The organism is Micromonospora sp. NPDC049201 (assembly GCF_055586805.1).
This window is the reverse complement of record NZ_JBVJHM010000005.1, coordinates 1-57671: the sequence shown is the minus strand read 5'-3', so window position 1 is coordinate 57671 and position 57671 is coordinate 1. Positions and strand designations below refer to the sequence as shown.

Below are 57671 nucleotides of genomic sequence, written 5' to 3'. Positions count from 1 at the left end.
CGCCGACGTGACGAGGTCCACCGCGCCGGCCGACCAGTCGACGTGGGAGGAGGGGGCGTCGACGTGGATGGTCCGCGGCACGAGTCCGTGCCGCATGGCGAGGACCATCTTGATGATCCCGGCGACCCCGGCGGCGGCCTGGGTGTGGCCCAGGTTCGACTTCACCGACCCGAGCAGCAGCGGCTCGGCCCGCTCCTGCCCGTACGTGGCCAGCAGCGCCTGCGCCTCGATCGGGTCACCCAGTCTGGTGCCGGTGCCGTGCGCCTCCACCACGTCCACCTCGACCGGTGACAGCCGCGCCGAGGCGAGGGCCGCCCGGATCACCCGCTGCTGGGCGGGCCCGTTCGGCGCGGTCAACCCGTTGGACGCGCCGTCCTGGTTCACCGCCGATCCGCGTACCACGGCGAGGACGCGGTGGCCGTGGCGGCGGGCGTCGGAGAGGCGTTCCAGCAGCAGCACGCCGACGCCCTCGGACCAGCCGGTGCCGTCGGCGCTGTCGGCGAACGACTTGCACCGGCCGTCCGGGGCGAGGCCGCGTTGCCGGCTGAAGTCGACGAACGTCTCCAGCGTGGTCATCACGGTGACGCCGCCCGCGAGGGCCAGCGCGGATTCGCCGGAGCGCAGCGACTGCACGGCCAGGTGCAGCGCGACGAGCGACGACGAGCAGGCGGTGTCGACGGTGAGCGCCGGGCCCTCCAGGCCGAGCGTGTAGGCGACCCGGCCGGAGAGCACGCTGCTGGCGGTGCCGCCGCCGATGAACCCGTCGACCGTGTCGGGCACCTCGTCGAGCCCGGCCGCGTAGTTGTGGTACATCATCCCGGCGAACACGCCGACCCGGTTGCCGCGCAGCGACAGCGGGTCGATCCGGGCGTCCTCGATCGCTGTCCAGGACGCCTCCAGCATGAGCCGCTGCTGCGGGTCCATGGCCAGCGCCTCGTACGGGGAGATGGTGAACAGCTCCGGGTCGAAGTTCCCGGCGTCGTGCAGGAAGCCGCCTTCCCGGGCGTACGTGCTGCCCCGCCGTTCCCCGGTCGGGTCGTACGCCCGCTCGGTGTCCCAGCCCCGGTCGGTGGGGAAGCCGGTGATGCCGTCGCCGCCGGCGGCGACCAGCTCCCACAACTGCTCGGGGGTGCGGACGCCGCCCGGGTAGCGGCAGCTCATCCCGATGATGGCGATCGGTTCGTGGTCCTTGGCGTCGGCCGCCCTCAGCCGTTCGCTGGTCTCGTGCAGGTCGGCGGTGACGCGCTTGAGGTACTCACGGAGCTTGGCTTCGTTCGCCATCGGTTATTCACCTGTCGCGGGTCAGGACCGGCCGAAGCGGCTGTCGATGAAGTCGAACAGTTCGTCGTCACTGGCGTCGTCGAGGCTGGCGGTCACCTCGCCGCCGTCGCCGTCCCAGCGGGCGAGCAGGGCGCGGAGCCGGGCCGCGACGGCGGTACGGGTCTCGTCGTCGGCGGTCAGTTCGGCGAGCGTGTCGGCTCCAGTGGCGGCGAACGCGGCTTCGAGGCGGTCCAGCTCGTCGAGAACGGTGGGTGCGGTCGCGGCCGGTCCGAGCCGGCCCAGCAGGTGCCCGGTCAGCGCCGCCGGGGTGGGATGGTCGAAGACCATCGTCGCCGGCAGGGTCAGCCCGGTCCGGGCGGTGAGCCGGTTGCGCAGGTCGACGGCGGTGAGCGAGTCGAAGCCGAGTTCGGTGAAGGAGCGGTCGGGTCCGACGGCGGCCGGTGACGCGTACCCGAGCACGTCGGCGACCTGGCCGGCGACCAGCTCGGCGACCAGGCGGGCCCGCTCCTCGGCGGACGCCCCGGCGAGCCGGTCGGCGAGGCCGCCGGTGGTCGTCGCGGCGGCGCGGCGCGCGGGCCCGCCGGCGAGGCCGTGCAGCGGCGCCGGCAGCTCGTCGCGGCCGGTGCGGGTCCGCAGCGCCGCCAGGTCGAGGTGGACCGGGAGCAGCAGTGGCTGCCGGCCGCGCCGGCTGGCGTCGAAGAGTGCCAGCGCCCGGTCGGTGGGGAGCGGGACGATGCCCTGGCGGGCGAGGCGGTCCCGGCCGGCGGCGCCCAGGTCGCGGGTCATGCCGCCGGTTTCCGCCCAGGGGCCCCAGGCCAGTGACGTGGCGGCGAGCCCGGCCGCGCGGCGGTGGTGGGCGAGGCCGTCGAGGAACGCGTTCGCCGCCGCGTAGTTGCCCTGCCCGGGTGCGCCGAGCGGCCCGGCGATCGAGGAGAACAACACGAACATGGGCAGGTCGAGGTGGCGGGTGAGGTCGTGCAGGTGCCAGGCGGCGTCGGCCTTGGGGCGCAGCACCGTCTCGGTGCGGTCCGGGGTGAGCGCGGTGACCACGACGTCGTCGAGCGCGCCGGCGACGTGCACCACGCCGGCGAGCGGATGTTCGGCGGGCACCGCGGCGAGCAGCCCGGCGAGCTGGTCGCGGTCGGCCACGTCGGCGGCGGTGAGGCTGGCCCGCGCGCCGAGGCGGGTGAGGTCGGCGAGCAGGTCGGCCGCACCGGGGGCGTCGGCGCCGTGCCGGCTGACCAGCAGCAGGTGCCGGATCTTGTGGTGGCTGACGAGGTGCCGGGCGACGACGCCGCCGAGCGCGCCGGTCGCGCCGGTGATCAGCACGGTGCCGTCGGGGACGAGGTCGACGGCGCCGGTCGGGTCGGGTTCGGCCGGGGCGAGGCGCGGCACGAGCAGCCGGCCGTCGCGGAGCGCGAACTGGGGTTCGTCGGCGGCGAGCGCGCGGGCGAGCAGGTCGGCGTCGTCATCACCGGCCAGGTCGGCGAGGACGAACCGGCCGGGGTGTTCGAGTTGCGCCGCGCGGACCAGCCCCCAGACGGCGGCGCCGGCCAGGTCGGTGACGTCACCGTCGGCGGGTACCGCGCCGCGGGTGAGCACGACGAGCCGCCGGTCGGCGTGCCGGTCGTCGGCCAGCCAGTCCTGGATCAGCGTGAGTGTGCCGGCGAGCCGGGTGCGGGTGTCGGCGAGCGGGTCGTCCGGCGCGGTGTCGTGGACGGGGACGAGCACCAGCCGGGCGTCGGCGGCGGTCCCGGCGAGGCCGGTCCCCGGGTCGAGCGGCGCGATTCCGGTGGCCGGTCGGGCCGGCAGCGGCACCGAGTTCCAGCGCAGGTCGTAGAGGGGCAGGTCGGCGCTGCCGGCGTCGAGTTGGTCGACGGCGAGCGGTCGGGACACCAGGGCGTCGATGCGGGCCACCGGTGCGCCGGCCGCGTCGGCGAGCGTCAGCGTGCTGGCCGGGCCGCTGCGGGTCAGCCGTACCCGCAGGTGGGTGGCGCCCTCGGCGGTGAGCGTGACGCCGCTCCAGGCCCAGGGCAGCCGGGCGCCGGCGTCGTCGGCGGCCGGGTCGTCGGCGAGGCCGACGACGTGCAGCGCGGCGTCGAGCAGCGCCGGGTGCAGCGCGTAGCCGGTGGTGGCGGTGCCGTCGGGCAGTTCCACCTCCGCGAAGACCCCGTCGGGCGTACGCCAGGCGGCGCGCAGCCCGCGGAACGTGGGCCCGTGGGCGACGCCGAGTTCGCGGAGCCGGGTGTAGATCGGTTCGACAGGCACGGCGACGCCGCCGGGCGGTGGCCAGGCGGTCAGCGGCTCGGCGGTCTCGCCCGCGCCGGGGGCGAGGACGCCGTCGGCGTGGGCGGTCCAGTCGGCGTGCGGATCGTCGGCGGGCCGGGAGTGGACGGTGATCCGGCGTCGGCCGTGCTCGTCGGGCGCGGCGAGATGGAGTTGGAGCGTGCGGGCGCCGTCGTCGGGCAGGACGAGCGGCGCGGCGAGCGTCAGTTCCTCGACGGTGTCGCAGCCGGCCTGCGCGCCGGCGTGCAGCGCCAGCTCGACCAGCGCGGTGCCGGGGACGACGATCCGGCCGCGGACGACGTGGTCGGCGAGCCACGGCTGGGTACGCGCGGACAGCCGGCCGCCGTGGACGCGGACGTCACCGGCGGCGGTGGCGAGCGCGGTGTCGAGCAGCGGGTGACCGGCGGCGCGGGCGCCCAGGCCGGCGGCGTCGTGGCCGGCGGTGCGGGCGTCGATCCAGTACCGCTGGTGCTGGAACGCGTAGGTGGGCAGGTCGACGGTGGCCGGCCGCCGCCCGTCGCGGGTGAACCAGGCCGCCCAGTCCACAGGTGTGCCGGCCACGTGCAGCCGAGCCACCGCCGTGGTCAGCGCGGTGACCTCGTCCTGGTCCCGCCGCAGTGCGGGGATGTGATGGACCGGCCGGTCGGCCGGGGTGTCGGCGGCCATCGCCGTCAACGTCGCGTCCGGACCCACCTCCAGGAACGTCGACACACCCAACTCGTGCAACGTGGCCACCCCGTCGGCGAACCGCACCGCCTCCCGCACATGCCGCACCCAGTAGTCCGGACCCGCGATCTCCACCGGATCGGCGAGCCGGCCGGTCAGGTTCGACACGATCGGCACACGCGGGGCCCGCCAGTCCAAGCCGACGATCGCGGCCCGGAACCCGGCCAGCATCGGCTCCATCAACCGCGAGTGGAACGCATGACTGACCGTCAACCGCTTCACCCGCCAACCCTCGGCGGCACACTCCCCCACGATCCGATCCAGATCCTCCACCGGCCCGGACAGCACCACCGACGACGGACCATTCACCGCCGCCACATCGACGCCAGCCACCAACTCCCGAACCTGGAACTCCGACGCGCCCACCGCCAACATCCCGCCACCGGCCGGCAACGCCTGCATCAACGACCCACGCGCCGCCACCAGCGCACACGCATCCACCAACGACAGCACACCCGCCACATGGGCGGCCGTCACCTCACCGATCGAATGCCCCGCCAGATAGTCGGCCGTCACGCCCCACGACAACAGCAACTCCCACAACGCCACCTCCACCGCGAACAGACCCGCCTGCGTATATGCCGTCTGGTCCAGCAGGTCACCGCCGTCGAACACCACCTCCCGCAACGGCCGCTCCAGCCGGCCCGCGAACGACGCACACACCCGGTCGAACGCATCCGCGAACACCGGAAAAGCCCCATACAACTCCCGACCCATACCGGCCCGCTGCGCACCCTGACCGGTGAACAACACCGCCCGACGGCCCGACGACGCCTCACCGGTCACCAGACCGGGAGCCGCACCGCCCTCGGCCAGCGCGGCCAGGCCGGCCAGCAGCGCGTCGCGGTCCGCGCCGACCACCACCGCCCGGTGCGCCAACGCGGCCCTCGTGGTCGCCGATGAGAAGCCGACGTCGGCCGGCGACAGGTCGGCGTTCGCGCGCAGGTGGTCGAGCAGCCGCGCCGCCTGACCCGCCAGCGCGTCCGACGACCGCCCCGACACCAGCCACGGCAGCACCGGCAGCGCCGCCGCGTCGAGGGTGGCCGGCGGCTCGTCCTCGGCCGGGGTGGGCGCTTCCAGGATCACGTGGGCGTTGGTGCCGGAGATGCTGAACGACGACACCGCGGCGCGGCGGGGCCGGTCGGCGGCCGGCCAGGGGCGCGCGGACGTGGCCAGTTCCACCGCGCCGGCTGTCCAGTCCACCTTGGTCGACGGCGCGTCCACGTGCAGCGTGGCCGGCACCGTGCCGTGCCGCATCGCCTGCACCATCTTGATCACGCCGGCCACGCCGGCGGCGGTCTGGGTGTGGCCGATGTTCGACTTGATCGAGCCGAGCAGCAGCGGCGTCTCCCGCTCCTGCCCGTACGTGGCAAGCAACGCCTGCGCCTCGATCGGGTCACCGAGCGTGGTGCCGGTGCCGTGCGCCTCCACCACGTCCACCTCGGCGGCGGACAACCGGGCGTCGGCGAGCGCGGCCCGGATCACCCGCTGCTGCGACGGCCCGTTCGGCGCGGTCAGCCCGTTCGACGCGCCGTCCTGGTTCACCGCCGACCCGCGCACCACGGCGAGGACCCGGTGGCCGAGCCGCTGGGCGTCGGCGAGACGCTCGACCAGGAGTACGCCGATGCCCTCGCCGAGCGCGGTGCCGTCGGCGGCGTCGGCGAACGCCCGGCAGCGGGCGCCCCGGGACAGGTTGTTCTGCCGGGTGAAGTCCACGAAGATCGACGGGGTCGGCAGCACGGTCACGCCGCCGGCCAGGGCCAGGTCGGACTCGCCAGCGCGCAGCGACTGCACGGCCAGGTGCAGCGCGACAAGCGACGACGAGCAGGCGGTGTCGACGGTGACGGCCGGCCCCTCGAACCCGAACGCGTACGACACCCGGCCGGAGCTGACGCTGCCGGCGCTGCCCAGCCCCAGGTAGTCGGCGACCCCGTCGGGCACGTCGGCGGCGCCGGCCGCGTAGTCGGCGTGGGTCAGGCCGGCGAAGACGCCGACGCGTGCGCCGCGCAGCCCGGTCGGGTCGACACCGGCGGCTTCGAACGCCTCCCAGGACACCTCCAGCAGCAGCCGCTGCTGCGGGTCCATGGCGAGCGCCTCGCGGGGCGAGACGCCGAAGAACGCCGGGTCGAAGCCGGCGGCGTCGGTCAGGAAGCCGCCGTCGCGCACGCAGGACGTGCCGGGGCGTTCCCGCTCCGGGTCGTAGAGCGTGGCGAGGTCCCAGCCCCGGTCGTCGGGGAACGGGCCGATCGCGTCCCCACCGGCGGCCACCAGGTCCCACAGCGCGTCCGGCGAGGTGATCCCGCCGGGGAAGCGGCACGCCATGCCGACCACGGCGATCGGCTGGCGGGCGGAGTCCTCCACGTCGCGGAGCCGTTGCCGGGTCCGCCGCAGGTCGGTGGTGACCCTCTTCAGGTACTCCCGGAGCTTCTCTTCGGTGTCCATCAACCTGACCCTCGGTCGGCGGGGACCTGCCGTCGTCCGGCGCGCACGCGTCATCCGGGAGCCACGGGTCCCCTTTGCGGGGAAGCTATGGCGTCGCGCTGAGCTGCGACAACCCCTAACCCGTACGCCCGGCGGGCTAGGGGGGGTGGCCGGACCGGCGGCGGCCCGGTTAGCGTCCGGTGGACCGCCCTGGCGCCCGGGTCGCGGGCGCCACCGCCGGAAGGACCGCGTGACGATGACCGACCACGACAACGGCCTCTGGGTTCGCCGGTTCCATCCGGCCCCGGACGGCGCCCCGCGGCTGGTGTGCCTGCCGCACGCCGGGGGCTCCGCGAGCTTCTTCTTCCCGGTGTCCCGGGCGCTGTCACCGGCCGTGGAGGTGCTCAGTGTCCAGTACCCGGGCCGCCAGGACCGCCGGCACGAGCCGTGTGTGCCGAGCATCGGTGAGCTGGCCCGGCAGGTGGCCGACGTGCTGCGGCCCTGGCGGGACCGGCCGGTGGCGTTCTTCGGGCACAGCATGGGCGCGACGCTGGGCTTCGAGGTGGCGCGGCTGATCGAGGCCGAGGGTGGGGCGGTGGCGCACCTGTTCCCGTCCGGCCGTCGGGCGCCGTCGTGCCACCGGCACGAGACGGTGCACCTGCTCGACGACGAGGGGCTGCTGGCCGACGTGAAGAAGCTCAGCGGCCCCAACTCGGCGGTGCTCGGCGACCCGGACATGCTGCGTGCCGCGTTGCCGGCGATCCGCAGCGACTACCGGGCGGCGGAGACCTACACGTACGCGCCGGGGCCGAAGCTGAGCTGCCCGGTCACGGTGTTCACCGGGGACGCCGACCCGAAGACCACAGTGGACGAGGCGAGGGCGTGGTCGGCGCACACCACCGGCGCGTTCGACCTGCACGTCTTCCCGGGCGGGCACTTCTTCCTGGCGTCCCACCAGCCGGCGATCCTGCGTACCCTCTCCGCGGCGTTGACCGGCGCGGCGGTCCGCTGATGCCACCCGCCGGTCCCCGCCGCCCGGTCCGGGCGGCGGGGGCCGTGGCGGTTCACGGCTTCTGCGCCACCGCGATGACGTAGTCGAGCAGACCCAGCTCCTTCTTGATCAGCTCGGTGTCGCGCCAGTGGTTGGCCATCCCCTTGACCGCGCTGCCGTCGGCGGCGGCCCGGAACGCCGGGTCGGACGGGCGGGCGGACTGGAACCGACGCCAGCCCTCCCAGGTGCGGTCCGCGATGGAGTGCACCTCCACGGTGCCGAAGCCGGCGGCGGCGAGCTGCTCGCCGTACGTCTTGCGGTCGTGCCAGTTCTCGTCCGGCAGGCTGAACTTGACGAAGCTGAGCGGGCCCGAGCTGATCGACATGCGCGGGGTGTCGTTGCTCAGCGGGATGATGTCGGCGGTGGCGATGGTGCCGCCCGGCCGCAGCACCCGGAACGCCTCGGCGAAGAACGCGCTGCGCGGGTGGAAGTGGAACGCCGACTCCAGCGCCACCACGCGGTCCACGCTGGCGTCCGGGAACGGCAGCGCGGTGGCGGTGCCGAGCTGGAAGTCGGCCCGGTCGGCGAGGCCCTCGCGGCGGGCCCGCTCCTGGGCGTGCTCGACGTGCCGGGGGGTCACGTTGATGCCGTGCACCTTCGCCACCCGGCGGTCCCGCAGCCAGGCGAAGTCCTGGTCGCCGTAGCCGAAGCCGACGTCGACCACGGTGTCGTCGGGCTTGAACCCGGCGGCGTCGGCGAGCTTGTCGGCCAGCGCCTGGCCGGCCACGTCGATGCTGGTGACGCCCTCCTCCCAGTAGCCGACGTTCATGTAGCGGGAGGTGCGGGCCGCGAACTCGACGTCCGGCGACTGGATCTCGTAGAACCGGCGGACCCGGGTCACCGGGTCCTTGGTGGCCAGGGTCCGGATGACCCGGCCGAGGGTGCGGAGGTTCTCCAGCATGTCAGCTCCTCAGGGCTGTGCGGGGGTTGGTCAGGGATGCAGGGCGGGCGCGGCGACCTGCCGGCGCAGGTCGGCCACCAGGGTGGCGGCGGCGTCGGGGCCGGCGGCCACGCCGAAGAGATAGAAGTCCGGCCGGATCAGCGCGGCGTCCGCGCCGCCCAGCCAGGTCGAGTAGACGCCGTCGAGGTCGGCCAGGTCGCCGGCCGCCGCGTCGTCGCCGGCCGGCCGCACGACCAGCCGGTACGCGCCGAGGTCGTCGAGGAACGCGACCGCGTCGTCGTCGAGCGGGGCGGGTTCCCGGGTGAGCAGCGTGAAGCCGACGCCCACCACGTCGTCGAAGCCGCCGGTGCGCCCGTCGACGGTCACCCGGCCCTGCGGCGCGGGTTCACCGGCGCGCGGGGTGGGCGTGCCGTCGTCGGCGCGGTGCAGCACCCCGTCGACGATCGCCTCGCGCAGCGAGCGGACGTGGCGCTGCTGGGTACGCCGGCGCAGCGCGGCCAGCATCACCGAGTCCCGGCCGGCGGCCTTCTTCTGGTCGGTCTCGCAGATCACCGCCCCGGAGTCCATCGACATCCGGATCGCGTGCTGCACGTGTGCGCGCCGTTCCACCTGGTACGTGTCGAGCAGCGCCTCCCCGGCCCGGCCGCGGCGCACCAGGTCGAGTTTCCACGCCAGGTTGACCACGTCGCGGAAGCCGGAACTCATGCCCTGCCCGAGGAACGGCGGCATGACGTGCGCGGCGTCGCCGGCCAGGAACACCCGACCGCGCCGCCACACGTCGGCGGAGCAGGCCTGGGTGGTGTAGACGCCGTACCGGTCCAGCCGGGCGTTGTCCGGGGTGATGTCGAACAGGCCGAGCAGCCGCCACGCGCTGGCCTCGGTGCGGAACTCCTCCAGGGTCTCCCCCGGCACCCGCATGAACTCCCACCGCCGGTGGTTCGGCCCGGCGGAGACGGCGGTACGCGGGCGCGCCGGGTCGCAGATCTGGAGGTTGTTCGGGCTGAACTCGCGCGGCGTGTGCAGCACCACGTCGCAGACCAGCCAGTCGTGGGTGAAGTCCAGGTCGGTGACGGTCGCGCCGAGCCAGCCCCGGACGAAGCTGTTCGCGCCGTCGCAGCCGAGCACCCAGGACGCGGTGTAGGTGTGCGGGCCGCCGTCGCCGTCCACGGCGGTCACCTCGACCCGGTCGCCGTGGTCGGTCAGGCCGGTCACCTCGACGCCCCGCTGCACCTGCACGCCGGGCAGCTCCGCCCCGCGTTCGGCGAGTCGTTCCTCCACGCCGGGCTGGTAGAACGACGTGGAGTCGGGCCACCCGGACGGGCCGTCCGGCGCGGCGCGCACGTGCAGCAGCGTCCGGCCGAAGCCGTTCTTCCAGGTGTACTCGCCGGACAGTTCGGTCACGTCGCCGAGCCGGTCGGCCACGCCGCAGGAGGCGAGGATCCGGCTGGCCTCACCGTCGTAGGAGACGGCGCGCGGCATGCTGTACGGGGTGGTCCACTTCTCCAGCACCCGCACCGTGAAGCCGCGCTGCGCCAGCAGGATCGCGGCCACCTGGCCCACCGGGCCGTAGCCCACGATCAGTACGTCGGTCATCGCCGTCCCTCGTTCGTCCGCCTGGGCCGTCACAGCCCGAGTTCCGTGTCGATCAGGCTGAAGATCTCGTCGTCGCTGGCCCGGTCGAGGTCCAGGTCGTCGTCGGTGGCGGAGGCGCCGCGCATGGTCCGCCACTTGGCGACCAGCACCTCCAGCCGCGCCGCCACCTGGGTGTGCAGGTCCGCCTCGACGGTGGTCTCGGCGAGCGCCCGTTCCAGGCGTTCCAGCTCGGCCAGCACCGCCGGGGCGGCCTGCGCGCCGTCGGGCACCAGCCGGGAGCGCAGGTAGCCGGCCAGCGCCGCCGGGTCCGGGTAGTCGAAGACGGCGGTGGCCGGCAGCCGTTCCCCGGTCGCCTCGGTGAGCCGGTTGCGCAACTCGACCGCGGTCAGTGAGTCGAAGCCCAGCTCGTGGAACGCCTGGCCCTCCCGGATGGCGTCCGGGCTGCCGTGGCCGAGCACCGCCGCGGCGGTGGCCCGGACCAGGTCGAGCAGGAGCGCGGACTGTTCCGCGCCGGTGAGCGCGCGCAGCCGCCCGGCCAGGTCGACGCCGCCGGCGGTGGCGGCGCGGGCCTTCGGCCGGTCGACGCGGACCAGGCCGCGCATCAGCGCCGGCACGTGCGGCCGGCCGGCCAGCGCGGCCCGGTCGACGCGGGTCGGCACCAGGTGTTCCTCCGGCGCGGCGAAGCCGGCGTCGAACAGCGCCATGCCCAGGTCGGACGGGATCGCGAGCTGCCCGTCGCGGGTGGTGCCGGCCCGGTCCACGCCGGCGGTCAGCGTGCTGGCCTGCGCCCACAGGCCCCAGGCGTACGCGCGGGCGGGCAGTCCGGCGCCGCGTCGCCGCCGGGCCAGCGCGTCCAGCCAGGCGTTGGCGGCGGCGTAGTTGCCCTGGCCGGGCACGCCGAACACGCCGGCCCCGGAGGAGAACAGCACGAACCCGGCGAGGTCGAGGTGGCGGGTCAGCTCGTCGAGGTGGCAGGCGGCATCCACCTTGGGGCGGAACACGGTGTCGAGGCGTTCCGGGGTGAGCGCGGTGACCACGCCGTCGTCGAGCACGCCGGCCAGGTGCACCACCGCGGTGAGCGGATGCGCCGCCGGCACGGCGGTGAGCAGCCCCGCCACCGCGTCCCGGTCGGCGACGTCGGCGGCGGCCACGGTGACGGTGGCGCCGAGCGCGGTCAACTCGGCGGTCAGCTCGGCCGCGCCGGGCGCGTCCGGGCCGCCGCGGCTGGCCAGCAGCAGGTGCCGGACGCCGTGCCCGGTGACGAGCCGGCGGGCCACCAGGCCGCCCAGCAGGCCGGTGCCGCCGGTGAGCAGCACCGTGCCGTCCGGGTCCCACGTCTCGGGCATGGTGAGCACCACCTTGCCGACGTGCCGGGCCTGGCTGACGTAGCGGAACGCGTCCGGGGCCTGCCGGACGTCCCAGGCGCGCACCGGCAGCGGGCGCAACGCGCCGGTGGCGAACAGCGCCAGCAGTTCGGTGAGCATCCGCTGGATCTCGTCCGGCTCGACCTGCGTCAGGTCATACGCCTGATAGTCGACGCCGGGGTGGTCGGCGGCGACCCGGGCCGGGTCGCGCAGGTCGGTCTTGCCCATCTCCAGGAACCGGCCGCCGCGCGGCAGCAGCCGCAGCGACGCGTCGACGAACTCGCGGGCCAGCGAGTCGAGCACCACGTCCACGCCCCGGCCGCCGGTGGCGTCGAGGAAACGCGCCTCGAAGTCGAGCGTCCGGGACGACGCCAGGTGGTCGGCGGGCACGCCCAGCTCCCGCAGCGCGGGCCACTTGCCCTCACTGGCGGTGGCGAAGACGTCCGCGCCGAGGTGGCGGGCGATCTGCACCGCCGCCATGCCGACGCCGCCGGCCCCGGCGTGCACCAGCACGGACTCCCCGGCCCGCAGCCGGCCCAGCCCGACCAGCCCGCGCCAGGCGGTGAGGAACACCACCGGCACGGTCGCGGCCTGCGCGAACGTCCAGCCGTCCGGCACCGGCGCGAGCAGCCGCCGGTCGGTGACCGCGACCGGGCCGAAGCAGCCGGTGAACACGCCGAGCACCCGGTCGCCGGGCCGCAGGTCGGTGACCGCCGCGCCGACCTCGGCGACGACACCGGCGGCCTCCCCGCCGGGCGGGCCGGGGTCGCCCGGGTAGAGGCCGAGCGCGTTGAGCACGTCGCGGAAGTTCAGGCCGGCGGCGCGGACCCGGACCCGCACGTCGTACGCGCCGAGCGGCGTGTCGGCCGCGTCGGTGGGCACCAGCGCCAGGTGGTCGAGGCTGCCCCGGCGGGGCACGTCCAGCCGCCAGGCGGTCGCGTCGGCGGGCGGGGTGAGCGTCGGCGCGTCGGCGCGGCGGGCCAGCCGGGGCGCGTACGCGCCGCCGTCGCGCAGCGCCACCTGCGGCTCGTCGGCGGCGAGCACGGCGGTCAGGGTGGCCGCGTCGGGCAAGGTGTCGGCGTCGAGCAGCACGAACCGGTCCGGATTCTCGGACTGGGCGGAGCGGACCAGGCCCCACGCGGCGGCGGCGGCCGGGTCGTCGACCTCACCGGGCCCGTGCACGCCGACCGCGCCACGGGTGAGCAGCATCAGCCGGGTCTCGGCCCAGCGCGGCTCGGCCAGCCAGCGCTGCACCAGCGCGAGCGCGTCCCCGGCGAGCCGTCGCGCCCGGTCCGGGGCGGCGGGGTCGGTACGGGTCGTCCGGTGCGCACCGGTCCCGGCGGTGAGCGGCGCGAGCACCGCGTCCGGCGACGTGGCACCGGCGTCGATCGCCGCGGCCAGCGCGGACAGGTCGGCGTGGCGCGACAGGTCGGCGTGGCACGGCAGGTCGGCGGCGGACGGATCGGCCACGGCGGACGGATCGACGGCGTCCGGGGTGGCGAGCACGGCGATCCGGGCCGGGGCCGGCGCGGTGGGCGTCGGCAGCGGCTGCCACGTCAGGTGGAACAGCGCGTCGGTGACCGCGTCGTCGCGGGCGCCCAGCTCGGCGCGGGAGATCGGGCGCATGGCCAGCGACGCCGCCTCGACCACCGGCGCGCCGGCCGGGTCGGTGGCGGACAACGCGAACGCGTGCGGGCCGACCCGCCGCAGCCGGACCCGCAGCGTGGTGGCGCCGGTGGCGTGCACGGTGAGCCCGTTCCAGGCGAACGGCAGCAGGATCTTCTCGCCGCCGGCGTCGGCGAGACCACCGAAGTGCGCGGCGTGCAGCGCGGCGTCGAGCAGCGCCGGGTGCAGCGCGTACCGGTCGGCGTCGGCGCGCGGGCCGGCCGGCAGCTCCACCTCGGCGTACACCTCGTCGTCGCCGGTCCGGACCGCGCGCAGGCCCTGGAACGCCGGGCCGTAGCCGTACCCCTCGTCGACCAGACGGTCGTAGAAGCCGGTCAGGTCGACGGCGTGGGCGTCCGGCGGCGGCCCGGCCGGCGTCGCCGGGGTGGCGTCGGCGGCGGAGAGCGTGCCGCTGCCGTGCCGGGTCCACGGCGCGTCGGGCGGGCCGGCGGCGGGCCGGGAGTGCACGGTGACCGGGCGGCGGCCGTCGTCGGCGGGCGGACCGACCGCGACCTGCACCTGGGTGGCCGCGTCCTCGGGCAACGTGAGCGGTGCCTCGATGACCAGCTCGTCGAGGGCGGGGCAGCCGACCTCGTCGCCGGCCCGCAGGCACAGCTCGACCAGCCCGGTGCCGGGCACCAGCACCCGGCCGGCGACCCGGTGGTCGGCCAGCCAGGGCTGCTCGGCGACCGCGAGTCGGCCGGTGAACAGGTGTCCCCGCCCGTCGGCCAGTGGCACCGACGCGCCGAGCAGCGGATGCCCGGCGGCGGCCAGCCCGGCCGCGCCGACGTCGGCGGCGCCGGTGACCGGGCGGGGCCAGTAGCGGCGGTGCGCGAACGCGTACGTGGGCAGGTCGACCCGGCGTCCGCCGGCCAGCACCGGCTGCCAGTCGACGGGTACGCCGCGCACGTGCAGCGCGGCCACGGAGAGCAGGAACCGGGCCCGGTCGCCCCGGCCGCGCTGCACCGAACCGACCACCACCGCCGGGTGGTCGTGCTCCTGGAGCGTCTGCTCGATGCCCGGCGTGAGCACCGGATGCGGGCTGCACTCGACGTACGTGTGGTGGCCCTCGGCGGTCAGCGCGCGTACCGCGTCGGCCAGTTCGACCGGCTGGCGCAGGTTGCGGTACCAGTAGTCGGCGTCCATCTCCTCGCCGCCGAGCCAGCACAGGTCGGTGGTGGAGTAGATCGGCACGGCCGCCGGTCCGGGCGTGACGCCGGCGACCGCCTCGGCCAGCTCGGCGCGGATCCGCTCCACCTGCGCGGAGTGGGACGCGTAGTCGATCGCGAGGCGGCGCAGCCGTACCCGGTCGGCGTCCAGCTCGGCGGCGAACGCTTCCACCGCGTCCGGTTCGCCGGAGACCACCACGTTCGCCGGCCCGTTGACCGCGCCCACGGCCAGCCGGTCACCGTACCGGGCGACCCGCTCGCGGACCACCTCGACCGGGAGCGGCACGGCGGCCATCACCCCGGCGCCGGCCAGCTTGCGCAGCGCGCGGGCGCGCAGCGCCACCAGCCGGGCGGCGTCGGTCAGCGACAGCACGCCGGCCACGCAGGCGGCGGCGATCTCGCCCTGCGAGTGGCCGACCACGGCGGCGGGCTGCACGCCGTACGAGCGCCACAGCTCGGCCAGCGACACCATCACCGCGAACAGCAGCGGTTGCACCACGTCCGCCCGTTCGAAGTCCGGGGTGCCGGGCGCCTGGCGCAGCAGGTCCCGCAGCGGATGGCCCAGCCAGGGCCGCAGCGCGGCGTCGCAGGCGGCCATCCGCTCGGCGAACACGGGCGCCTCGTCGAGCAGGTCCAGCGCCATGCCGGCCCACTGGGAGCCCTGGCCGGGGAAGACGAACACCAGCTTGCCGGTGGCGGTGACGTCGCCGCGTACCAGGTCGGTGGCGGGCTCACCGGCGGCGAGCGCGTCCAGCCCGGCGGTGATCTCCGCCGGGCCGCCGACCAGCGCGGCCCGGTGGTCGAAGCCGGCCCGGGTGGTGGCCAGCGACCAGGCCACGTCCAGCGGTCGCTGGTCGGGCCGGTCGGCGAGGTGGTCGCGCAGCCGGCGGGCCTGCCCGGCCAGCGCCTCCGGGGTACGCGCGGAGAGCAGCCACGGCAGCGCCACCGGCCCGGCCGGCGGCTCGGCGTCGACGGCCGGCTCGTCCGGCACGGCTTCGAGCACCACGTGGGCGTTGGTGCCGCTGATGCCGAACGAGGAGACGCCGGCGCGGGCCGGCCGGTCGGTACGCGGCCACGGCCGGGCCTCGGTGAGCAGGTCGACCGCGCCGGCCGCCCAGTCGACGCGGCTGGTGCGGTGCTCGGCGTGCAGCGTGCGGGGCAGTCGGCCGTGCCGCATGGCGAGGACGACCTTGAGCATCCCGGCGACGCCGGCCGCGGCCTGGGTGTGGCCGAGGTTGGACTTCACGGAGCCGAGCAGCAGCGGCGGGACGCCGGCGGGCCGGCGGCCGTAGGTGGCGAGGATCGCCTCGGCCTCGATCGGGTCGCCGAGCGGCGTGCCGGTGCCGTGCGCCTCGACCGCGTCCACGTCGGCCGGGTCGAGCCCGGCGGCGGCCAGCGCGGCCCGGATCACGCGTTCCTGGGACGGCCCGTTGGGGGCGGTGAGGCCGTTGGACGCGCCGTCGGAGTTGACCGCCGAGCCGCGCACCACGGCCAGCACCGGGTGGCCACGTCGGCGGGCGTCGGAGAGCCGTTCCACCACCAGCACGCCGACGCCCTCGGACATGCCGAACCCGTCGGCGTCCTCGGCGAACGCCTTGCACCGGCCGTCCGGGGCGAGGCCGCGCTGGCGGCTGAACCCGGTCAGCCCGGCCGGACTGGACAGCACCGACACGCCCCCGGCGAGCGCCAGGTCGCAGTCGCCCTGACGCAGCGCCTGCGCGGCCAGGTGCAGCGCCACCAGCGAGGCGGAGCAGGCGGTGTCCACGGTGACCGCCGGCCCCTCCAGCCCCAGCGCGTACGCCACCCGCCCGGAGAGCACGCTGGCGGCGGTGCCGGTGAGCAGGTGTCCCTCGTCGGCGACGGTCTCGCCGTCGTCGGCGGTGGCGCCGGGGGTGATCCGGTCGGCGTAGTCCTGGCCGTGGGTGCCGGCGAACACGCCGGTACGGCTGCCGCGCAGCGTGTCCGGGTCGATGCCGGCCCGTTCCAGGGCCTCCCAGGAGGTCTCCAGCAGCAGCCGGTGCTGCGGGTCCATGGCGAGCGCCTCGCGGGGGCTGATGCCGAAGAACGCGGCGTCGAAGTCGGCGAGCCCGGTGAGGAAGCCACCGGCCCGGGTGTAGGTGCGGCCGGGTGTGCCGGGCTCCGGGTCGTACAGGTCGGCAAGCGGCCAGCCCCGGTCGGTGGGCAGGTCGCCGATCACCTCGCCGCCGGCGTCGAGCAGCCGCCACAGCTCCTCGGGGGAGCCGATGCCGCCGGGGAACCGGCAGGCCATCGCGACGACCGCGACCGGCTCGTCAAGCGCGACGGTGGTGGCGTCGGCGACCTCGGTGGCGGCGGTGCCGAGCAGCCGGGCGTGCAGGTGCGCGGCGAGCAGTTCCGGGGTGGGGTGGTTGAACACGGCGTGCGGGGCGAGCCGGACGCCGGTGGCGGCGGAGAGCCGGTTGCTCAGCTCCACCGCCATCAGCGAGTCGAAGCCGAGTTCCTTGAACGGCCGGCGCGGTTCGATCTGGTCCGGCCCGGCGTGCCCGACGACCGTGGCGCAGCGGGTGCGGACCAGGTCGAGCAGGAGCGTGGCCCGGTCCGGCTCGCCGAGGCCGGCCAGGCGGTCGGCGAAGCCGGTTCCGGTGCTGGTGCCGGGCTCGGCGACGACGGCCCGACGCGGGGCCGGCGGCAGCAGCGCCCGCAGCAGCGCCGGCACCTCCCCGGTGGCGCGCACGGCGGCCAGGTCCAGTCCGATCGGTACCAGCGTCGCCGGTTCGGCGCGCAGCGCGGCGTCGAACAGTGCCAGCCCGGCGGCGGCGTCCAGCGGACGGGTGCCGGTGCGGGCGAGCCGGGCCAGGTCGGCGGCGGTGAGTCGGCCGGCCATCCCGTCGGTCTCGGCCCACAGGCCCCAGGCGAGCGCGGTGCCGGGCAACCCGCGGGCGCGGCGGTGCGCGGCGAGCGCGTCGAGGAACGCGTTGCCGGCGGCGTAGTTGCCCTGGCCGGGGCTGCCGAACGTGGCCGAGGCGGAGGAGAACAGCACGAACGCGGCCAGGTCGAGGCCGGCGGTCAGCTCGTGCAGGTGCCAGGCGCCGTGCACCTTGGCCCGCAGCGCGCCGGCCCAGCGGTCCGGGTCGAGGTCGGTGAGCAGCGCGTCGTCGGTGGCGCCGGCGGCGTGCACGACGGCCACCAGCCGGTCGGCGAGCGGGGCCAGCACGGCGGCGAGCGCGTCCCGGTCGGCCACGTCGGCGGCGACCACCCGGACGTCGACGCCGGTCGCCGCCAGCTCGTCGGTCCACGGGGCGGGCCGGCCGGTGCGGCTGAGCAGCACCAGTTCCCGCACGCCGTACGCCTGCGCGAGGTGGACCGCGACGTGCCGGCCGAGGCCGCCGGTGCCGCCGGTGAGCAGCACCGCGCCGCCGGCCAGCGCGGGCCGCGCGGCGGCGTCGGGCTCGGTGGCCGGGCGGAGCCGGGGCAGCAGCGCGCGGCCGTCGCGGACCGCGACCTCGGGTTCGTCGTCGGCGGCGGCCAGCGCGGCGCGGACCGTGGTGTCGTCGACGGTGTCCAGGTGCAGCAGCAGGAACCGGTCGGGGTGCTCGGCGCGGGCCACCCGGAGCAGGCCGGCGGCCGGGGCGTGCGCCGGGTCGCCGTCGCGCACCGCCACCGCGAGCCGGGTGTCGACGGCGCGCGGGTCGTCGAGCCAGCGGTGCAGCACGCCGAGCAGCTCCAGGCCGATCGCGTCGGCGCGCTGCGCGACGGTGCTGTCCGGGTCGCCGTCGGGCAGGCGCAGCACCAGCACCGGCGGCAGCGGCCCGGTCGGCGGGACCGCGTCGGCGAGCGTCCAGGTGGGCACCGGGCCGGTCGGGGCGGGCAGCCAGTCCACCGTGTAGAGCCCGGCCGGGCCGGTCTCCGGCGCCGGGGCGGCGGCGGACGGCAGCGTCACGGCGCGCAGCGCGATCCGGTCGACGTCGAGCACCGGCCGGCCGGCGTCGTCGACGGCGGTGAGCGTGACCGCGTCCGCGCCGGCCGGGGCGAGACTGACCCGCAGCGCGTACGCGCCGGTGGCGTGCCGGCGCACGCCGGTCCAGTCGGTGGGCACGATCCGCTCCCCCGGCCCGGCCGGCGGGGCGAACCCGGCCAGCGGGAGCAGGTCCAGCGCGGCGTCGAGCACGTCCGGGTGCACGCCGTACCGCTCGGCGTCCGGGTCGGCGGCGTCGTCGGGCAGCCGTACGTCGAGGTGCAGCCGGTCCCCGGCGGTCCAGGCGGCCCGCAGCAGCGGATGCGCCGCCTCGACCGGGCGGGCGCCGGCCGGCGGCCAGGCCGGGGCCGGTACGCCGGGCGCGGCGAGCGGGTCGGCCGGGGCGAGCACCGCGTCGGCGACCGCCCGCCACGGCTCGTGCTCGCCGGCGCGGACGTGGCAGCGGGCGGCGCGCCGGCCGGCGGCGTCCGGGCCGGCGACGTCGAACTGGAGGTCGACCGCGAGGCCGGCGGGCAGCGGTGCCGGCTCCGGCATCCGCAGGTCGGCCAGGACCGGGGTGTCGAGGCGTTCGCCGAGGTGGCCGAGCGCGTCGAGCAGCACGGTGGCGGGCAGCAGCGGCGCGACGCCGTCCGGGGTGGCCGGCCGGGTGGCGGTGAACCGTCCGGTGGCGAGCACCTGGCCGGTGCCGGCGACCGGCAGCACGGCGGCGAGCAGCGGGTGCCCGGCGTCGCCGGTCGGTGCGCCGGGGGTGGCGGGCAGCCAGTAGTGCCGGTGCCGGAACGCGTAGGTGGGCAGCGCGACGGGCGCGTGCGGGCCGGGGCCGGCCAGCGCGGCCCGGTCCACCGGCACGCCGCGCACGTGCAGCCGGGCGGCGGCGGTGAGCAGCGCCGCCGGTTCGGGCGTGCCGGCCCGCAGCGTGGGCACGAACGCCAGGTCGTCGCCGGCGTCGGCGAGGCACTCGGCGGCCAGCGCGGTGAGCACGCCGCCGGGGCCGATCTCCAGGAACGTGGTGGCGCCCTCGGCGTGCAGGGCGTGGACGCCGTCGGCGAAGCGCACGGTGTCGCGGACGTGCGCCACCCAGTGCTCGGGCGAGGTGAGCCGGGCCGCGTCGACAGGCGCGCCGGTCAACGTGGACACCACAGGCAGTTGCGGCGCGCGGTAGGTCAGCCCGGCGGCGACCTCCCGGAACGCGTCCAGCATCGGCGTCATGCGCGGCGAGTGGAACGCGTGCGACACCCGGAGCCGGCTGGTGCGGCGGCCGGCGGCGCGCAGCGTGGCGGCGACCGCCTCGACCGCGTCGGCGTCGCCGGAGAGGACCACGGCGGTCGGTCCGTTCACGGCGGCCAGTCCGACCCGGTCGGTCAGGTGCGGCAGCACCTCGGTCTCGTCGGCCTCCACCGCGACCATCGCGCCGCCGGCCGGCAACGCCTGCATGAGCCGGCCCCGCGCGGCGACCAGCGCGGCGGCGTCGGCGAGCGTGAGCACGCCGGCCACGTGCGCGGCGGCGATCTCGCCGATCGAGTGGCCGAGCAGCAGGTCCGGGCGGACGCCCCAGGATTCGAGCAGCCGGTGCAGCGCCACCTCGACGGCGAACAGCGCCGGCTGGGTGTAGCGGGTCTCGTGCAGCAGCGCGGCCCGCGTGTCGCCGTCCGGGGCGAGGACCACGTCGGCGACCGACTGCCCGGTGACGTGCCGGTCCAGTTCGGCGCAGGCGGCGTCGAACGCCTCCGCGTAGACCGGGTACGCCGCGCGCAGCTCCCGGCCCATGCCGGCGCGTTGCCCGCCCTGCCCGCCGAAGAGGACGGCGAGCCGGCCGTCGGAGACGCGGCCGGTGAGCACGCCGGCCGGGTCGGTGTCGCCGCGGCTCAGCGCCGTCAGCGCGGCGCGGGCGTCGGCCGGGTCGCCGACCAGCAGCGCCGCCCGGTGGTCCAGCGCCGCCCGCGTGGTGGCCAGCGCGTACGCCACGTCGGCCGGGTCGGCGTCGATCCGGTCGAGCCGGCTCAGCAGTCGGGCCGCCTGGTCCCGCAGGCCCTCCCGGCTGGCCGCGGAGAGCAGCCACGGCACGACGCCGGCCCGGTGCTGCCGGGTGACCGGCGGCGGGGCGGGCGGGACGGGGGCCGCCTCGACGACGACGTGGGCGTTGGTGCCGCTGATGCCGAACGAGGAGATGCCGGCGCGGCGGGGCCGGTCCACGTCGGGCCACGGCCGGGCGTCGGTGAGCAGCTCGACCGCACCGGCCGACCAGTCGACCTCGCCGGTCGGCGCGTCGACGTGCAGCGTGCGCGGCAGCGTGCCGTGGCGCAGCGCGAGCACCATCTTCATCACCCCGGCCGCGCCGGCCGCCGCCTGGGTGTGCCCGAGGTTCGACTTGAGCGAGCCGAGCAGCAGCGGACGGTCCGCGGGCCGGCCCTGCCCGTACGTGGCGAGCAGCGCCTGCGCCTCGATCGGGTCGCCGAGCCGGGTGCCGGTGCCGTGCGCCTCGACCGCGTCCACGTCGCCCGGTCCGAGGCCGGCGGTGGCCAGCGCCCGCCGGATGACCCGTTCCTGGGCCGGCCCGTTCGGCGCGGTGAGCCCGTTGGACGCGCCGTCCTGGTTGACCGCGCTGGCGCGCAGCAGCGCCAGCACCGGGTGGCCGTGGCGGCGGGCGTCGCTGAGCCGTTCCAGCAGCAGCACGGCCACGCCCTCGGACCAGCCGGTGCCGTCGGCGGCCTCGGCGAACGCCTTGCACCGGCCGTCCGGCGCGAGCCCGCGTTGGCGGCTGAACTCGACGAACGCCTGCGGGGTGCCCATCACCGCGACGCCGCCGGCCACCGCGAGCGCGCAGTCCCCGGCGCGCAGCGCCTGCGCGGCCAGGTGCAGCGCGACGAGCGACGACGAGCAGGCGGTGTCCACGGTCACCGCGGGCCCCTCCAGGCCCAGCGCGTACGCGACCCGCCCGGAGACCACGCTGCCGGCGGTGCCGACGCCGAGGTAGCCCTCGGTGCCGGGCGGCGCCTGGCCGACATTGGCCGCGTAGTCGTGGTGCATCACGCCGGTGAACACGCCGGTGGCGCTGCCGCGCAGCCCGGTCGGGTCGATCCCGGCGCGCTCGAACAGCTCCCAGGACGTCTCCAGCAGCAGTCGCTGCTGCGGGTCCATGGCGAGCGCCTCGCGCGGGCTGATCGCGAACAGGGTGGCGTCGAAGTCCCCGGCGCCGGCCAGGAACCCGCCCACCCGCACGTACGAGGTGCCGGCCCGGTCGGGGTCGTCGGCGAACAGGTGCGCCAGGTCCCAGCCCCGGTCGGTGGGGAACCCGGTGAGCCCCTCGCCGCCGGATTCGAGCAGTTCCCACAGCTCGTCGGGGCCGGTGACGCCGCCGGGCAGCCGGCAGGCCATGGCGACGATCGCCACCGGGTCGTCGGCGGCGACCGGGCCGGTCCGGGCGGCGGCGTCCGCGATTCCGGCGGCGGGGCCGGCGCCGCGCAGCAGCGTGGCCAGGTGCCGGGTGAGCGCGGCGGGTGTCGGGTGGTCGAACGCGGCGGTGGCGGAGAGCCGGGCGCCGGTGGCCCGGTTCAGCCGGTCGCGCAGTGCGACCGCGCGGACCGAGGTGAACCCGAGTTCGGTGAACGCCCGGCCGGGCCGGACCGCGCCCGCGCCGGGCAGCCCGGCGACCTCGGCGGTGGCGGCCCGGACCAGGTCGGCCAGGAGGCGGTCGCCGTCGGCGGTGGTGAGCGCCGCGAACCGGCGGCGCAGCGTGTCCGCGTCGTCGTCGGGCCGGGTCGGGCCGCGCCAGGCCGGGTGGGCGGCCACCCGCTCGGCCGGGCCGGTCACCAGCACCAGGTCGTCGCCGGCGTGCGCGACGTCGAACGCAGCGGTCTCGGAAAACGCCGGTCCGGTCACGCCGATCAGCCGGGCCGGCAGCCCGGCCGCGTGCCGCCGGGCGACGAGCGCGTGCAGCGCGGCGACCGCGCCCGCCGCCGGTTCCCGTCCGGCCGCGCCGAGCAGCACGTCGGCGGGGACCAGCACGGTGTACGCGGTGGCCGCGGCGTGCCGGGTGTCCCGGTCCAGCCGGCCGGCCAGGTCGAGCAGCCGGGCGCTCTGGTCGTGGTCGGCCAGGTCGGCGTCGCGGACCCGCAGCACGGCCGCCCCGACCGGTTCCCCGTCCCGGGTCGAGAGGTCGGTGGTGGGGCCGTCGACCGGCAGCAGCCGCAGCGACCGGGCGCCGTACGCGCCGGTCAGGTGTCGGGCCAGCGCCGCCCGCTCGGCGGTGTCCGCGCCGGCCAGCACCGCCGGCGCGGCCGGGTCGAGCACCGTGGCGGCGTGTTCCGGGGCCGGCGCGGCGGCCGGCGCGGGCGCCGCGTACCGGGCGGTGCCGGCGCGCAGCGCGACCTGGGCGGCGCCGGCGTCCACCACGGACGGCAGCAACGCCGCCGAGGCGGGATCGGCGTCGACGAGCACGATCCGGTCCGGCCGGGCGGCCTGCCGGCAGCGCGCCTGCGCCCAGGCGACGGCGGCGGCCGGGACCAGGTCGGGGTCGTCGGGCGTGTCGGCGGTGGACGCGTCCACCGCGCCGCTGGTCAGCACCACCACCCGGGCGGTCGCGTAGCGCGCGTCGTCGAGCCAGCCGGGCAGCGCCGCCGGGTCGACGCCGGCCAGCACCAGCACGTCCGCGTCGGTGTCGGTGGAGTGGGCGCCGGTGTGGACGTCCTCGCCCTCGGCGGTCAGCGCGTCGGCGACCGCCCCGGCGTGCGGCCCGACGACCGCCCAGCGCCGGCCGGGCGCGCGGTCGACAGGTGCCAGCGGACGCCAGGTGAGCCGGGTCAGCGCCTCGTGGTGTGTGCCGTTGACCGCGCGCAACCGGGCCGGCGTCTCCGCCAGCAGCCGCCGGGTGACCTTCCCGGAGGCGGTCCGCGGCACCGCGTCGATCTCGTACAGCTCCTGCGGCACCTTGTGGTACGCGAGCCGCTCCCGGCAGGCGGCGTACGCGGCGGCCGGCGCGAAGCCCTCCGGCGCGGGCACCACGTACGCGACCGGCACCTCGCCGAGCACCTCGTGCGGGCGGCCGGTGACCGCCACGTCGGCCACGCCGGGCACCGCGCGCAGCACGTCCTCCACCTCGACCGGGTGCACCTTCTCGCCGCCCCGGATGATCAGTTCCCGGTGCCGGCCGGTGACGAAGAGGTTCCCGTCGGCGTCGCGGCGGGCCAGGTCCCCGGTGCGGTACCAGCCGTCGCGCAGCGCCGCCGCGGTGGCCTCGGGCAGCCCGTGGTAGCCGAGCATGACGCCCGGGCCGCGGACCCACACCTCGCCCTCGTCACCGGTCGGCACGTCGCGGCCGGTGTCCGGGCTGACCAGGCGCACCTGCACGCCGTCCACGGCCCGGCCGCAGGAGCCCTCGGCCCGGGGCTCGTCCGGGCGGGTCACCGCGATCGAGCCGCACGTCTCGGTGCTGCCGTACGCGTCGAGCAGCGGCGCGTCGAAGACCTCCTCGAACGCGCGGCGCAGCTCCCCGGTGGTGATCGCGCCGCCGACCAGGCACACCCGCAGCGCGGGCGCGCGGAACCCGTCGGCGCGGGCCGCGTCGACCAGGTGGTGGTACATGGCGGGCACACCGGCCAGCACGGTCGCCTCGTCCTCGGCGACCGCGCGCAGCACGTCGGCGGCGGCGAAGCCGTCGACCAGGCGGGCGCTCGCGCCGACCGCGGTCACGCTCAGCACGCAACCGATGTGGGAGAGACTGTGGAACAGCGGCAGCGGCCAGACCACCCGGTCGGCGGCGGTCAGGTCGGGCACCGGCACGTAGCAGGCGGCCACCGACCAGAGGCAGGTGCGCTGGGTGGAGAGCACGCCCTTGGGCCGGCCGGTGGTGCCGGAGGTGTAGAGCATCCAGGCGACCTCGTCCAGGCCGAGGTCGTCGCGGGCGTCGGCGGTCGGCGGCGCGTCGACAAGCGCCGGCCAGGCCGTCGCCGGGTCCGGGTACGGCCCGTCGCCGGTCACCCAGATCCGCAGGTCGGGTCGGTCCGCGCGCAGTCGCAGGAACTGGTCGAGGTGCTGCGGGTCGGTGACCACCAGCACCGCGCCGGAGTCGTCGAGCAGGTGGGCCAGCTCGGCGTCCGTGCTGCGCGGGTTCAGCGGTACGCCGACCGCCGCGGCCCGGGTCACGGCCAGCCAGGTCTCCACCGTCTCCACCCGGTTGCCCAGGCAGAACGCGACCCGCTCGCCCCGGCCGACGCCCGCGTCGACCAGGTGGCCGGCCAGCCGGGCGGTGACCGCCTCCAGCGCGGCCCAGGACACCGCCCGGTCCGCGTCGCGGAACGCCACCTGGTCCGGCAGCCGGCCGGCGTGGGCCCGGAGCAGTTCGGGCAACGGCTGGACCAGGTCACTCCGAAGCATGTCAGCACATCCGTCCTTCGCCGTAACGGCCCAAGTCTGGCCAGCGGCCCGGCGGTGACCTACCCCTGTCGCCCCCTAACCGGACCCCGGTTCCCGGCCGCGTGCGGGCCCTCCGGCGGGCCGGCGCGGTGATGATGGGCACGCCCCGAGGACGCCGCGTACCACCGCCGACAGTCGAGGTGCCATGGAACGCTCCTGGTTGTTCGCCGACCTCGCCGTGCCCGGTGGGGGATGCGTCGACGCGCGGGCGGCCGAGCTGGTCGGCACGGTGCTGGCGGGGCTGGTGTCCGAGTTGCGCGCCGCCGACCCGGGCGGCTGCTGGTTCTTCGACCGGCTCGACTCCCCCGGTCCGACCCGGCTGCGGCTGGGCCTGCACGCCGGGCCCGCCGCGCTGGACCTGGCGCGGGACCGGCTCGGCCCGTCGGCCCGGCCGGCGCCCCCGGCGTACGTGGTGCGCGACCCGGCCCGGGGCGGACCGCTCGCCCACGCCGGCAGCGAGGTGGCGCTGGGTCTGCTCGGCGGTGAACCACCGTGGCTGGCCGGGTTGGAGCTGCCGCTCGCGGTGGCGCACCTGCGGCACCTGTGCGGGCTGTTGCCGGCCGGCGACCGGGCGGCCTTCCTGTTCCTGCACTGGCAGGACCGCAGTCGTACGCTGACCGGGGCGCAGCGCCGGCACCTCGCCGCGCAGGCGCACGCCGGCGCCGACAAGATCGTGCTGGCCGCCGCCGACCTGCCGCTCGCCGACGATCCGGTGTCGGCGGCCTGGCGGCGCTACCTGGACCGGGTCACCGAGCTGCTGGCCGAGGACCACCCGGCCGCGCCGCGCGGTTTCCTGGTCGCCGAGCACGCCCAGCTCAGCCACCGTCGCTGGGGCATCGATGCGGCCGTCGACTCGCTGGCCGCGCTGGCGTTGCGGCTGGCCGGGCAGACCGTCGCCGCACCACAGGGGAGAGCTGGATGACCGTCGTGGAACGGGTCGACGTGGCACTGGGCGACCGCGCGTACCCGGTGCTGGTGGGTCCGGGCGTGCGGCACCGGCTGGCCGCGGAGGTGGCGCGGATCGGGGCCCGCCGGGTCGTGGTGGTGTCCGCCCGGCCGCCGGAGTGGACGCCCGACCCGGGCGTGCCGCACCGGGTGGTGCCGGCCCGCGACGGCGAGCACGACAAGACGCTGGCCACCGTGCAGGCGTTGTGCCGGGCGTTCGCCGAGTTCGGGTTGACCCGCGCCGACGCGGTGGTCTCCTGCGGCGGCGGCACCACCACCGACGTGGTCGGCCTGGCCGCCGGCCTCTACCACCGGGGCGTCGCGGTGGTCCACCTGCCGACGTCGCTGCTGGCCCAGGTGGACGCCAGCGTGGGCGGCAAGACGGCGGTGAACCTGCCGGAGGGCAAGAACCTGGTCGGCGTCTACTGGCAGCCGCGCGCGGTGCTCTGCGACACCGACTACCTGGGCACGCTGCCCGAGGTGGAGCGACGCAACGGCTACGGCGAGATCGCCCGCGCGCACTTCATCGGCGCCGGCGACCTGCGCGGCCGGACGGTGACCGAGCAGATCACCGCGTGCGTGGCGCTCAAGGCCCGGGTGGTCGCCGCCGACGAGCGCGACGCTGGGCTGCGGCACATCCTCAACTACGGTCACACGCTCGGTCACGCGTTGGAGCGGGCCACCGACTTCCGGCTGCGGCACGGCGAGGCGGTCGGCGTGGGCACCGTGTTCGCCGGACGGCTGGCCGGCCGGCTCGGTCGGATCACCCCCGCCCGGGTGGCCGAGCACCACGAGGTGGTGGCCGGCTACGGGCTGGACACCAGACTGCCGTCCGGGGTGGACGCCGACGAGGTGATCGCGCTCATGCGGCGGGACAAGAAGTCCACCGCCGGCCTGTCCTTCGTGCTGGACGGCCAGGCCGGCCCGGAGCTGGTCCCCGACGTGCCGGAGACCGAGGTCCGCGCCGCCCTGGCCGGGATGTAGGCGGTACCGGATCAGCGGCGCGATCAGTTCGGTTCGGTCCGGAAGGACGCGGCGCGGGCCAGCTCGGTCAGGTCGCTGAAGAACTCGTCCGCCGGCATGGCCTTGCCCTCCTTGCCGATGGGCGACGGTTCCAACGGCACCAGCAGGTCTTCTTCCGCGGAGTGCAGCCACAACGCCATCTGGTACACGACGGGGATGCGCAACAGCCGCAGCTCGTAGCCGGCGGCGGCCAGCTTGGGCAGCCTCCGGACGATTTTCATGGCCTTGTCGGTGGCGGCCACGAACGGCCCCTCGGTGAACTTCGACACCTCCTGCGTCCCCTCCGGGCCGGCTGAGGTCTCGGCGCTGGCGATCGGTTGCCCGCTGTCCTCGATCAGGTAGCGCCAACCCGCGGGCTGCGTCCGGTCGACACCGCCCCCGGCGAGGATGTCGTCGAGCCCCATCGTGAAGACCTGGTGGGGGGTGGACACGTCGAGTTGTTCTTTCCGGGCGCCGCGTAGCGCCTTGCCGGTGAATCTGCCCTCGTCGGCGAACCTGTGAAGCTTCGACTTCACCTGGTCGGCCTGGCCGTGCGGTGGCTCGGGAACGTGTAGTGGCATCTCAGCTCCTCAGGCTTGGCGCACGGTCCGATAGCTGCGGGACCAGACCCCGCCGGCAGCGGTGTAGTTGTTCACGAAGGTATCGAATGTCACGTCCACGAACCCATCCCAGGGATCGTGGATTCTCAGCCATTCGGTGCCGCCGGATTCCCACCGTCCCCGGATCACGACGATGTGGCCTCCGCCGCTCCGCCAGTGTGTGTCGACCCCGACCGGTTGCGACTTCGCCAACTCGGCCGCGACCTCCACGGGCGTCAGCGCGCGGAACAGTTCCTCCTTCAGGTGGCGCATTCGCGTCAGGGCGTCGGTCGGCCAGGACCCCCGGTTGCAGTCCGCGCCACCGGCGTCGGCGGCGTTGCAGCACTTGTTCTGGCCGAACTGCGCGTTGGCCTGGGCACACTGGGTCTGCGTGGTGTTCGGGTTGTAGAACCTCGCGATGTTGACCGAACTGGCGGCCCAGCACCACCAGGTCTGCGACTGCAACTGGGCGTTGGAGAAGTCCAGGCTCTGACTGGCCATGCTGACGGTGAACGTCGCCTCGGCGCCGCCGTTGGCGTTGAAGCGGCAGTCGACCTTCCCACCGCCCTGGGCCGTGTGCGCCGTCACGCCGGTGCCGACCAGGTGCAGGAAGACGTTCGGAAAGGCGAGCGACTCGATGGAGTAGGAACCGTCGGCCTGGGCGCGGAACTTGAACGTCTCGTGACCGCCGCCGTCGGCATTGAGCTGACAGTTGACCACGCCACCGGTGGTGGTTTGGGAATTGACGTCGACGGCGACCATGCGCAGGTAGATGCCGGGGAAGGCGATCGACTCGATCGAGAAGGTGTCGTTGCCGTGATCGCGGAGCTTGAATTTCTCCTGGTCCGCGGCGCGGAAGTTGCAGTTGACCGTTCCGCCACCCGCCATGGTGGTGGGCACTCCGGTCCCGTCCATGCGTAGGCACACTTCGGGGTAGGTCTTCGACTCGATCGTGATCGGGGTGTCCCCGAGTTTCCTGAGGTCCGCCAACGACAAGGGCATATCCGCCCCCCTCTCCGTCTTGAGACTGCTTTTGAGCAGGCCGAGATCCGTGACGCGGCGATAGTGGAGGGCGACACGGCGACGAGGTGAGGACTCACTCGATGTATGCGACACCCCACGCTCGGTCATCAGTATTGATCGATGCGAAGATCAGCACAAGCGAGTGTTTTTGCATTAAATCTTTTGCACGAACCCATTACCGAGCATTGACACCCGCCGCGACGGTCGGCGTGCCCGGGACGACAGGGCAGCTCCGGTCGTGCCTCAGCGCACCGCCGGGCAGTGCGTCAACAGCTCCTCGGGCTTGTGCGCGACCAGGTCGGGGCCGGCGGCCAGCAGCGCGGTCACGTCACCGCCGTGCCAGGTGGTGGCCACCGTGGTCACGCCGGCCTCCCGGCCGCTGGTCAGGTCCGTGATCGCGTCACCGACCATCATGGCCACGCCGGGCGGCATGTCGAGCAGTTCCAACGCGCGCAGCACGATGTCCGGCGCCGGCTTCGGGCGGGGCACCTCGTCCGAGCCGATCACGTGGTCGAAGAGCGCGAGCACGCCGAGCAGGTCCAGCAGGGACCGGGCGCGGGGACCGCTCTTGCCGGTGGCTACCGCCATCCGGACACCGCGCTCGTGCAGCGCCTCCAGCGTCTCGCGGACGCCGGGGAACAGCGGCACCCGGTGCGCCAGCCGGTAGCTCTCCCGGACGAACGGGGCCTCCATCTCCAGCGGCAACCCCATCAGGCGCATGATGTCCGGGAAGTACCGTCCCATGTGCTTGTTGTACTCCTCGAACGGCGCCGGACCGCCGCCCACCACCTCGGCGTACGCGACGCTGAACGCCTCACGCATCACCGCCGAGCTGTCGACCACGACCCCGTCGAGGTCGAACACGACCGCGCGGATCGGGCCCGTACGCCGGGCGAGGACGGTGGCGCCGACGGTCGACGGTGGCTGGCTCATGGCTGCTCCCGAAGGTGAGGTCGCCCGGTGGTTCTCACCGGTCGCGCGCTCCCGCCAGCGCGGGCACCGGCGGGGTCGGCCGGGCGCAGCGGTAGACACGTTCGATGGCGTCGATGGTGCGGCGGGCGTCGGCGGCGGCCACGCCCCGGCTGGCCTCGGCGGCGAGCAGGCCGGGCAGCGCGTCGAGCTGCCGGTCGTACTCGGCGCCGATGGTCTCGGCGGCCAGCGGCAGCGCGACGGTCTCGCCGTCGCGGGTGCGGGTCAGTTCCGGCGCACCGACCCGGTTCGGGCTGAACCCGAACGTGCAGCGCAGCGTCGCCGAGCCGTGGGTGCCGTGCACGGAGATGGTGGTGCGGTCCGTCGCCTCGTGCGACGCCCAGCAGGCGTGCAGCGCGGCGGACGCGCCGTCGGCGGTGAGCAGGAACGCGCGGGCGGTGTCCTCGACGTCGCCACGTCCACCGGGCCCGGCGGTGCCGCGCCAGGCGGCCTGCGCGGCGCCGTCGTTGACGAAGTCGTCGGAGACGCTGCCCACCGCGTGCGCGATCGGCGCCGGGCCGAGCAGTGGCAGCACCGTGTCGAGCAGGTGCCAGCCCAGGTCGACGAGCGCGCCGCCGCCGGAGAGGTCCCGCCGGGTGAACCAGCCGCCGGCGTCGGGCACGCCCCGGGCGCGTACCCAGGCGACGTCGACGTGCCGGACCGGCCCGAGGTCGACCACGGCCCGCAGCAGGGCCCGCACGTCGGCGCGGTAACGGGCGGCGCTGCCGGCCAGCAGCACCGCGCAACCGGCGCGTTCGGCGTCGGCCAACTCGTCGGCCTCGGCGGAGGTGAGGCAGACCGGCTTCTCCAGGAACACCGGTACACCCCGGCGCAGCAGCCGGGCCGCCACGGTGGCGTGCAGGTGGTTGGGGACCGCCACCACCACCAGGTCGGCGGCGTCGGTGGGCAGGTCGGCCACGTCGGCGTACGCGTCGGGCACGCCGTGCGCGGCGCGGGCCCGGTCCCGGGCGGCGGCGTCCGGGTCGACCACGGCGGTCACCGTGAACCGCTGGTGCGCGGCGAGCCGGGGCAGCCAGATCTGCCGCCCGGCCCAGCCGAGACCGGCCACCGCGACCCGGACGGTACGCCCCGGCGCGGCGGCCGGCTGCGGCCCGGTCATCCGGCCAGCACGTCGGCGAGCACGGCGGCGATCTGGTGCATCTGCTCCTCGGTGCCGAGCAGCGTGCGGTGGTGCAGCCAGACGCAGTCGGCGTGGATCTGCTCGACGTTCGGGCACCGCTCGGCGATCTGCTCGACGGTCTCGTCCGGCGCGCCGGCCAGCCAGAAGCCGTCGCAGCGGTAGATGGCGCGGAACGCGACGAACGCCGGGATGCCCCGGGCGATCAGCTCGTCGACCACGACCCGGCGGCGCTCCGGCGTGATGCCGGGGATCCGGAACATGGCCATGTAGTGCGGGTTGCGGTCACCGCGCGGGTCGCGTCCCTGCGGCACCACGCCGGGGATCTCGGCGAGCAGGCTCGCCAGCAGCGGCCAGCGCTGCTCGCGCACCGCGATCTGACCGTCCAGGCGGGACAGTTGGGCCCGCAGCACGGCGGCGCTGAACTCGTTCATCCGGTAGTTCGAGCCGGTGGTGCGGTGCAGGTAGTCCCGGTCGGTGCGGGGCCGGCCGCAGCTGTGCACCAGGAACGCCTTCTCGTAGCTCTCCTCGTCGGGGAAGAGCACCGCGCCGCCCTCGCCGGCGGTCATCAGCTTGCCGTTCTGGAAGCTGAACGCGGCGACGGAGCCGAGTTCACCGACCCGCCTGCCCTGCCACTGCGCGCCGTGCGCGTGCGCGGCGTCCTGGAGCAGCGCGACGCCGGCGTCGGAGGTGATCTTGTCGAGTGCGTCCATGTCGGCGAACTGCCCGGCCATGTGCACCGGCATCACCACCCGGGTCCGGTCGGTGATCGCGGCGGCCACCGCGTCCGGGTCGACGCAGTAGGTGTCCAGGTCCACGTCGACCGGCACGGCCACCGCGCCGAGGCGCTGCGCGGCAAGCGACGACGAGATGAACGTGAAGGCCGGGACGATCACCTCGGTGCCCGGCCCGACGCCCAGGACCTCCAGCGCCACCTCCAGCGCGTGCGTGCCGTTGGTGACGGCCAGCGCGTGCGACGACCCGTGGTACGCGGCGAACTCGGCCTCGAACGTGTCGACCTCGTTGCCTCCGACACGCCACCACTGGCCCTGCTCCAGGGCCCGGATGAGGCCGGTCCGTTCCTCGTCGCCGAACTGCGGCCACTCGGGGAACTCCGGTGCCGACAGATCACTCATGATGTCCCACTCCCTGATCCAGATTGGAACGGCCCGGCAGGACGCTAACCGAGCCGGCACGGCGCTGACCTCCCCTAACGGCCCCTAGCCGCCCCTAACCGCCCCCTGCCGGCGGGGTCCGCGCCGGGGACGGGGTCGATACTCCGATGACCTGTCGTCGTCCGATTCCGGTGAGGTGCAACGTGCCCGAGGTGCTCCTGCTCAACGGCCCGAACCTGGGCATCCTCGGCAAACGGGAACCGGAGATCTACGGCACCGACACGGTGGCGGACATCGAGCGGGCGGTCGGCGAGGAGGTCGCCGGACGGGGGTGGCGGGTCGTCGCGAGGCAGCACGACTGCGAGGGCGAGATGATCCGTACCATCCAGGACAGTTATGAGACGGTGGGCGCGATCGTGAACCCGGGCGCGTTGATGATCGCCGGTTGGAGCCTGCGCGACGCGCTGGCCAACTATCCCCATCCGTGGCTGGAGGTCCACCTGTCCAACGTGTGGGCCCGGGAGAGCTTCCGGCACGACTCGGTGCTCGCCCCGCTGGCCTCGGGGGTGATCGTGGGCCTCGGTGCGCTCGGCTACCGGCTGGCGGCCCGCGCGCTCGTCGCGACCGTGCCCTGACCGTCCACCCCGTCGCACCCGTACCGGTCGTCCGCCGCGGCGACCCGACCCCCGAGGAACCCCGTGACCGTCGCGATCATCGTTCTCACCATCCTGCTGGCCATCATCCTGATTCCGCTGGCCGTGCAGAAGCTCACCGGCAACGCGCAGATGCGCGAGCGGATGTCGCACCTCGGCGTCTCCGCCGGGCTGACCCGCGTCATCGGCCTGCTGGAGCTGGCCGGCGTCGCCGGGCTGCTGCTGGGCCTGAAGTTCTGGCAGCTCGGCGTGGTCGCCGCGGTGGCGATCACCGTGCTGCTGATCGCCGCCGTGGCCTACCACCTGCGCGCCAAGGACGACGGCAAGGTCGTCATGGTGCCGCTGTTCTTCGCGTTCGCCTCGGCCGCGCTGGCGTTCCTGCACCTGCTGGCGCACTGAGGCCGGCGTGACGGGCGGGCCGGGCGCCACGCTGCTGGGCGTCGACGTCGGGGGCACCAAGGTCGCGCTGCGCGCCGAGGCGGCCGGCCGGCCCGCGTACGAACGGATCGTCACCTGGCCGGCCGGCGCGGACCCGGCCGCCGACCTGGCCGTGCTGGCCGCCGAGGTGGCCGCGCTGCGCGCCGGCTTCGGCCCGGTCGACGCGGTCGGCGTGGCCATGCCGGCGACCGTCGACCGGGCCGGCGCGGTCGTGGCCTGGCCCGGCCGGCCGAGCTGGGTCGGCCTGGACCTGGCCGGCGCGCTGCATCGCCTGTTCCCCGACACCCCGACCGGGTACGCCGACGACGGCGACCTGGCGGCGCTGGCCGAGGCCCGGCACGCGGGCCGCGACGACGTGCTCTATCTCGGGGTCGGCACCGGCGTCGGCGGCGGGCTCGTGCTCGGCGGGCGCAACGCCCCGGCCGGCGCGTCCGCCGAGGTCGGGCACATGGTGGTGGACCTGGGTGGGGACCGGTGCGACTGTGGACGCTCCGGCTGCCTCCAGGCGGTCGCGTCCGGGCCGGCCACGCTGCGCCGCGCCGCCCGGCTGCGGGGCGGTCCGGTCGACCACCACCGGCTGCGCGCCGGGCTGGACGACGGCCGGCCGTGGGCGGTGGCGGCGATCCGACCGGCCTGCGCCGCGCTGGCCGCCGCGGTGGTGAGCCTCGGCGAGCTTCTCGCCGCCGACCTGGCGATCGTCGGCGGCGGGTTCGCCACCGGCCTGCCCGGTTTCGTGCCGCTGGTCGGAGACCTCGCCGTCGGCCGTCCGGGGCGGCCCGCGCCGCGTGTCGTCGCCGCCGCGCTCGGCGGGCTCTCCTCGCTGCACGGCGCGCTCCACCTCGCCCGCGACCTCGCGTACGCCCCGGACCCGCCCGGGACCGGGGCTCGACCAAGGGAGAACAGCCAATGATCAGGATCGGGGTCGTCGCCGGCAGCACCCGCCCGGGCCGCAAGGCCGACGCGGTGGCGCGCTGGGTGTGCGACATCGCCGCCGCGCGGCCGGACGTCGACGCGGAACTCGTCGACCTGGCGGACCATCCGCTGCCCCACTTCGCCGAGCCGCTGCCCCCGTCGATGGCGCCGTCGAGCCGACCGGCGATCCGCCGGTGGGGCGCGGTCGTCGGCGCGCTGGACGCGTTCGTCTTCGTCACCCCGGAGTACAACCACTCGATCCCGGGCGTGCTCAAGGACGCGATCGACGTGCTCTACCAGGAGTGGCACCACAAGCCGGCCGGGCTGGTCGGCTACGGGGCGCACGGCGGCACCCGGGCCGCCGAGCACCTGCGGCTGGTGCTCGGGCAGGTGTCGGTGCCGGTGGTCCGCTCCCAGGTGGCGCTCTCCCTGCACACCGACTTCGTGGCGTTCCGCGACTTCCGCCCCGGCCCGCACCAGCGGGAGGCGGTCGGCACCATGCTCGACGAGGTGGTGGCCTGGGCGGGCGCGCTGCGGACGCTGCGCCGCCCACAGCCGGTGCGATGATCGCGATCGGCGGCGCCACCCGCCTCTACGCGCTGCTCGGCGACCCGATCGCGCAGGTACGCGCGCCCGGCCTGCTCAACCCGGTGCTGGCCCGGCGGGGCACGGACGCGGTGCTGGTGCCGGTGCACGTGCCCGCCGCCGCGCTGCCGGAGGTGGTGGCCGGGCTGCGGCAGGTGGCCAACCTGCACGGCATGCTGGTGACCGTGCCGCACAAGGCGGCCCTGCTCGACCTCGCCGACCGGGCCACCGACCGGGCGCACCGGGCCGGCAGCGTCAACGCGTTGCGCCGCGAGGCGGACGGCACCTGGTCGGCGGACACGTTCGACGGCGACGGGTTCGTCCGCGGGCTGGTCGCGGCGGGGCACGACCCGCGCGGCCGGCGGGTCTGCGTGGTGGGCGCCGGTGGCGCGGGCAGCGCCATCGCGGTGGCGCTGCTCGACGCCGGGGTGGCCGCGCTGCACCTGGCCGACACCGACCCGGCCCGGCTGGCCGCGCTCGGCGGGCGGCTGTCGGCCGCGTACCCCGGCCGGGTCGATGCGGCGTCCCGGCCGCGACTGGCCGACGCCGACCTCGCGGTCAACGCGACGCCGGTGGGGCTGCGCCCGACCGACCCGCCGCCGTTCCCGGTGTCGGAGCTGCCGGCCCGGGCGGTGGTCGCGGACATCATCATGACCCCGGCGGAGACGACGCTGCTGCGCGCCGCCCGCGACCGGGGCCTGCCCGCGCATCCCGGTGAGCCGATGCTGACCCACCAGATCGACGGCTACCTCGACTTCTTCGGCCTCTGAGTCACAGCGGTGCGAGACGCGCCTTGAGCAGGCAGAACTCGTTGCCCTCGGGGTCGGCGAGGACGTGCCAGGACTCCTCGCCGGTCTGGCCGACGTCGGCCGGGCGGGCGCCGAGCTTCAGCAGGCGGTCAAGCTCGGCGTCCTGATCGCGGTCGGTGGCGTTGACATCGATGTGCAGGCGGGGCTTCGCCCGCTGCGGCTCGGCCGTGGGGCTGAGGATGATCGTCGGCTGCGGGCCGCCGAACCCCTCGCGCGGCCCGATCTCGATGCTCCCGTCGCCCTCGCGGTCGAGCACCACGAAGTCGAGGACCTCGCACCAGAACCGCGCCAGCGCCTCGGGGTCACGGCAGTCGAGCACGAGTTCAGTGATGCGGCAGGCCATGCGCGCCAGCCTGCCGGACGGTCGCCCGGCCCGCCACCCGGTTATCCGTCGACCCCGGCGGTGAGGTGTTTGGTGATGCGGATCAGCACCTCGTCCGGTGGCCCGGGGACGAAGGCGACCGCGTCGGCGAGCGCGGCGATCAGGGGCAGCCCACGACCGCCGACGGTGAGCGGGTCGGGAAGCCCGGCGGCGAGCACGCCACCGTCGGGGGCGTTGCCGCGATTGCCGACCTCCAGCCGACAGACGTCGTCGTCGATACGGATCGCGATGTCGACGGCGCTGTGCGTGTCACCGTGCATCACCGCGTTGGCGCATGCCTCGGTGATCAGCAGGGCCAGGTTGCCGCAGGCGTCCTCGGTGGCGTCGGTGAGACCCAGCAGGGTGACGAGCACCTGACGGGCGCGGGTCACGGAGGACGGCACACGCGGGAGCGACAGCGTCACGCGTATTCGCATCGCCTGGCTCCTTCCCGACCGGCCGTGACCCCGAACTACTGGCGTCACCCGCGGGCGGGATGCTCCGGTGGTGACCGACACTACCCCAGGCCGTGGGCGCGGAAACGCCCCGGGGCGGCGGCTCGGCGTGCGGTTGCCGGGCGGCGGAATAGGGTGACGGGGAGAATCGGCGTACGGGAGGGTTTCGTGGGGTTGCTGCTGTCGGTCCGGCCCGGTCAGGGTTGCACCGTGGTCGAGGTGCGCGGCGAGCTGGACCTGGCGACGTCGCCGCAGCTGCACGAGGCGCTGCAACGGCTGGTGGACACCGGCGACCGTCAGGTGGTGGTGGATCTGGCCGGGGTCGGCTTCATGGACTCCAGCGGGCTGGGCGCACTGGTGGTGGCGTTCAAGGCGTTACGCGAGGCCGGCGGCCGGCTGGCGCTGGCCGCGGTGCGACCCCCCGTGCGGAACGTGCTGGCGGTCACGTCGGTGGACCGGGCGATCCAGGTCTACGACAGCGTGCCGGAGGCCGAGGCCGCGCTGTCGTCCACGGGCGGCCTGACTGGTCGGTAGGTCAGTCGGGCAACCCGCTGCTGGCGCGCTGTTGGTCGGCGCCGGCGCTGGTCCGCCGCTCCTCGTCGTGCCCGCCGTGCCAGTCGAGGATGAACAGCGTGGCGTCGTCGGCCAGGCTCCCGCCGCTGACCTCGAGCACGGCGTCGGCCAACGCGCGGACAGCCTCGCGCGGGTGCAGCTCGGTTAGCGACCGCAGGATGGCCGGTAGGTCCAGGCCGGCCGCGTGGCGCTCCCGCATGCCGTCGGTGACCACCACCAGACGGTCGCCGGGCTCCAGCGCGACCTCGCCGGCGTGATAGTCGGCCTCCGGGAACATGCCCAGGGGGAAGTTGGCGGGCGACACGAGCGTCCGGGTCTCCCCGTCGCGCACCAGCAACGGCGGCACGTGCCCCGCGTTCAGCAGCGCGCACACCCCGGTACGCAGGTCGAGGCGGCCGAGGACCGCGGTGAGGTAACTGCCCCGCACGGTGGCGTGGTCGGCCACCTCGGTGTTCGCGGCGACCGCCTGCTCCACCAGGCCGACCCCACGACGCCGACTGTTGCGCAGGCTACCGACGCCCAGCGTGGCCGTCAGCGCGCTGGTCACCCCGTGGCCCATCGCGTCGGTGACGCTGAAGTGCAGCATGTCTCGGGCCACGCTGTAGTCGAAGGTGTCCCCGCCGATGCTCGCCGCCGGCTCCAGCCAGCCGGACAGCGTGAACCCGCTCGCCTCGCAGGTGAACGAGGCGGGAAGCAGGCGGCGTTGAATCTCGCCGGACAGCGTGAACGGGGTGGTGCGTTGCCCCCACTCGAACAGGTCGGTGTACCGGCGGTTGGCGATCACCACAAACGCCAGCACGTGCGCGGTGCGGGCGATCTCCGCCAGGACGGGCGGGGCCGGCTCGTCCGGCAGGACCATTTCGAGCAGCCCGATCGCCTCACCACGATCGGTCACCGGCGCCAGCACCGCCCACCCGCCGGGCTGCGCGACGGTTCGCACCGTCTGGGTGCGCAGTGCCTGCTCGGCGGGCCCGCCGTCGAACGGCGTCACGGTGGCGACCTCCTGGCCGTCCCGGCGTTCCTCGCCGGCCCCGACCAGCGGCACATGGGCCAGTCGGACCAGCGCCCGGCCGCTGAGGTCCGCGATCAGGAACGTGACGCTACGGGCGCCCAGCGCCGCCCCGAGTTCCCGGGTGACCGCCTCGACCGCCTCGACCGGTGAGGCGTTCTCGGCCGCCTCCAGCATGTGCGCCATGATCGGCTCTCGACTGCTGTCCACCGTGGGAGCCTACGAGATCCGGCCGGGCGACGCCGGGCACGGTGATACCCGGGCGGTCTCAGCCGTCGCGGTCGGACGCGGTCATGTCCCCGGTGCCCGGCGTGCCGTCGGCGAGCCCGTAGCGCAGGTAGACGGTGCCCTTCCGGTTGGCGACCGGCGGTTCGAGGAGCGTGACGTTGGTGGGCACCGCGCCGCCGTCGAACACCCTCTTGCCGACGCCCAGCACGATCGGGTGCACCCAGAGGTCGATCCGGTCGAACAGCTTCTCGCGCAGCAGCGTCTGCACCAGGTTCAGGCTGCCGACCACCTTCACGTGCTCGTGCCGGTCCCGGACCTCGCGTACCGCCGTCGCCAGGTCCGGGCCGAGCACCGTGGACCCCTGCCACGACAGGTCGGGCCGGCCACGGGAGGCCACGTACTTCGGGACGCGGTTGAACAGGGTGGCGATCTCGTTGTCCTCGCCGCCCTCCTGGTGCGGCCAGTAGGCGGCGAAGATGTCGTACGTCCGCCGGCCGAGCAACAGCGCGTCCGTGCCCTGGTACGCGGCCGTCACCTGCGCGCCGGTGGTCTCGTCCAGCAGCGGCGCCTGCCAACCGCCGAACGGGAACCCCACCGGGTCCTCCTCGGGACCGCCGGGCGACTGCCCGACGAGGTCGAGGGTGGCGAACAGCTCGATGTGGATCAGTCCCATGGCCCGTGCTCCGGTCGTCTGGTCATCTCGGTCGGGGAGGTAGACCGGTGCCCCTCGCCGAACTCATCGCCCTCGGTGAGGTGTAAGCAGGGGCCCCTTTTTAACGTCTCCGGTCGAGAAGGGGCCCCTTCTCACACCTCCTGCGGGGCGGCTCGACGCCTTCGAGGAGTTGGGCGACGAATGAGCGCCAGGTCGCCGGGCTGAAGACGAGCGCCGGGCCGGACGGGTCCTTCGAGTCGCGCACCCCGACCACGCCGGGAAGGTCGCCGGCCACCTCGACGCAGTTGCCGCCGCTCGCTCCGCTACGGGTGGACGTCCGCCACCGGGCGTTACTCAGGTCCATGCTGGTTCTCTACTTCCTTCAGTGGACCGATGGACTGCCGGCGCGGCAGAGCTTCGTTCCGCACGCTCTCCCACCTCGCCTGAAGCGTAGCCACCTCGTCGTCCTTGTCGACCACGTCGCCGCCGAGTTGGCTCTCCAGGTGCCCCACCGACAGTGGCAGCCGCACCACCCCGTACGCCGGTAGCGCGGTGGGGCGGCCCGCGGCGTCACCGGGCCGCCGCGGCCCGGCGGACCAGGCGACGTGCCTCGTCCGGTGGGACGCCGGTGGCGCGGAGCACGTCGTTGGCGGCGGTCCGGAGCTGCGACACCACGATGGTGCCGGAGAAGCCGATGTCCTGCCGGCACGCCGCGCCCGCGTCACGGACCGCCCGCAACACCCGGTCCCGGGCGGCGACCGGCTCCCGGGCGGCCAGGAACTCCCGGTGCAGCAACCGGATCGCCGCGCCGAAGTGCTCCAGCGCCGCCGGCAGGTCGGCCGGCACCGGCTCGTCGTCGCGCAGCACGGTGCCAACACGACGGACCAGCGCCCGGCTGTTGCGGAACGCCCGGTCCAGGTGTTCGGCGCCGCGCCGGTACGCGGTCAGCGCCCGCCGCCGTCGCCAGCGCACCGGGGAGAACCGGACCACCTCGTCGGCGGCGGCCACCACCTCGTCGATCCGGTCCAGTTCCGGCTCGACGGCGCGCATCCGGGCCAGCACCGCGTCGGCGGCCCGCACGTCGCCGTCGGCCAGCGCCTCCGCCGAGGCGGTCATCTCCCGGGCGAACGTGTCGAGCGCCGAGTCGGCGACCCGGCGTACCGTGCGCAGCGGGTTCAGCGGCGCGAGCACCAGCACCACCAGCAGGCCGACGATGCCACCGACCAGCGCGTTGACGGTCCGGGGCAGTTCCAGGTCGGGCGAGACCGGGGTGAGCGTGGCGACCAGCACGGCCGTACCGCCGGCCTGGGTGACGAGCGCGCCGGTGCCACGCACCAGCACCGCGCCGCCGACCGCCAGGAACACGATCACGCCGGTCTGCCACGGCCCGGTGCCCAGCAGGTGGATCAGCACGTCCCCGACGACGATGCCGAGGACCACGCCGACGACCAGCTCCACGGTGCGCCGGGTGCGCCCGCCCAGCGCGGCGGCGATGACACCGACCGCCGCGGCCGGCGCGAACGTCGGATCCGGGTTGCCGAGCACCTCGCGCGCGACCAGCCAGGCCAGCGCCGCGGCCAGACCCGCCTGCACCGCCACGATGAGGTACGTGCGCAGCCGCTCCACACCGGCCCGTCCGGCCCGGCGCACCCGGTCGCCGACTGCCCGCATGCGCCGGGGTACCCGCCGTCACCCCGTCGAACCGCCCGCCGGGTACGCCATCGTGCCGGTCAGCGCCAGCACCCCCGGCAGCCGGGTGTCCTGGCGCAGGAACTGCACCACCACCGGCACCGGGGACCGCAGCACGCAGCCGTACGGGCGGTCCAGCCGGACCGCCTCGGGGTCGATCAGGTCGTTGACCCGCACGTGACGGATCCGGCGGGCGGCGACCGGCAGCCGGTAGGGCCCCACCGGCTCGGCGTCCTCGTAGTAGAAGTCGAGCGTCAGCTCGGCGTCGTCGTCGCCGGCGTTGAGCACGCAGAGCTGGTCGAAGCCGGTGAACGCCGGCTCCGCGCCGTGCGCGGGAAACGGCACGTGCCCGCCGGGCACCACCCAGAACCGGGCGCCGATCGGCCCGGTCACGGTGCCGCCAGCAGTCGGGCCAGGTCCGGGGTGAGGAACACCCCGTCCGGGTCGAGCCGACGCCGCACCGCCTGGAAGTCGTCCCACCGGGGATAGAGGGGACGCAGCTCCCGCGCGTCGAGCCAGTGCTTCTTGCCCCAGTGCGGTCGTCCGCCGTGGTGCCGGAAGACGGCCTCCATGTCCCGGAAGTACTCCTCGTACGGCAGCGAGGCGTTCTGGAGGCAGGCGATCGTGGTGGTGGGCCGGCCGTAGGCGTTGCTGAGCCAGATGTCGTCCGGCGCGACGGTGCGCACCAGCACCCGCCAGCCGGCCACCCGCCGGTGCCGGTCGCGGATCCGGCGGCGTACCTCCGCGAAGCAGACCGCGAACGCCTCCGACGGCAGCATGTACTCGATCTCCTCGAAGCGCAGCTCCCGGTGTCGGGGAATGGTGCGGTGGGTCGGCCCGACCTGGCTCTGCCGCGGCTCGCCGCCCGGCGTACGGGACGTCGACAGGTGGTGCGCCCCGTCGACCCGGTTGATCACCCGGATCTGCGTCCGGTCGCTGCGCGGGTACCAGTAGAAGTCCATGTTGCGGTTGGTGTGCTGGAGTTCGGCGAGGTGGTCCAGCGTCCAGTCGAGGTGCGCGCACCAGGAACGCCGGTGCAGCTCGTAGCGCGGCTGCACGTCGAGCGTGACCCGGGTGACCACGCCGAGCGCGCCGAGGGAGAGCGCGACGGCCGGCAGCAACTCCGGGTCCCGGTCCGCGGTGACGTCCAGCGTCTCCCCGGTGCCGGTGACCAGGCGTACGCCGGTGAGCTGGGTGCTCAGGTTCCCGAAACCCAGCCCGGTGCCGTGGGTGCCGGTGGCGGTCGCCCCGGCGATCGACTGGTAGTCGACGTCGCCCAGGTTGTCCATCGCGAGCCCGGCGTCGTAGAGCCCCTCGCCGAGCGCCCGGAGCGTGGTGCCGGCCCAGGCGGTGGCGCGTTGCCCGTCGTCGGAGAGCACCCCGGCGAGCCGGTTCAGCCCGAGCAGGATCCCGTCGGTACGCACCAACGGGCTGGACGAGTGCCCCGAGCCGACCGGCCGGACCGTCGTGCCGGTCTCCCGGGCCCGGCGCACCAGCGCGCTGACCTCGTCCTCGTCGGCCGGTTCGGCCCATTCCGCCGGGGTGAACGAGAGGCTCCCGGACCAGTTCACGAACGGGCGTGTCACCTCGCTCCCTCCCCCGGCGCCGTTCCGGGCCGCATACCCGCGCCCACCCTCGGTAGTCGCGTACCGGATCGGGACCCCGCCGGGAACCAGGCGGGCGACCCGGACGACTATCCCTACATGGCGTGTGAGCAGTGGCGGGAGATCCTGTCGGCCCAGCTGGACGGTGAGGCGTCCCGATCGGAGAGCGAGGCGGCCGAGGCCCACCTGGCCGGCTGCGCCGGCTGCCGGGGCTGGTTCGACTCCGCGGCGGCGGTCACCCGCCGGGCCCGTACCCAGCTCGCCCCGCAGGTGCCCGATCTGGTGGCGTCCGTGCTGGCCGCCGCGCCGCCGCCCCGGCCGAGCCGACGCCGGCGGGTGGCGCTCGGGCTCCGCGCGGCGCTCGGTCTGCTCGGCGCGGTGCAGTTGGTGCTGGGCCTGGCGCAGATCGGCCGGGAGGCGGTGGTCGCCCACGCGCACGCCTCCGGCCAGCACCTGTGGCACGAGTCGGCGGCGTGGAACGTGGCGGTGGGCGCCGGCTTCCTCTACGTGGCGGTGCGCCGGTCCACCCCGTCCGGCCTGTTGCCGATGCTCAGCGCGTTCGTCGCCACGCTGGTGCTGCTGTCGGTGAACGACCTGATCACCGGGCAGGTGGCGATGACCCGGCTGGTCAGCCACGGCTTCCTGCTGGTCGGCTGGGCGGTGATGCTGGTGCTGTCCCGGCCCTGGTGGCGTCCCGGGGACACACCGCCCGGACAGGGTCGGTCGACCGGCTCGCGCTGGACGCTGCGTGCCGAGGAGCCGGCCGCGCCGACGCCGCTGCGGCTGGTGCCACCCGGCCCGTACCCCGCGCAGGCCCGCGACCGCCGCGCCGCCTGACCCGCGAGCGGCCCGCCGTACCCCAACGCGGGCCGTACCCAACGCTGGCCCGCGTGCCGCCGATCCGCGAGCGCCCGGCCGGCCACCCGGGCCGGCCGGCGCCACCGCGTTCGGCCTGTCGTCGCCCGGGTGGCTCAGCGGGCGCGGCGACCGCGGGCGTCCCCGGCCCAGGCGGCGACCAGGTCCTCGCGGGCGCGGGCGACCCGAGACCGGATCGTGCCGACCGGGCAGCCGCACACCTCGGCCGCCTCGGCGTAGGAGAGGCCGAGCACCTGGGTGGCCACGAACGCCTCCCGGCGGTCCGGGGCGAGCCCGGCGATGAGTCCGCGCAGCGCCACCCCGTCGTCCCCGCCGGCGGTCACCGCCCCGGCCGCCTCGGCGGCGGTCTGCCAGTCGGGCAGCGCGGCCACCCGGGGGCGGACGGTCGCGGCCCGTACGTGGTCCACGGCCACCCGGCGGGCGATGGTGAAGATCCAGGTCCGGGCCGAGGAGCGGCCGGCGAACCCGGGCAGGCTGCGCAGCGCGCGCAGGAACGTCTCCTGGGCGAGATCCTCGGCGTCGGCCGGCCCGGCCAGGTGGACCAGGAACCGCCACACCGGTCCCTGGAGCGCGCGGACGAACGCGGCGGCGGCCTGCTGGTCACCCCGGCCGGCCCGGTGCGCCCACCGGGTCACCTGATCGTCGTCGGCGTCCGGGCTCATCCCGGGCCCAGCCCGGTCATGCCGGACGGTACGGATGCGGGGCTCGCTCGGTTCATTCCTGGCGTCCTCTCCGTCACCTGGCCACCGACCGCGACGATCGGGGTGGCCCGACATTGGTCGGCCGGAGGACGGGAAAAGTTCCCGAGCGCCGGCGATCAGTCGGCGACGGAGACGGAGACCGGGCCGACCCGCAGGACGCCGTCGGTGAGCGGGGCGCAGCGGACACCGCCCCGGCCGCGCAGCGCCTTCCAGGTGCCGGGCGCGACCACCACGTCCAGCCAGGCGCACGGCGGCGCGGCCCGGTGCACCCGCAGGCTGACCGGCCCGTCGCCGGAGTCCAGGGTGAGCACCCGCCCGACCAGCTCGTCCACCGCGATGCCGCTGGTCAGCACGTTGCGCCGGAGCTGGGTGAGATCGGCGCCGGCCGGCAGCGACTCCCGCGCGATCAGCGTGACGCTGGCGGCGCGGTGCGCCGGCCGACCGAAGTAGCGGTCCCCGACGATGCCCAGCCCGGCGCGGAGCCGCACCTGGTCGACCAGTTCACCGGGAGGCGCCGGGGCCGGGCCGTCCGCCGGCCGGCCCACGTAACGGTGCACCGGCGAGGCCAGCAACTGGACGATGTGCGGCACGGCGACGACCGCGCTCAGGAGGGCTGCGGGGTGAGCAGGTAGTCGCCGTCGTCCGGGCTCCACCGCAGCTCCACCACCCTATCGGTGGCAGCCGCCTTGCAGAACTGGAGGAAGCTGCGGTAGCCGAGCTTCTTCTCGCTGAAGTCCGGCCGGGCGCGCCGGAGCTGGTCCTTCAGGCCGGAGAGCGCCACCGCGCCGGCCTCGCCGGCGAGGTCCACCACCACGGACCGGAGCAGCCCGAACGCGACCTCCCGGTCGCCCCGCTCGGGCAGCGACACCTCCGGGTCGCCCTTGGCCGGGCCGGCGGCCAGCTCCACCACGTTCGACCCGGCCAGGTGCCGCAGCAGCTCCCCGAAGGTACGGAAGCCGTAGTCGGACTCGCTGAACGTGGGGTCCTTGCGGAGCAGCGCGCGCTTCAGGCCGGAGGCGGTCACCTCGCCGCTGGAGCTGCCCTGCATGCCGGCCACGGTCTGCACGAGCAGGACGGCGAGCGTGTCGACGTCGCGCGGCGACTCCTCCTCGGTCGGCGCGATCTCCGCCGCGGGTTCGGGCGCCGGCTCGGCCACCGACGGCCCCGACGACCGGGTGGGACGGGTCCGGCGGGCGGCGGGCGGCGGCACGTCCACCCCTTCGAGGCGGTCGTAGTAGAGGAACTCGTCGCAGGCCGGCGGCAGCAACGCGGAGGTCGACTTCTCCACCCCGACGCCGATCACCCGCTTGTTCAGCTCCCGCAGCTTGTGCACGAGCGGGGTGAAGTCGCTGTCCCCGGTGCAGATCACGAACGTCGAGATGTAGCCCCGCTCGAAGGCCAACTCGACCGCGTCCACGGCCATCTTGATGTCGGCCGCGTTCTTGCGGGAGAAGCCCATCCGCTGCGGGATCTCGATCAGCTCGACGTGCGACCGGGTCAGCATCCGCCGGTCCTCGTCGAAGTACGACCAGTCGGCGTACGCCCGGCGCACCACCACCCGGCCGCGTTCGGCCAGGGCGTCGGCGATCGGACGAAGGTCGAACGGCCGACCGCCGTGATGGTCTCGTACACCCAGCGCCAGGTTCTCGTAGTCGAGGAACAGCGCGATCCGGTCTTCCTGATCCACGTCAACCAGCCTAGCGGGGTCGGACCGGCGCGCCGGTCAGCGCCGCCGCTCGTCGCGGTACACGATCTCCCGGCGGGCGACGCGCTGGATGGCGTAGCTGGCCACCAGGAGCGCCAGCGCGAGCACCACCTCGACCCCGGCGACCGTGCCGTTGGCGACGGTGAGACCGAGCAGCAGCAGGATCAGCCCGACCACGGCCAGCAGGCCCGCGAGCAGCAGCCGCGTACGCCGCCGCGCCGACCGGTCCCCGCCGCCTGCGCTCACCCCGCCCGCCTCTCCCCCGGCTCTCCCGGTTCGAGCCTAGGTGCTGCCCGGCCCGCCGGTGGCGGATCCGGCATCGGCCACCGGAAGCGCCGTCCGCGCTGCCCGGCCACCCACGGGGATCGGAATTCGCCCGCCGGAAGAGCCGTCCGCGTCGCCCGGCCGCCGACGGGGATCGGAATTCGCCCCGCCGGAAGAGCCGTGGGGGCCGACCGCCGTCGGCGGTCGGCCCCCACGGGACAGGGCGGATCAGTGCATCGGCACCGGCGTCGGGCGCTGCTCCTCGCCCGACTCGCCGTCCAGCAGGTGCGACGGCTCCCGCCGGCGCGGCAGGAAGGCGGCCGGGACGAAGGTGAGCACCGCCAGCCCGAAGGCGACCCAGAACGTGGTGGCGAACGAGCTGGCCGCGAAGTCGAGCCCGCGCTCGATCAGCGACGGCGGCACCGGGAACTGCTGCGCCAGCTCGGGCTGCTGCTGCACCGCGATGGCGAGCTGGGCCTCGGTGACCGGCGCGCCGGTGCCCGGATCGGTCACGCCGGGGATCGGCCGGGAGCCGTTCAGCTCGCTGGTGAGAATCACCGACATCGTCGCGGCGCCCACCGACCCGGCGATCTGCTGGAGGATGTTGACGAGCGTCGAGCCGCGGGCCACCTCGGCCGCGTTCAGCGTCTTCAGCGCCGAGGTCATGATCGGCATCATGGTGCCGCCCATGCCGAGGCCCATCACGAACAGCGAGCCGCAGAGCAGCAGGTAGGACGTGTCGGTGCCGACCTGGGTGAAGGTGAAGAACCCGGCCGCGATGAGCACCAGCGAGAAGGGCGCCGTCCGGCCGATCGGCACCCGGTCGGCGAGCATGCCGCCGATCGGCATGGTGAGCATCGCGCCGATGCCCTGCGGGGCCATCAGCAGGCCGGCGTTGAGCGTGCTCTCGCCCCGGATCTGGAGGAAGTAGCTCGGGAACAGCAGGCCCGCGCCCATGAACGCGATGATGAAGACGACCAGGGTCAGCGCGGCGACGGTCAGGTTGCGGTTGCGGAACAGCCGCAGGTCGAGCAGCGGGTGCTGGGGCCGGAACGAGTAGCGGACGAACGCGACCACGAGCGCGGCGCCGGCCGCCATGGGCAGCCAGACCTCGGGGTCGGTGACCGTGCCGGCCTCCGGCAGCGAGGAGACGCCGTAGAGGAACAGGGCCAGGCCCGGCGAGAGCATCAGCATGCCGAGGAAGTCGAAGGACTCCGAGGGCTCGGGGGCGTCCTTCGGCAGGGCGAGCTGGGCGTAGACGAGCGCGACCACGCCGATCGGCACGTTGATCAGGAAGATCCAGTGCCAGCTCGCGGTGTCGATCAGCCAGCCGCCGAGGATCGGGCCACCGATCGGGCCGAGCAGCATCGGGATGCCGAGCACGGCCATCAACCGGCCGATCCGGTGCGGACCCGCGGCCCGGGTCATGATCGTCATGCCGAGCGGCATGAGCATGCCGCCGCCGAGGCCCTGGACCACCCGCCAGGCGATCAGCTCGCCGATGGAGTCGGCCGTGGCGCAGAGCCCGGAGCCGATGGTGAACAGCGCCAGCGCCACCATGTAGAGCCGTTTGGTGCCGAACCGGTCCGCGGCCCAGCCGCTGAGCGGGATCACCGTGGCAAGGGCGAGGGTGTAGGCGGTCATGGTCCAGGCGACGCGCGCGTAGGAGGCGTCGAACTCGCGCTGGAACGTGGGGATGGCCACGCTGACGACGGTCACGTCGAGGATCGACATGACGGCGCCGAGCACGACGACACCGGCCACCTTGAGCACCGCGGCGTCGAGTTTGTTCGATGTCGCTACGGATTGCTGGGTCACAGACAGTCTCCTGGGTTCCGGTTCGGCTCGATGCGGTGGCGATGCCGCGCGCCGTGGGGCGCGCGGGCGGACGTGCGGTGGGCGACGTCCGGCACGGAAGCCTAGTCACGGAGTGCGACATCGTGCGGCCGGTTTTGCCAAGAGGCGAACGGCCGTGCTTCCGGAACCCGCCCGTCACCCCGGACGCCGCCCGGGTTCCGCCCCGCTCGCCTCCGAGAAGCCGCACCGTAAGCACCCTTACGCCCGGATTCGCCGCTCAGGTCGACGCCTCTCGACGGTCCGGGACCCGTCCGTCACCGTGACGAACGTCATGTTTACGGCGCGGCGTCGACACGGATCCGATGTCGGAGTTCCGACGCCGGGAAGCGGCGTGCCACCTTGCCGGCCGCGGCACCGACACACCGGCCGCTCCCGCGGTGCCGGCGCTCCACTGTCGACGGCCGCGTCACGCCGGGGACAAATCCGCCATCAGGGCGATCTCGGCCGTGCGGGAGCGGTCGATACGGGTGGCGAGGTCGCGTACCCGTGCACTGGTGGCGGCCGTGACCTGGGCGTGGGCCAGCGCGGCGGCGGTGCGCTGGTGCCGGGAGAGCACGTCGAGCAGCACCCGGTCGACGTCGGCGGCCCGGGCGGCCCGCAGCCGGGTCAGCCCGGCGGCGGCGTCGCTGTGCCCGGAGTGGTCGTGCCGCGTGGCGGCGGCCGCGGCCGACGGGCCGGCCTCGCGCAGCCAGCGGCGCATGGTGGCCAGCTCGTCGGTCTCGGTGGCCCGGATCGCGGCGATCAACGTTCGCACCCGCGGGTCGGTGGCCCGGTCGAGGCCGACGCCGACGATCTCCAGCGTCTGCCCGGTGTGCGCCACCATCATGGCCAGGAAGAGCGCGTCGATGCCGCTGGCGGCGCCGTCGACGACCGGCCCGGACCGGGACGCCACGGGCGCCACCGCCCCACCACCGCACCCGCCCACACCGAGCACCCCGACCAGCACCACCATCACCACACCTCGACGCATCCGTTCCTCCAATCAAGACGCCCTCTCCCCCACCCCTCCCCCCACCCCGCTGATTCACGGAAAGAGTGGTCATTTCGCGGGGCATGGCCACTTTTTCCGAGAAAGTGCGAGCCGGAGCGGGGTGGGGGTGAGGGGTGAGCGGGGTCAGAGCTGCTGCCAGAGGGCGGGGACGTTGGGGGGTTCCCAGCCGGCGATCGCGGTGTGGGCCTGGCGGCAGCGGTAGCTGCGGCCGTCGTAGGTGACCGTGTCGCCGACCTGGTACGCACGGCCGGCGGTCCAGGTGCCGCCCGGCACCGGCGAGCTGGTCGGGGCGGGCGTCGGTGACGGCGCGGCGGTCCGGGTGGGTGACGGGGTCGGCGACGGGGTGGGGGTCGGACTGCCGCCCCCGCCGCCGATCTGGAGGTCCACGCAGGCGTAGAACGCGTTCGCGGTGTCGGCGATGTTCCAGACCGCGAGCAGCTTCTGCCGGCCGGAGAAGCTGCCCAGGTTGACGGTGTGCGAGACGGTGGCGTCGGGTTGCCGGCCACCGCCGTCGACCACCGCGACCCGGGTGTTGCCGATCCAGTACTCCCAGTTGGCGGTGGCGTGCCGGGCGGTGTTGACCCAGGTGAACGTGGCGGTGCTGCCGACCGTGGTGGCCGGCCAGTTGCGGCTGTCGTCGTTGAGCACCGCGAACTGGGCGATCCCGGCGTGGCAGCTCTTCAGGCCCTTGGGCCCCTCGACGCTCTGCGGCTCGTACCGGATCTGGCCGCAGTCGGGCACCCGGTTCTGCGCGCAGAGCGCCTGCCGGCTGGGTGGCGAGGAGACGTAGCCGTGGGCCTGGGCGGGCGCGGCGAGCGCCAGGGCCGCGGTGACGGCACCGGCGCTGAGCAGCGGAAGTGTGATTCTTCGGCGCATCGTGGCAACTCCTTCGGGTGAACGGGAGATATCACGAACATAAATTAAACCTTGTTAACAGTAAAGACTCCTTTCTATAAATTAAGCCTTGAGTCGAGCGCGCCACGCGTGGAATTCTGATCAGCGCGCGGAGCCGATCGTCGTCCCTGGGCACCCGGACGCTGGCAGGCATCCGGGAGGACGGCGGCACCGATCCGGGAGAACCCGCCTCTCGAAGGACACCCGCATGAGGAGATCCCTGCCCCGCCCACGCCGGTGGACCGCGTACGCGGCGAGCCTGCTGCTCGTCACCACCGCGCTCGCCACCGTCGGACCACCCGCCGCCGAGGCCGCCGCCGAGCCGGTCGCGGTGACCGTGAACGCCCGCGCCGGGCTGGCCACCGTGCCGGACACCGCGCTCGGCGTCAACCACGCCATCTGGGACGCGAAGCTCGGCAGCACCGAGACGTCCGACCTGCTCAAGGCCGCCGGCGTACGGATGCTGCGCTACCCCGGCGGCTCGTACGCCGACATCTACCACTGGAAGACGCACACCGCGCCCGGCGGCTACGTCGCGCCGGACACCGACTTCGACACGTTCATGGCGGCGGCCCGTCGGGTCGGCGCGCAACCGATGATCATCGCCAACTACGGCACCGGCACGCCGGCCGAGGCGGCCGACTGGGTGCGGTACGCCAACGTCACCAAGGGCTACGGCGCGAAGTGGTGGACCGTCGGCAACGAGAACTACGGCAACGGCCTCTACGGTTCGGCCTGGGAGGCCGACGACCACGCCGACAAGAGCGCCACCCAGTACGCCAAGCTGGTGATCGAGTACGCCGACGCGATGAAGGCGGTCGACCCGAGCGTCAAGGTCGGCGCGGTGCTCACCATGCCCGGCAACTGGCCGGACGGCATCACCGCCAGCGGCGACCCGGGTCCGTGGAACCGGACCGTGCTCTCGCTCGCCGGCCCGAAGATCGACTTCGTGGACGTGCACTGGTACCCGGGCGGCACCGCCGCCGAGTCGCTGACCCGGACCAACCAGATCTCCGACGCCACCTGGCTGCTGCGCCAGCAGATCGACAGGTACGCCGGCGCGAACGCCGACCGGATCGGGATCAGCCTCACCGAGCTGAACGTCGACGCCGGCCGCACCACCCAGCCCGGCGCGCTGTTCCTCGCCGACGCCTACAGCGGCCTGCTGGAGCAGGGTGTCTTCACCGTGCAGTGGTGGAACGTGCACAACGGCATCGGCACCGTCTCCGAGGTCGCCGGCCAGACCGACTACGGCGACTTCGGGCTGCTCTCCAGCGGCGGCTGCACAGGCGACGGCGAGGTCTGCGAGCCGCCGTTCAACACGCCGTTCGCGCCGTACCACGCGCTGTCCATGATGAACACGTTCGCCCGTCCCGGTGACCAGTTCGTCCGCGCCGGCACCGACCAGCCGCTGGTCAGCGCGCACGCGGTGCGTCGGCCGGACGGCAGCCTCGCGGTGCTGCTGCTCAACAAGGACCCGGACACCGCGTACCCGGTGGCGGTCGACTACGCCGGCTTCACCCCGGCGGACGAGGCGCCGACCGTGCACACGCTGGCCAACGGCGCGAGCGGCGTGACCACCGACCGCTCCGGCAGCGCCACCACCCGCACGCTGCCGCCGTACTCGCTGACCACGCTCGTGCTCCGACCGGCCGGCAGCTCCGCCGGGCGGCCGGGCGCGCCGGGCCGGCCGACCGCGGGCGCGGTGACCGACCGCGCCGCGACCATCTCCTGGCCGGCCGCCGCCGTGGGCGCCGCGCCGATCGCGAAGTACGAGGTGTACCGGCAGTACGGCGCCGTCAGCGAGCAGCTCGGCGAAACCGCCGGCACCTCGTTCACGGTGCGCAACCTCGAACCGGGCACCCGCTACATGGTCAACGTGCTGGCCCGGGACACCGCCGGCCGGGTGTCCTGGTCGTCCCCGCCGCTGACGTTCGCCACCGGCAGCCCGGCCGACAGCGGCTGCGCGGTCCGCTTCCACAACGACACCGACTGGGGCAACGGCTACGTGGCGACCGTCGAGGTGGTCAACACCGGCCCGGACCCGGTCGACGGCTGGACGCTGAGCTGGACCTGGCCCACCGGCTGGCAGCAGGTGAGCAGCGGCTGGAACGCCACCTGGACGCAGACCGGCACGGAGGTCCGGGTGACCCCGACCACCGACAACCGCCGACTGGCCGCCGACGGTGGAAGCACCAGCGTCGGGTTCGTCGGGGCGTACAGCGGGCCGAACGTGCCGCCCGGCGTGTTCCGGCTCAACGGCACGGTCTGCACCGTCCGGCCCTGAGCCGGCGGGCCGCTCCCCGAGCCGGGGTCAGCCCCGGCCGGGTGGGCGGAGTCGGACGTCGGCCGCCGTCGGGACCTTCGTGGTCCGGCGGCGGCCGGCGCGGCGTGGCGGCGGCACCACGTGCGGGCGGGATGGCCCCACCACCGGCGGGACGGGCCGGCGGTCCACCGTGGCCGGTCGGGGCAGCGCGGCCAGGATCAGTCCGAGCAGCGCCACCGCGACGACCCCGTCGAGCCAGTAGTGGTTGCCGGTGCCGACGACCACGACCGTGGTGACCAGCGGGTGCGCCAGCCAGAGCCAGCGCCACCGCCCGGCGGTGACCGCCACCAGGGCCAGCGCCACCGCCAGCGCCCAACCCACGTGCAGCGAGGGCATGGCCGCGTACTGGTTGCTGAGCTGGTCGGCGTCGGGCGGACCGTAGACGCTGGGGCCGTACCGGCGGCCGGTGTCGATCAGGCCGGTGAGCGCGGTCAGTCGCGGCGGCGCGAGCGGGACACAGACGTGCAGCACCATCGCCGCGCCGGTGAGCGCCGCGAGCGCCCGCCGCAGCCGCAGGTAGTGGGCCGGCCGGCGCAGGTAGAGCCAGACCAGGCAGAGCACGGTGGCCGGGAAGTGCACGTACGCGTAGTAGCTGTTGGCCAGCCGTACCGGCAGCTCGTGCGCCAGCAGCGGCGCCTGCACGAGCGCCTCGTCGGGCAGGTGCAACAGCCGTTCCAGCCACCAGATCCGCTCCCCGTTGGCCAGCGCCGTGCCGGCCCGTCCGGCGACCAGTTGCCGGCCCGCCTTGTAGGCGAGGAAGAGCACCGCGACAAGCGTCAGTTCACGGGCCGCCCGGCGCAGCGCGCCACCGGGCCGGGACGCGCCTCGCCTGGTGTCCATGCTCCTCCTTCGCCTGGGTCCGGCCGGCCGGCCGGCACGGACCAGGGCCGCCGCCGGGGTCGGCGACGGCCCTGGGGTTACCGGCTCAGCGGCGGGCGTGTTCCTCCCGGCCGGCCGGGTCGGTGTCCACCCCGTCGAACGCGGGCGCTCCGTCGACCGCGTCGGCACCCACCGCCACCGAACGGCCGGGGTCCGGCAGGTCGAGGCTGGAGCGCAGGGTAACCGGGCGCAGCAAGAGCGCCGCCACGACACCGACCACCGCGATCGCGGCCGAGATGAGGAAGATGTGCCCGGTCGCGTCCCCGTACGCGGCGCGGACGATCTGGCGTACCGGCTCGGGCAGCGCGTCCAGGTTGAGCGTGCTGCCGCCACCGCCGGTGGTGGGGATGCCGGCCGCGGCGAGGTCGTGGGTGATCCGGTCGGTGACCCGCCGGGCCAGGACCGCGCCGAGCACCGAGACGCCGATGGTGCCGCCGAGCGACCGGAAGAAGGCCACGCTGGCGCTGGCCGCGCCGATGTCCTTGAGCGCCACCGTGTTCTGCACCGCGAGCACCAGGTTCTGCATGGTCATGCCGACGCCGACGCCGACGACGAACATGGCCACCCCGACGATGACCAGCGAGGTCTCGTGGTCGATGGTGCCGAGCAGCGCGAACCCGGCGACCAGCAGGATCGCCCCGAACACGATGTACGGCTTGATCTTCCCGCTGGTGGTGATCATCCGGCCGGCCACGATCGAGGAGATCAGCACGCCGGCCATCATCGGGATGGTGAGCAGGCCGGCCTCGGTCGGGCTGTAGCCGCGGCCGATCTGGAAGTACTGGCCGAGGAAGACCGCGCCACCGAACATGGCCATGCCGACCGCGAGGCTGCCCAGGATGGCCAGCGCGGTGGTGCGCTCGCGGACGATGTGCAGCGGCACCACCGGCTCGGCGGCCCGCGCCTCGACCCGGACGGCGAGCGCCAGCAGCAGCACCGTGCCGCCGACCATGGCGGCGGTCTGCCAGGAGAGCCAGGCGAACGAGTCGTCGACGAAGGAGATCCAGATCAGCAGCACGCTGACGCCGGCCGCGATCAGCGCGGCGCCCAAGTAGTCGATCTTGACGTTCTGCCGGCGCACGGTGGGCAGGTTCAGCGTGATCTGGAGCAGGAACAGCGCGATGATCGCGACCGGCACGCCGACGAAGAAGCACCAGCGCCAGCCGAGCCAGGAGGTGTCGACGATGAGGCCGCCGAGCAGCGGGCCGCCGACCGTGGCGAGCGCCATGACGCCGCCCAGGTAGCCGTTGTACCGACCGCGTTCGCGCGGCGGGATCATCGCCGCGATGGCCACCTGGACCAGCGCCTGGAGGCCGCCGACGCCGATGCCCTGGAAGGCCCGGGCGGCGATGAGCTGGCCGGCGCTCTGCGAGAAGCCGGCCGCGACGGAGCCGACCAGGAAGACCACGATGGCGACCTGGATCAGCAGCTTCTTGCTGAACAGGTCGGCCAGCTTGCCCCAGATCGGGGTGGTGGCCGTGGCGGTGAGCAGGGTGGCGGTGACCACCCAGGTGTACTGCGTCTGCGAGCCGTTGAGCGCGCCGATGATCTTCGGCAGGGCAGTCGAGACGACGGTGCTGCTCAACATGGCCACGAAGAGGACCAGCAGCAGGCCGCTGAGCGCCTCCAGCGTCTGCCGCCGGCTCATGGGCGCGGCCTCGGCCGTCATGGTGGGTGCGCTCATCGCGCGTCCTCCTGGGGTGTCGGATGGGGTGGCCGCTTGGTTGCCTCAAGCAATCATCAACAAATATTGCCCATCAGGCAACTTTGCCCGTTGAGAAAAGGATCACGTACGCTGGCCGGCATGGACGAGTGCACCGGCCTGCGGGAGCGGAAGAAGGCGGCCACCCGCCTGGCCCTGCACGAGGCGGCCCTGCGGCTGGCCGTCGAGCACGGCCCGGACCGGGTCACCGTCGAGGCCATCGCCGACGCCGCCAACGTCTCCCGGCGCACATTCTCCAACTACTTCGCCGGCAAGGAGGAGGCGCTCTTCCACGGCGACACGATGCGACTGCGCCGGATGCTGGAACTGGTCGCGGCACAGCCCACCGAGCTGCCGCCCTGGGCCGCGCTGACCCGGGCCGCCCTGGCCCAGACCGACGAGGGGTACGACGACCCGGCCGAGCCGTGGCTGAGCCGACGCCGTCGACTGCACGGCCACCCGAGCCTGGCGGCCCACCAGGTCGGCGCGTACACGGCCATCGAGCGGGAGCTGTCCGCCGAGATCACCCGCCGACTCACCGGCGCCGACGCGCCGCTGCGGGCGCGGGTGCTGGCCGCCACGTTCCTGGCCACGCTCCGGGTCGCCGCCCAGCAGTGGATCGAGCACCCGGACGCGCCGCTGCGCGACGTGCTGCGCGACGTGCTCGCCCACGCCACCCCCGTGACCGGGGGACTGCTCGATGAAACCCGCATGGCGGCCGAGCTGGGCTGACACACTCGGCCGGTGGGCGGCGACCGGTGGCGCAAGGGGCTCGGGCCCTCGGCGCGGGTCGCCCCGGCCGCCCGGGTCGACAAGTTCGAGATCTTCTTCGACCTCGTCTTCGTGGTGTCGTTCTTCATCATCACGCGGGCCACCGCCGCCAACGTAACGGTACGGGAGCTGCTGCACGCCCTGCTGGCACTCGCCGTGCTCTGGTGGTGCTGGGTGGTGCACAGCGCGGTGGCCGCCCGGCTCCGGCTGGGCGAGGGCTTCGTGCCGATCCTCATGGTGGTCGGCATGGTCGCGTTGTTCACGTTCGCGCTGGCCCTGCCGCAGGCGTTCGGCGACCTGCGCCAGGGCACCGCCGGGCCGATCCTGGTCACGGTCAGCTACGTGGTCATCCGGATCGTGCACACGTCGCTCTACTGGTACGCCACCCGCGACGACCCGGCGGCCCGGCGCAAGGTGTGGCTGTTCCTGCCCGAGGTGCTGCTCTCCACCTGCCTGCTGCTGGTGGCCGCGTTGCTGCCGCCGCAGGTGGACCCGGAGACCGGGCCGTGGCTGCGCGACGCGCTGTGGATCGCCGTGGTGGTGATCCAGTACAGCAGCGGGCTGCTGGCCGGGACCGACGGCTGGAAGATCACCTCGGCGGAGCACTGGACCGAGCGCTACGACCTGATCCTGATCATCGCGCTGGGCGAGTCGGTCATCTCGGTCGGCGTCGGCGGCAACCTGCTCGGCAAGCCGGTGACCTGGCCGGCCATCCCGGCGGCGATCTTCGGTATCCTGTTCACCGCCGCGCTCTGGTGGGCCCACTTCGACATGATCGGGCCGGCCGCCCGGATCGCCTTGCACGCCGCCCAGGGCCAGCCGCGGGTGGCGATGGCGCGCGACGCGTACGCCTATCTCTACCTGCCCATGATCGCCGGGGTGATCCTGTTCGCGCTCGGCGCGGAGGAGCTGGTCCGGACCGTCACCGACCCGGTGGGCGGCGCGGCGGAGCGGGGCCACGGGCCGGCGGCGCCGCTGCTCTTCGTCGGCGTGATGGTCTACCTGGCCGCCAACATGGCGTTCCAGTGGCGCACGCTGCGGACGCTGTCGTGGACCCGGGTCGGCACGCTGGTCGTGCTGGCGGTCACGCTGCCGATCGGCCGCCACCTGTCCGCGCTCGGCGCGCTCGGCCTGCTCACCGCGATCTGCCTGGCGCTGGTCGCGGTCGAGCTGGTGATCTTCGCGGACGCCCGCGTGGCCCTGCGCCGGGCGGTGCACCAGGAGCGGACCAGCGCCGAGGAGAACGAGGCCGCCTGGCGGGCCCGGTGGCACGACGGCGAGTCGGAGTGACCTGACCGCGCCGGCCCGCCGCTCGACGCGGGCCGTAGAGTCTCCGGGTGATCGAGATCGCCACCGAGGTCGACCTGTTCCACCAGCCCGCCCGGATCTGGCGGGCGTTGACCGAGCGGGCGCTGCTGGCCAAGTGGTTCGCCGACAGCACACCGCGGGACGACCACTGGACACTGGCGACCGCGGCGCTGCCCGGCTACGACGCCGACACCGAGGTGGAGCTGGTCGAGCTGCGCGCGCCCCGACGGCTGGTGGTGCGGTGCCGGGAGGGCGACCGGGCCACCCGGCTGGCCTGCGACCTCACCCCCAGCGGGCACGGCACCCGGCTCTCCGTCCGCGAGGTGCTGGAGGAGGGCGACTGGGACGCCGACGCGCGGGCCGAGCAGCACGAGCGGGCGCTGACCGGGCGGCTGCCGGCGATCCTCGACTGGCTCGCGTTCCAGGAGGTGGACCTGCGCCGCGCCGAGGGCGGGCTGACCGCGGAGCTGCCGGTGATCCGTCTGCTCGGCGACGAGCGCGGTCGCTCCCGCCGGCGGGTCCTGCTGGCCGCCGGCGCGGTGACGCTGCTCGCCGGCGCGGCCGGGGCGGCGCTGTGGGCGACCCGGGGCACCCCGCCGTCGCCGGCCGCCCCGCCGCCGTCGTCACCGGCGCTGGTCCTGCCCACCACCGCGCCCGCCGCGTCGCCGCGACCCAGCACCGCCCGGCCCACGCCGAGCGCCACCCGCCGCAGCGCCTCCCCCTCGCCGTCGCCGTCGCGCTCCCCCAGCCGTACGCCGAGTCCGACGCCGTCGGTGGCCGCCGTCGGGCTGACCGCGACGTACCAGACCGTCACCGACCGGGTCTTCGGCTACCGGGGCGAGGTGGTGCTGCGCAATCCCGGACCGGTCCCCCGCTCGGGGTGGACGGTGACCGTGACGCTCGGCGACGGGGCCACCGTGGGCTCGGTCAACGGCGCGGAGGCGGCACAGGACGGCGTCGTGGTCACGTTCACCGGCTCCGAGCTGCCGCCCGCGGGCTCCACCACCATCCGCTTCGACGTCCGGGACCCGGACCCGCTGCACGACGCCCCGGAGTCCTGCGCCGCCGACGGCACCCCCTGCACCACGTCCTGACCCTCCGGGGATCATTCACATATTTCTATCGTTGAGGTCATGGGAGCGCTCCCGTAACATACCTGACGCGGCTGTTAACGCTCACATCACAATCGCCCCCGCGAATGCGCGAGCCGCCACCACCACAGGAGGAAGCCCCATGTCCAGATCCAGAGCGGCCCATGTCGGCCTGGTGTCGGCCGGTGTCGCGTTGCTGGCCTCGGCCGGTGTCGTCGCGGCGCTGCCGGCCGGCGCGGCAGCCGCCGGTTGTTCGGTGAAATACACCGTGTCGTCGCAGTGGGGCGGCGGCTTCGGCGCCGAGGTCGCCATCACCAACCTCGGCGACCCCCTCACCAACTGGGCGCTGACCTGGTCCTACGGTGCCGGCCAGACCGTCACCCAGGCATGGAACGCCACCGTCACCCAGAGCGGCGCGAACGTCACCGCCAAGAACGTCGACTACAACGGCGCCATCCCCACCAACGGCACCACCTCGTTCGGCTTCAACGGCGCGTGGACCAGCAGCAACCCCGCCCCCACCAGCTTCGCGCTGAACGGCGTCACCTGCACCGGCGGCACCGCCCCCACCACGCCGCCCACGTCGTCGCCCACCACGTCACCGACCAGCTCGCCCACCCCGCCGCCCACCACGACGCCGCCGCCGGGCGGCACCTGCAACCTCCCGTCGAGCTACCGGTGGTCGTCGACCGGCGCGCTGGCGCAGCCGAAGTCCGGCTGGGCG

The 57671-nt window shown here is 74.9% G+C and carries 42 protein-coding genes and 1 pseudogene (1 of these 43 running past the window's edge); 15 read left to right on the top strand and 28 right to left on the bottom strand.

Going from position 1 to position 57671, the window contains the following annotated elements; genetic code table 11:
* Both ACZ6O5_RS12840 and ACZ6O5_RS12835 read right to left on the bottom strand, forming a co-directional pair.
* Positions 1-1281: the 5' end (the start) of a type I polyketide synthase gene (locus ACZ6O5_RS12840; protein ID WP_465976813.1), read on the bottom strand. Its footprint begins 12615 nt before the window's first position; the window shows 1281 of its 13896 coding nt (coding positions 1-1281); the start codon lies at positions 1279-1281; its stop codon lies off the left edge, out of view.
* Positions 1282-1302: 21 nt separating this feature from the next.
* Positions 1303-6789: an SDR family NAD(P)-dependent oxidoreductase gene (locus ACZ6O5_RS12835; protein ID WP_465976811.1), complete on the bottom strand. Its 5487-nt coding sequence runs from the start codon at positions 6787-6789 to the stop codon at positions 1303-1305.
* A 181-nt stretch (positions 6790-6970) separates the two neighbouring features.
* On the opposite strand from ACZ6O5_RS12835, the gene ACZ6O5_RS12830 reads away from it, so the two are divergent.
* A complete protein-coding gene (locus ACZ6O5_RS12830) occupies positions 6971-7726 on the top strand; it encodes a thioesterase II family protein (protein WP_465976809.1) in 756 nt (251 codons plus the stop codon).
* A 52-nt stretch (positions 7727-7778) separates the two neighbouring features.
* Here the strand turns inward: ACZ6O5_RS12830 and ACZ6O5_RS12825 are convergent, their stop codons facing one another.
* From ACZ6O5_RS12825 to ACZ6O5_RS12815, 3 genes are read right to left on the bottom strand one after another with little or no spacing between them, the layout of a single operon-like run.
* On the bottom strand, positions 7779-8666 hold the full coding sequence (locus ACZ6O5_RS12825; RefSeq protein WP_465976808.1) for a class I SAM-dependent methyltransferase: 888 nt from the start codon (positions 8664-8666) through the stop codon (positions 7779-7781).
* 30 nt (positions 8667-8696) lie between these two features.
* Entirely contained in the window at positions 8697-10259 is a 1563-nt protein-coding gene (mhpA, locus tag ACZ6O5_RS12820) for a bifunctional 3-(3-hydroxy-phenyl)propionate/3-hydroxycinnamic acid hydroxylase MhpA (RefSeq protein ID WP_465976806.1), read from the bottom strand.
* Between the two features lie 29 nt (positions 10260-10288).
* On the bottom strand, positions 10289-24784 hold the full coding sequence (locus ACZ6O5_RS12815) for an SDR family NAD(P)-dependent oxidoreductase (RefSeq protein WP_465976804.1): 14496 nt from the start codon (positions 24782-24784) through the stop codon (positions 10289-10291).
* 184 nt (positions 24785-24968) lie between these two features.
* Between ACZ6O5_RS12815 and ACZ6O5_RS12810 the strand changes: the two genes are divergently transcribed.
* A complete protein-coding gene (locus tag ACZ6O5_RS12810) occupies positions 24969-25745 on the top strand; it encodes a hypothetical protein (protein ID WP_465976802.1) in 777 nt (258 codons plus the stop codon).
* On the top strand, positions 25742-26752 hold the full coding sequence (locus tag ACZ6O5_RS12805; RefSeq protein WP_465976800.1) for a 3-dehydroquinate synthase family protein: 1011 nt from the start codon (positions 25742-25744) through the stop codon (positions 26750-26752). Before ACZ6O5_RS12810 ends, ACZ6O5_RS12805 begins: the two co-directional genes overlap by 4 nt.
* A 23-nt stretch (positions 26753-26775) precedes the next feature.
* Here ACZ6O5_RS12805 and ACZ6O5_RS12800 read toward each other — a convergent pair whose 3' ends face one another.
* The 5 genes from ACZ6O5_RS12800 to ACZ6O5_RS12780 form a co-directional block, all read right to left on the bottom strand.
* Positions 26776-27351 carry a hypothetical protein gene (locus ACZ6O5_RS12800; RefSeq protein WP_465976798.1) on the bottom strand — a complete coding sequence of 192 codons (576 nt, stop codon included), beginning with the start codon at positions 27349-27351 and terminating at the stop codon, positions 26776-26778.
* Between the two features lie 9 nt (positions 27352-27360).
* Entirely contained in the window at positions 27361-28500 is a 1140-nt protein-coding gene (locus tag ACZ6O5_RS12795; protein ID WP_465976796.1) for a papain-like cysteine protease family protein, read from the bottom strand.
* 135 nt (positions 28501-28635) lie between these two features.
* Positions 28636-29325: an HAD-IA family hydrolase gene (locus ACZ6O5_RS12790; protein ID WP_465976794.1), complete on the bottom strand. Its 690-nt coding sequence runs from the start codon at positions 29323-29325 to the stop codon at positions 28636-28638.
* A gap of 34 nt (positions 29326-29359) precedes the next feature.
* Complete coding sequence (locus tag ACZ6O5_RS12785; RefSeq protein ID WP_465976792.1) at positions 29360-30481, bottom strand: Gfo/Idh/MocA family protein; 1122 nt, start codon at positions 30479-30481, stop codon at positions 29360-29362.
* A complete protein-coding gene (locus ACZ6O5_RS12780) occupies positions 30478-31635 on the bottom strand; it encodes a DegT/DnrJ/EryC1/StrS family aminotransferase (protein ID WP_465976790.1) in 1158 nt (385 codons plus the stop codon). The genes ACZ6O5_RS12785 and ACZ6O5_RS12780 overlap by 4 nt, the downstream gene beginning before the upstream one ends.
* Before the next feature lie 182 nt (positions 31636-31817).
* On the opposite strand from ACZ6O5_RS12780, the gene ACZ6O5_RS12775 reads away from it, so the two are divergent.
* The 5 genes from ACZ6O5_RS12775 to ACZ6O5_RS12755 all read left to right on the top strand — a co-directional run bounded on the left by ACZ6O5_RS12775 (position 31818) and on the right by ACZ6O5_RS12755 (position 34972).
* Positions 31818-32249, top strand: a complete 432-nt coding sequence (locus ACZ6O5_RS12775) for a type II 3-dehydroquinate dehydratase (RefSeq protein WP_107161134.1) — start codon at positions 31818-31820, stop codon at positions 32247-32249.
* A gap of 63 nt (positions 32250-32312) precedes the next feature.
* Entirely contained in the window at positions 32313-32666 is a 354-nt protein-coding gene (locus ACZ6O5_RS12770; protein ID WP_465976788.1) for a DoxX family protein, read from the top strand.
* Between the two features lie 7 nt (positions 32667-32673).
* A complete protein-coding gene (locus ACZ6O5_RS12765) occupies positions 32674-33615 on the top strand; it encodes an ROK family protein (protein WP_465976786.1) in 942 nt (313 codons plus the stop codon).
* Positions 33612-34184: an NADPH-dependent FMN reductase gene (locus ACZ6O5_RS12760; protein ID WP_281940934.1), complete on the top strand. Its 573-nt coding sequence runs from the start codon at positions 33612-33614 to the stop codon at positions 34182-34184. The genes ACZ6O5_RS12765 and ACZ6O5_RS12760 overlap by 4 nt, the downstream gene beginning before the upstream one ends.
* Entirely contained in the window at positions 34181-34972 is a 792-nt protein-coding gene (locus ACZ6O5_RS12755) for a shikimate dehydrogenase family protein (protein ID WP_425791387.1), read from the top strand. The genes ACZ6O5_RS12760 and ACZ6O5_RS12755 overlap by 4 nt, the downstream gene beginning before the upstream one ends.
* Before the next feature lies 1 nt (position 34973).
* Here the strand turns inward: ACZ6O5_RS12755 and ACZ6O5_RS12750 are convergent, their stop codons facing one another.
* Together ACZ6O5_RS12750 and ACZ6O5_RS12745 are read right to left on the bottom strand one after the other, a co-directional pair.
* A complete protein-coding gene (locus ACZ6O5_RS12750; RefSeq protein WP_465976784.1) occupies positions 34974-35354 on the bottom strand; it encodes a VOC family protein in 381 nt (126 codons plus the stop codon).
* 41 nt (positions 35355-35395) lie between these two features.
* Positions 35396-35809: an ATP-binding protein gene (locus ACZ6O5_RS12745; RefSeq protein ID WP_465976782.1), complete on the bottom strand. Its 414-nt coding sequence runs from the start codon at positions 35807-35809 to the stop codon at positions 35396-35398.
* A 153-nt stretch (positions 35810-35962) separates the two neighbouring features.
* On the opposite strand from ACZ6O5_RS12745, the gene ACZ6O5_RS12740 reads away from it, so the two are divergent.
* Positions 35963-36361, top strand: coding sequence for an STAS domain-containing protein (locus ACZ6O5_RS12740; RefSeq protein WP_465976780.1), 399 nt, complete (start codon positions 35963-35965; stop codon positions 36359-36361).
* A 1-nt stretch (position 36362) separates the two neighbouring features.
* Here the strand turns inward: ACZ6O5_RS12740 and ACZ6O5_RS12735 are convergent, their stop codons facing one another.
* From ACZ6O5_RS12735 to ACZ6O5_RS12705, 7 genes and pseudogenes are all read right to left on the bottom strand, one after another.
* Complete coding sequence (locus tag ACZ6O5_RS12735; protein ID WP_465976778.1) at positions 36363-37619, bottom strand: PP2C family protein-serine/threonine phosphatase; 1257 nt, start codon at positions 37617-37619, stop codon at positions 36363-36365.
* Positions 37620-37677: 58 nt separating this feature from the next.
* A complete protein-coding gene (locus tag ACZ6O5_RS12730; protein WP_465976776.1) occupies positions 37678-38310 on the bottom strand; it encodes a dihydrofolate reductase family protein in 633 nt (210 codons plus the stop codon).
* A gap of 100 nt (positions 38311-38410) precedes the next feature.
* Positions 38411-38653, bottom strand: coding sequence for a DUF397 domain-containing protein (locus tag ACZ6O5_RS12725; RefSeq protein ID WP_465976774.1), 243 nt, complete (start codon positions 38651-38653; stop codon positions 38411-38413).
* Positions 38640-38801, bottom strand: a pseudogene (locus tag ACZ6O5_RS12720) (DNA-binding protein); the annotation flags it as partial. The gene ACZ6O5_RS12725 and the pseudogene ACZ6O5_RS12720, both read right to left, overlap by 14 nt.
* A gap of 58 nt (positions 38802-38859) precedes the next feature.
* A complete protein-coding gene (locus ACZ6O5_RS12715) occupies positions 38860-39960 on the bottom strand; it encodes an FUSC family protein (protein WP_465976772.1) in 1101 nt (366 codons plus the stop codon).
* Positions 39961-39978: 18 nt separating this feature from the next.
* Entirely contained in the window at positions 39979-40371 is a 393-nt protein-coding gene (locus tag ACZ6O5_RS12710; protein ID WP_465976770.1) for a sensory rhodopsin transducer, read from the bottom strand.
* Positions 40368-41564 carry a D-arabinono-1,4-lactone oxidase gene (locus ACZ6O5_RS12705; protein WP_465976768.1) on the bottom strand — a complete coding sequence of 399 codons (1197 nt, stop codon included), beginning with the start codon at positions 41562-41564 and terminating at the stop codon, positions 40368-40370. The genes ACZ6O5_RS12710 and ACZ6O5_RS12705 overlap by 4 nt, the downstream gene beginning before the upstream one ends.
* Positions 41565-41681: 117 nt before the next feature.
* Here ACZ6O5_RS12705 and ACZ6O5_RS12700 point away from each other — a divergent pair, with 117 nt between their 5' ends.
* Positions 41682-42419 carry a zf-HC2 domain-containing protein gene (locus ACZ6O5_RS12700; RefSeq protein WP_465976766.1) on the top strand — a complete coding sequence of 246 codons (738 nt, stop codon included), beginning with the start codon at positions 41682-41684 and terminating at the stop codon, positions 42417-42419.
* 134 nt (positions 42420-42553) lie between these two features.
* Here ACZ6O5_RS12700 and ACZ6O5_RS12695 read toward each other — a convergent pair whose 3' ends face one another.
* From ACZ6O5_RS12695 to ACZ6O5_RS12665, 7 genes are all read right to left on the bottom strand, one after another.
* The gene (locus ACZ6O5_RS12695) at positions 42554-43120 is read right to left on the bottom strand and encodes a sigma-70 family RNA polymerase sigma factor (RefSeq protein WP_465976764.1); all 567 of its coding nucleotides are present in this window, start codon (positions 43118-43120) and stop codon (positions 42554-42556) included.
* A gap of 155 nt (positions 43121-43275) precedes the next feature.
* Entirely contained in the window at positions 43276-43749 is a 474-nt protein-coding gene (locus ACZ6O5_RS12690; RefSeq protein ID WP_465976762.1) for a molybdenum cofactor biosysynthesis protein, read from the bottom strand.
* Positions 43750-43763: 14 nt separating this feature from the next.
* Entirely contained in the window at positions 43764-44846 is a 1083-nt protein-coding gene (locus ACZ6O5_RS12685) for an NYN domain-containing protein (RefSeq protein ID WP_465976760.1), read from the bottom strand.
* A 36-nt stretch (positions 44847-44882) separates the two neighbouring features.
* The gene (locus ACZ6O5_RS12680) at positions 44883-45110 is read right to left on the bottom strand and encodes a hypothetical protein (protein ID WP_465976758.1); all 228 of its coding nucleotides are present in this window, start codon (positions 45108-45110) and stop codon (positions 44883-44885) included.
* Positions 45111-45356: 246 nt separating this feature from the next.
* A complete protein-coding gene (locus tag ACZ6O5_RS12675) occupies positions 45357-46946 on the bottom strand; it encodes a DHA2 family efflux MFS transporter permease subunit (protein WP_465976756.1) in 1590 nt (529 codons plus the stop codon).
* A 445-nt stretch (positions 46947-47391) separates the two neighbouring features.
* A complete protein-coding gene (locus ACZ6O5_RS12670) occupies positions 47392-47955 on the bottom strand; it encodes a DUF305 domain-containing protein (protein ID WP_465976754.1) in 564 nt (187 codons plus the stop codon).
* 144 nt (positions 47956-48099) lie between these two features.
* Positions 48100-48852 carry a lytic polysaccharide monooxygenase gene (locus tag ACZ6O5_RS12665; RefSeq protein ID WP_465976752.1) on the bottom strand — a complete coding sequence of 251 codons (753 nt, stop codon included), beginning with the start codon at positions 48850-48852 and terminating at the stop codon, positions 48100-48102.
* Between the two features lie 226 nt (positions 48853-49078).
* Between ACZ6O5_RS12665 and ACZ6O5_RS12660 the strand changes: the two genes are divergently transcribed.
* Positions 49079-51157, top strand: coding sequence for a cellulose binding domain-containing protein (locus ACZ6O5_RS12660; protein WP_465976750.1), 2079 nt, complete (start codon positions 49079-49081; stop codon positions 51155-51157).
* Between the two features lie 27 nt (positions 51158-51184).
* Here the strand turns inward: ACZ6O5_RS12660 and ACZ6O5_RS12655 are convergent, their stop codons facing one another.
* Both ACZ6O5_RS12655 and ACZ6O5_RS12650 read right to left on the bottom strand, forming a co-directional pair.
* A complete protein-coding gene (locus ACZ6O5_RS12655; RefSeq protein WP_465976748.1) occupies positions 51185-52036 on the bottom strand; it encodes a phosphatase PAP2 family protein in 852 nt (283 codons plus the stop codon).
* An 85-nt stretch (positions 52037-52121) separates the two neighbouring features.
* Entirely contained in the window at positions 52122-53759 is a 1638-nt protein-coding gene (locus ACZ6O5_RS12650) for an MDR family MFS transporter (RefSeq protein ID WP_465976746.1), read from the bottom strand.
* Between the two features lie 120 nt (positions 53760-53879).
* Here ACZ6O5_RS12650 and ACZ6O5_RS12645 point away from each other — a divergent pair, with 120 nt between their 5' ends.
* From ACZ6O5_RS12645 to ACZ6O5_RS12630, 4 genes are all read left to right on the top strand, one after another.
* Positions 53880-54509: a TetR/AcrR family transcriptional regulator gene (locus ACZ6O5_RS12645; RefSeq protein ID WP_465976744.1), complete on the top strand. Its 630-nt coding sequence runs from the start codon at positions 53880-53882 to the stop codon at positions 54507-54509.
* 12 nt (positions 54510-54521) lie between these two features.
* Positions 54522-55838, top strand: coding sequence for a low temperature requirement protein A (locus ACZ6O5_RS12640; protein WP_465976742.1), 1317 nt, complete (start codon positions 54522-54524; stop codon positions 55836-55838).
* A gap of 47 nt (positions 55839-55885) precedes the next feature.
* Positions 55886-56950, top strand: a complete 1065-nt coding sequence (locus ACZ6O5_RS12635; RefSeq protein WP_465976741.1) for an SRPBCC domain-containing protein — start codon at positions 55886-55888, stop codon at positions 56948-56950.
* A gap of 139 nt (positions 56951-57089) precedes the next feature.
* On the top strand, positions 57090-57671 hold a 582-nt coding region (locus ACZ6O5_RS12630; protein ID WP_465976739.1), incomplete at its 3' end, for a cellulose-binding domain-containing protein.

Coding starts and splice junctions, on each gene's coding strand:
- ACZ6O5_RS12835 (WP_465976811.1), bottom strand. CDS start 6,789: ATGACGCGTGCGCGCCGGACGACGGCAGGTCCCCGCCGACCGAGGGTC.
- ACZ6O5_RS12830 (WP_465976809.1), top strand. CDS start 6,971: ATGACCGACCACGACAACGGCCTCTGGGTTCGCCGGTTCCATCCGGCC.
- ACZ6O5_RS12825 (WP_465976808.1), bottom strand. CDS start 8,666: ATGCTGGAGAACCTCCGCACCCTCGGCCGGGTCATCCGGACCCTGGCC.
- mhpA (WP_465976806.1), bottom strand. CDS start 10,259: ATGACCGACGTACTGATCGTGGGCTACGGCCCGGTGGGCCAGGTGGCC.
- ACZ6O5_RS12815 (WP_465976804.1), bottom strand. CDS start 24,784: ATGCTTCGGAGTGACCTGGTCCAGCCGTTGCCCGAACTGCTCCGGGCC.
- ACZ6O5_RS12810 (WP_465976802.1), top strand. CDS start 24,969: ATGGAACGCTCCTGGTTGTTCGCCGACCTCGCCGTGCCCGGTGGGGGA.
- ACZ6O5_RS12805 (WP_465976800.1), top strand. CDS start 25,742: ATGACCGTCGTGGAACGGGTCGACGTGGCACTGGGCGACCGCGCGTAC.
- ACZ6O5_RS12800 (WP_465976798.1), bottom strand. CDS start 27,351: ATGCCACTACACGTTCCCGAGCCACCGCACGGCCAGGCCGACCAGGTG.
- ACZ6O5_RS12795 (WP_465976796.1), bottom strand. CDS start 28,500: ATGACCGAGCGTGGGGTGTCGCATACATCGAGTGAGTCCTCACCTCGT.
- ACZ6O5_RS12790 (WP_465976794.1), bottom strand. CDS start 29,325: ATGAGCCAGCCACCGTCGACCGTCGGCGCCACCGTCCTCGCCCGGCGT.
- ACZ6O5_RS12785 (WP_465976792.1), bottom strand. CDS start 30,481: ATGACCGGGCCGCAGCCGGCCGCCGCGCCGGGGCGTACCGTCCGGGTC.
- ACZ6O5_RS12780 (WP_465976790.1), bottom strand. CDS start 31,635: ATGAGTGATCTGTCGGCACCGGAGTTCCCCGAGTGGCCGCAGTTCGGC.
- ACZ6O5_RS12760 (WP_281940934.1), top strand. CDS start 33,612: ATGATCAGGATCGGGGTCGTCGCCGGCAGCACCCGCCCGGGCCGCAAG.
- ACZ6O5_RS12755 (WP_425791387.1), top strand. CDS start 34,181: ATGATCGCGATCGGCGGCGCCACCCGCCTCTACGCGCTGCTCGGCGAC.
- ACZ6O5_RS12750 (WP_465976784.1), bottom strand. CDS start 35,354: ATGGCCTGCCGCATCACTGAACTCGTGCTCGACTGCCGTGACCCCGAG.
- ACZ6O5_RS12745 (WP_465976782.1), bottom strand. CDS start 35,809: ATGCGAATACGCGTGACGCTGTCGCTCCCGCGTGTGCCGTCCTCCGTG.
- ACZ6O5_RS12730 (WP_465976776.1), bottom strand. CDS start 38,310: ATGGGACTGATCCACATCGAGCTGTTCGCCACCCTCGACCTCGTCGGG.
- ACZ6O5_RS12725 (WP_465976774.1), bottom strand. CDS start 38,653: ATGGACCTGAGTAACGCCCGGTGGCGGACGTCCACCCGTAGCGGAGCG.
- ACZ6O5_RS12715 (WP_465976772.1), bottom strand. CDS start 39,960: ATGCGGGCAGTCGGCGACCGGGTGCGCCGGGCCGGACGGGCCGGTGTG.
- ACZ6O5_RS12700 (WP_465976766.1), top strand. CDS start 41,682: ATGGCGTGTGAGCAGTGGCGGGAGATCCTGTCGGCCCAGCTGGACGGT.
- ACZ6O5_RS12695 (WP_465976764.1), bottom strand. CDS start 43,120: ATGAGCCCGGACGCCGACGACGATCAGGTGACCCGGTGGGCGCACCGG.
- ACZ6O5_RS12670 (WP_465976754.1), bottom strand. CDS start 47,955: ATGCGTCGAGGTGTGGTGATGGTGGTGCTGGTCGGGGTGCTCGGTGTG.
- ACZ6O5_RS12665 (WP_465976752.1), bottom strand. CDS start 48,852: ATGCGCCGAAGAATCACACTTCCGCTGCTCAGCGCCGGTGCCGTCACC.
- ACZ6O5_RS12660 (WP_465976750.1), top strand. CDS start 49,079: ATGAGGAGATCCCTGCCCCGCCCACGCCGGTGGACCGCGTACGCGGCG.
- ACZ6O5_RS12655 (WP_465976748.1), bottom strand. CDS start 52,036: ATGGACACCAGGCGAGGCGCGTCCCGGCCCGGTGGCGCGCTGCGCCGG.
- ACZ6O5_RS12650 (WP_465976746.1), bottom strand. CDS start 53,759: ATGAGCGCACCCACCATGACGGCCGAGGCCGCGCCCATGAGCCGGCGG.
- ACZ6O5_RS12645 (WP_465976744.1), top strand. CDS start 53,880: ATGGACGAGTGCACCGGCCTGCGGGAGCGGAAGAAGGCGGCCACCCGC.